The following is a 55,001-nucleotide window of genomic DNA, read 5'->3' as shown; positions in this document are numbered from 1 at the left end:
GACGATCCAGTTCGGTGGCGGCGATCGCGTCGAGACCTCCGACCGGGCGCTGAGCCCGGTCGATGCCGCGGCGGTCGACGCGCTTCCGGTCGGCCACGCCCTGCTCGTCGTCCAGAAGGGACCGGGCTCGGGCAGCCGGTTCCTGCTCGACGCCGACGAGGTGAGCGCCGGACGGCATCCGGAGAGCGGCATCTTCCTCGACGACGTCACGGTCTCGCGTCGACACGCGCTCTTCCGGCGCGACGGCGACACGTTCACCGTCGAGGACGCCGGCAGCCTGAACGGCACCTACGTCAACCGGGACCGGATCGAGAAGGTCCAGCTCAAGGACAGCGACGAGGTCCAGGTCGGCAAGTACCGCCTGGTCTTCTTCGCGGGTCACGAAAGCGTCTGATGACTGCTGCCGTCGCTCGGGGGGAGCGGGAGCCACGGCTCAACATCGGGCAGGTGCTCGACCGGCTGCGGGCGGACTTCGAGGACATCAGCATCCCGAAGATCCGGTTCCTCGAGTCCGAGGGCCTGGTCAAGCCGGAGCGGACGCCGGCCGGCTACCGGAAGTTCTCCGAGGCCGACATCGAGCGGCTGCGCTACATCCTGCGGATGCAGCGAGACCACTACCTGCCGCTCAAGGTGATCGGGGAGAACCTCGACGCGATGGACCGCGGCCTCGCGCCGCCTGAGCCGGAGCCGGTCGTGCCCACCGTGCCCACCGTCGCCCTGGGGGCCGACGGGCTGCCCTCGCCCGAGTCGTTCCGACGTACCGACCGGTTGCGGCTCTCCCGCAAGGAGCTGGTCAAGGTGGCCGAGATCGACGAGGACCTCCTCGGGCAGCTCGAGTCGTTCGGCCTGATCAGCCCGTCGGCGACCGGGCACTACGACTCCGACGCCCTCGTGATCGCCCAGACCGCCCGTGAGCTGGCCGACTACGGCATCGAGCCGCGCCACCTGCGCGCCTTCCGCACGGCGGCCGACCGCGAGGTCGGTCTGGTGCAGCAGGTGGTCGTCCCCCGCAAGGGACGCGATGGCGCGGCGAGCGCCCGCGCGGAGGAGGCGGTCAGCGAGATCGCCGCCCTGTCCGTGCGGTTGCACGCGACGCTGGTGAAGGCCGGCCTGCGGCGCATCTGAGCCGCCGAATTCGACGCAGTAGGCTGGACGCATGCGCGAGGTCGACGTGATGGGTGTCCGGGTGGAGATGCCGTCCAACCAGCCGATCGTGCTGCTGCGGGAGGTCGGGGGCGAGCGCTACCTGCCGATCTGGATCGGCGCCGTCGAGGCGACCGCGATCGCGTTCGCCCAACAAGGCGTCGTCCCGCCCCGGCCGCTGACCCACGACCTGATGCGCGACGTGCTCACCGCGACCGGCAACGAGCTGAGCGAGGTGCGGATCACCGACGTCCGCGAGGGCGTCTTCTACGCGACCCTGGTCTTCGCGTCCGGGGTCGAGGTGAGCGCGCGTCCCTCCGACTCGATCGCCCTCGCGCTGCGGACCGGCACCACGATCTACTGTGCCGACGAGGTGCTCGCCGAGGCCGGCCTCGCGGCCCCGGCCGAGGAGGAGGACGAGGTCGAGGCGTTCCGCGAGTTCCTCGACCACGTGTCACCGGAGGACTTCGGCGCGGAGGGGTGAGCCTCAGCCTCAGGGTGAGGGTTTTCCACGACACGCCCGGCCATGTCTTTGACCGGCCCGACACCGGAGCCGTACCTTGAAGAAGTCGGCCACGACAGCAGTGCAACGCAGTGCCCAGCGTCTGAGCCCCTGGAGGCCCCGTGAACGAGCAGCAGCCCGAGAAGGTCGGTCAGGACGCGACCGCGGCGACGGCTGCCGCCGAGGAGCAGGGGCTCCTGTTCACCGACGACGTCTCCCCGCTGCCCAATGATCTCGGCTACCGCGGCCCGACCGCGTGCAACGCGGCCGGCATCACCTACCGCCAGCTCGACTACTGGGCCCGCACCGGCCTGATCGAGCCGAGCGTGCGCGGCGCCAAGGGCTCGGGCTCGCAGCGTCTCTACAGCTTCCGCGACATCTTGATCCTCAAGATCATCAAGCGGCTCCTCGACGCCGGCATCTCGCTCCAGAACATCCGCACGGCGGTCAGCCACCTGCGCGAGCGCGGCACCGACGACCTGACCCAGGTCACCTTGATGAGCGACGGGGCCTCGGTCTACGAGTGCACCAGCAACGACGAGGTCATCGATCTCCTGCAGGGCGGCCAGGGCGTGTTCGGCATCGCGATCGGCGGCGTGTGGCGCGAGATCGAGGGCACGCTGGCCCTGCTGCCGAGCGAGCACGCCAACGCGGCCGAGCACGACGCCCCGACGGCCGGCGACGAGCTCGCCGCTCGCCGCGCGGCCCGCAACGTGGGGTAGCCTGTAGTCGCTGTTTGATGCCGCACGGGAGAGTCAGGTCCCGTGCCTGCGCCGAAGGGGCAATCCCTCCCCGGAACCTCTCAGGCGCCAGGACCGTGCGGAGCAGGCAACTCTGAAGGCGCAGTGACGCGCCGACAGAGGGGGAGGGCTCGATTCATCTCATCGACCCCACCCTGAGGAAGCCTCCCTGCTCATGAGCGCACCCATCGCCTCCGCTCCTTTCGTCCGGCGTCACATCGGTCCCGACGACGCCCAGGTCGAGGCCATGCTCGCCCGGCTCGGCTACCCGTCCCTCGACTCCCTGATGGACGCCGCCGTGCCGAAGTCCATCCGGTCGACCGACCCGCTCGGGCTCCCGGCCGGCGTCGACGAGGAGACCGCGGCCGCCGAGCTCCGGGCCCTGGCCGGGGCCAATGTGCCCGGCGAGACGATGATCGGCCTCGGCTACCACGCCACCGTGACGCCGGCGGTGATCCGCCGCAACGTGCTCGAGGACCCGAGCTGGTACACCGCCTACACGCCGTACCAGCCGGAGATCTCGCAGGGCCGCCTCGAGGCGCTGATCAACTTCCAGACCATGGTCGCCGACCTGACCGGTCTCACCACTGCCGGCTCGTCGCTGCTCGACGAGGGCACCGCCGCTGCGGAGGCGGTCGCCCTCGCCCACCGCGCGCTTCGCAAGGCGGTCGGGCCGTTCGTGATCGACGCCGACGCGCTGCCGCAGACCATCGACGTGGTCCGTACCCGCGCGGAGGGCCTCGGCATCGAGGTCCTGATCGCCGACCTCGCCGCGGGCCTGCCGGAGGGGCCGGTGTCCGGCGTGCTGGTGCAGTACCCCGGCGCGTCCGGCCGGGTCGCCGACATCAAGCCGGTCATCGACGCCGTGCACGAGCGCGGCGGCCTGGCCGTCGTCGCCGCCGACCTGCTCGCGCTCACCCTGCTCGAGGCGCCCGGGACCCTCGGCGCCGACGTCGTCGTCGGGTCCGCCCAGCGCTTCGGCGTCCCGCTGTTCTACGGCGGTCCCCACGCCGGCTTCATCGCGGTCCGCGAGGGTCTCGAGCGGCAGCTGCCCGGCCGCCTCGTCGGCGTCTCCGTCGACGCCGAGGGCCGCCCGGCGTACCGCCTCGCGCTGCAGACCCGCGAGCAGCACATCCGCCGTGACAAGGCCACCTCCAACATCTGCACCGCGCAGGTGCTGCTCGCCGTGACCGCCGGGATGTACGCCGTCTACCACGGGCCCGAGGGGCTGCGGGCGATCGCCGGGGGCATCCACACGCTCGCCGGGCGCGCCGCCGCCTCGCTCCAGGCCGCCGGGCTGGAGCTGGTCAACGACACCTTCTTCGACACCCTGCAGGTCCGGGCGCCCGGCCGCGCGGCCGAGATCGTCGCCGCGGCGCGGGCGGAGGACGTGCACCTGCGCCTGGTGGACGCCGACACCGTCGGCATCGCGTTCGGCGAGACCGCATCGGATGCGACGGTGTCCGCCGTGCTCGGCGCCTTCGGCGCCTCGCCGGCGGAGTCTGAGCCGCTTGCCGGGCTCCCGGCGGAGCGGCGTCGGACCACCGACTTCCTCACGCACCCGGTGTTCAACACCCACCACAACGAGACCTCGATGCTGCGCTACCTCGCGCGGCTGTCCAACCGCGACTACGCGCTCGACCGCGGCATGATCCCGCTCGGCTCGTGCACGATGAAGCTCAACGCGACCACCGAGATGGAGCCGATCTCGCTCGCCGGGTTCGCCAACCTGCACCCGTTCGTTCCGGCTGCGGACGCCGACGGCTACCGGCAGCTCATCGACCAGCTGGAGGGGTGGCTGGCCGAGGTCACCGGCTACGACCGGGTCTCGATCCAGCCCAATGCCGGCGCCCAGGGCGAGTACGCCGGCATGCTGGCGATCCGCAACTACCACCGGGCCAACGGCCAGGACCAGCGCGACGTCTGCCTGATCCCGTCCTCGGCCCACGGCACCAACCCGGCGTCCGCGGTGATGGCCGGCATGAAGGTCGTCGTGGTCAAGGCCAACGACGACGGCACCGTCGACCTCGACGACCTGCGCGCCAAGTGCGAGCAGCACTCCGAGACCCTCGCCGCGATCATGGTCACCTACCCGTCGACGCACGGCGTCTACGAGGAGACCATCACCGAGCTGTGCGACCTCGTCCACCACCACGGCGGCCAGGTCTACATCGACGGTGCGAACTTCAACGCGCTGCTCGGCTACGCCGCTCCGGGCAGGTTCGGCGGCGACGTCTCCCACCTCAACCTGCACAAGACGTTCTGCATCCCGCACGGCGGCGGTGGCCCGGGCGTCGGGCCGGTCGCGGTGCGCGCGCACCTCGCGCCGTACCTGCCGACGCACCCGCTGCACCCCGACGCCACCCGGCGTGAGGGCACCGGCGCGATCAGCGCGGCGCCGTTCGGCTCCGCGGGCATCCTCCCGATCTCGTGGGCCTACATCCGGATGATGGGCGGCGCGGGCCTGACCCGTGCCACCGCGGTCGCGGTGCTGTCGGCCAACTACGTCGCCGCGCGGCTCGGCGAGCACTTCCCGGTGCTCTACCGCGGCGAGTCCGGGCTGGTCGCCCACGAGTGCATCCTCGACCTGCGCGGGATCACCGCGCAGACCGGCGTCTCGGTCGACGACGTCGCGAAGCGGCTCATCGACTACGGCTTCCACGCGCCGACCATGTCCTTCCCCGTCGCGGGCACGCTCATGGTCGAGCCCACCGAGTCCGAGGACCTCGCGGAGGTGGACCGGTTCTGCGACGCGATGATCGCCATCAAGGGTGAGATCGACCGGGTCGCCGCCGGCGAGTGGGACGTCGACACGTCGCCGCTGCGCCATGCGCCGCACACGGCGCGCGCCCTGGTCGGCGACTGGGAGCGGGCGTACTCGCGCGAGGTCGCGGTCTTTCCGGCCGGCATCTCGCCCGACAAGTACTGGCCGCCGGTGGCCCGGATCGACCAGGCCTACGGCGACCGCAACCTGGTCTGCGCCTGCCCGCCGATCGACGCCTACGCCGAGTGACCGCGTACGACGACGCGCTGGCCCTGCTGCAGGCCACGGGTCGGCTGCCGTCCGTCGCGGCGGCGGTGGCCCGCGGTGGTGCGCCGGTCTGGCAGGGCTGCGTGAGCGTCCTGTCGGACCGGGCGGTGACCGGTGCGTCGTCGTACCGGATCGGGTCGATCACGAAGACCTTGACCGCGGTGCTCGTCCTGCAGCTGCGCGACGAGGGGCGCCTCGGCCTCGACGACCCGATCGGGCGCGTCGTGCCGGAGACGGGCTACGCGGCCGTGACGGTGCGCGAGCTCCTGGCCCACACCGGTGGGCTGCAGAGCGAGCCCACGGGCGCCTGGTGGGAGCGCGTCGACGGCGGATCGTTCGAGGAGCTGGTCACCGCCAACGACGGGTCCGGACGGGTCGCGGTGGCGGGGGAGTGCTTCCACTACTCGAACCTGGGCTTCGCCCTCCTGGGGGAGGCCGTCGCCCGGCTGCGCGGCTGCTCGTGGTGGGACGCCGTGCGGGAGCGGCTGCTCGGGCCGCTCGGCATGGCCGCCACGTCCTATCACCCGCCGGCCGACCACGCCCCAGGTCGCAGTGTCGACCACTTCGCCCACACCCTCAGCGCGGAGCCGCACACCGACACCGGTGCGATGGCGCCGGCCGGTCAGCTGTGGAGCACCACCGGTGACCTGCTGCGGTGGGCGGACTTCCTGGTCACCGGGCACCCCGACGTGCTCACCGCCGCGACGCTGGCCGAGATGGCCGTCCGCGCCTCACCGGGTGGCGCGGAGGAGGCGTACGGCCTCGGGCTGCGGCTGCTCCCCGTCGCCGGGCGCACCCTCGTCGGGCACACCGGCTCGATGCCGGGCTTCCAGGCGTCGCTGTTCGTCGACCCGGTGAGTCGCGACGCGGTGGTGGCGCTGGCGGACGCCACCACCGGGCTGGGCCCCGAGGAGCTGCCGGGGCGGCTGCTGGACGCCACCGGCGAGGCGAGCACCGAGGTCGTGCCGTGGCGTCCCTCGGCGCGGCCGGTGCCGGCCATGGTGACCGAGGTGCTCGGCGTCTGGTTCTGGGGGAACACCGGCCTGGGCATCGAGTGGGTCGACGGCGAGCTGCAGGTCCGTGACCTGCGCAGCGGCACCCTCGAGGACAGGCTCCGGCCGGACGGCGCGGGCTTCGTCGGCGTCGAGGGCTATCACCGCGGTGAGACCCTGCACCTGCGTCGCCGGCCCGACGGCGCCGTGGGCCATCTGGAGTGCGCGACCTTCGTTGTGGACCCGCACGCCCTACGATCCGCAGGCGCCGATCCCCGGGGGCGCCGCACCGCCCGCGTGACCGGAGAGGCATGATGCTCCCGTGAACGAGAACACGTTCCAGTTTGCCTGGTTCCAGCGGTCCGACGCCGGCTTCGACCCGCTGCCGCTCGCGCAGAGCCTGTGGCGCGACGACCAGATGCACGGCGTGGCCGTCAGCGGACTGCTCGCCCGGGCACTCGAGCAGGCCATGGCCGACGCCGGGCGGACCGGGCTGGTCCCGGCCCGCTACCACGTCGACCTGTTCCGGCCGGCCCGGATGATCACCACCACGGCGTCCGCGCGGGTCGTGCGCGAGGGCCCGCGGCTCGTGCTGCTCGATGCCGTGGTCGAGCAGGAGGGCGAGGTCGTCGCCCGGGCCGGCGCGACGTTCCTGGCCACCTCGGCGAACGCCCCCGGTGAGATCTGGTCGGCGCCTGGGGAGCGGCCCGTGCCGCCCCCGGACGGTCTGCTCCCGGCCCGCGGCGAGCACCACGTCCCGATGTTCGCCAGCGCGGCCGGCTGGTCGGACAACTTCGCCGACCACCAGAACCCCGGGCGGCACCAGACCTGGCAGACCGCGATCCCCATCGTGTACGGCGAGGAGTGCTCGCCGTTCCAGGCCGTGGCCTCGATCGCCGACGCCACCAGCATGGTCACCAACTGGGGCGGTCACGGCGTCGAGCACATCAACACCGACATCGACCTGGCCCTGTGCCGGCTCCCGGATAGCTGCCGCCTCGGCCTGCGGGCCACCGACCACGTGGCGGCCGACGGCATCGCGGTGGGCACCGCGGAGGTGTTCGACAGCAGTGGCACGCTGGGCACCGCGACGGTGACCTCGCTGGTCAACACCCGGCGCACCGTCGACCTGTCCGGCGGCGTCGAGCCCCGCGGCGCGGTCTGAGTTGGATGGCGCGAGCGTGTCGTCGCTTCGCTCCGCCACGCTGCCGCGCACGCAGTAGCGCGGCGTAGGGCTCAGGTTTCCGCGGCGGCAAGCCCGTCGGCTCGCGGAAAGGCTCGACGCCTCCGCTCCGGTCGCTCCTTCGTCGCTCGCTCCGCTCCGGCGTCCTCGCTCCCCGCGACGGCCGACCCCCCGAGGTAGGTCGACTCAGCCCGCCTGGGTGTCGTCGACGATCTCGGCGTCGACGGCCTGGTCGAAGTCGAAGGTGAGCTCCTCGCGGTCGAGGTCGGCCAGCGCGGAGAACTCGCTGGAGGCCAGCACCTTCGGTGCCTCCTCGATCTCCTTGGGCGCCGCGATGCCGGCGACCGGATCGGCGGCGTTGAGCTTGCGCGCGGCGGGCAGCACCGAGCGCTCCAGGGAGCCGGTGAAGGCGTTGTAGTCCTTCACGCTGCGCTGCAGGGAGCGCCCCAGCTTGTCGACGTGCTCGGAGAGCTTCAGGATCCGGCGGTAGAGCACCTGCCCGAGCTCGAAGAGGACCTGCGCGTCCTCGGTCAGCGCCTCCTGCTTCCAGGTGAAGGCGACCGTCTTGAGCATGCTCCACAGGTTGGTGGGCGTGGCCAGCACGATGCCGCTGCCGAAGGCGTGCTCCATCAGGGACGGGTCGACCTCGAGGGCGGCGTTGAGCAGTTGCTCGTTGGGGATGAAGGCGACGGTGAACTCCGGACTCACGGTCAGGCCGGTCCAGTACCCCTTGCGGGCGAGCGTGTCGACGTGGCCACGGACCTTGCGGGCGTGGTCCTCGAGCAGGCGCTGGCGCGACTCCGGCTCGATGCCCTCGCGCTGGGCGTCCATGAAGGCGTTGTAGGGCACCTTCGCGTCGATGGCCATCTGCTTGCCGCCGGGCAGGTTGACCACCATGTCGGGACGGCGGTTGCCCGAGTCGGCCTCGACGGAGTGCTGCAGCTCGAAGTCGACCCGGTTGAGCAGGCCGGCGGTCTCGATGAGCGTGCGCAGCTGGGTCTCGCCCCAGACGCCGCGCACGGCGTTGTTCTTGAGCACCGAGGCGAGGGTGTCGGCGGCCTTGCGGGAGTCCTCGACCGAGCGCTGGGTGTGCGTGATCTGGGTGGCGAGCTCGGTGTGCTGCTGGACGCGCGCCTTCTCGAGGTCGTCGACCTTCCGCTGCATGGCGCGCAGGTGCTCGACGACCGGGGTGAGCGTCTTGAGGACCTGGGTCTGGCCGGTCTCGGCCCGCTCGCGCTCCTGCTGCGCCTGGCGCTGCTGCTCGACGACGGCGCGGTAGCGACCGCGGGCCTCCTCGACCGCCTCGCGCAGCTCGTCGACCGTCGCCAGGGCGCCGGTGAGCTCGGCCTGGACGGCCGCGCGGGCCGCGGACTCCTCGGCGCGGGCCGCGGCGGTCCGGGACTCGCCCTGGAGCTGGACCCGCTGGACCTCGTGGCGCAGCTCGGCCAGCGCGGCCTCGTGGTCGGCCCGCAGGCCCGCCAGCACCGCCTCGTGGCGCGCGGCCACGACCTCCGGCGCCTCTCCCGGCACGGCCTCCGCGGCGGCCGGGAGGGTCGCCTGGCGCACCAGCCAGCCGACTCCCGCACCGAGCAGGAGACCGACGAGGAGCGCGAGGAGGATGGCCATGGGAGCAGTCAAACAGGAGGGCCCGACAGAACTCCGCCGGGCACGCCGGTTCAGGTGTAGCGAACGGTCCGCTCGTCCTTCGTCCAGCCGTAGAGCGCCAGTCCGCCGGCCCCGGCCAGCCGGACGGACAGGCCCGTCGGCGCGCCGACCGCGACGAGCGCGCCGACACCGCTGGCGACCGCCTTCTGCACCAGCTCGAAGCCGGCGCGGCCGCTGACGACCAGCACCGCCGCGGCCGCCGGCTCGCCGCCGAGGAGCCGGGAGCCGATGACCTTGTCGACGGCGTTGTGCCGTCCGACGTCCTCACGGACGGCGAGCAGCGAGCCGTCCGCCGTGAACAGCCCGGCCGCGTGGGCGCCGCCGGTCCGGTCGAACAGCTCCTGTCGGGGCCGCATCAGGCCCGGCAGCCGACGGACCAGGTCGGGGGAGGGGAGCGGACCGGACCACGGCACCGCGGCGCGGCGGGCGAGCACCTCGTCCACCTCGTCCGAGCCGCACACGCCGCACGCCGCCGAACCGGCGCTGAGCGCGTCGAGCTGGCGCGGCACCCGCGGCGGCACGGCGTCCAGGGTCACCGTCACGACGTTGAACTCCTGCTCCGCGCGCAGCTCGACGTCGGTGCAGTAGGCCACGCCGGAGGGTCGTCCGAGACCCTCGTGGTGGACCCAGCCCGCGGCCAGCTCGAAGTCGTGCCCGGGCGTGCGCAGGGTCGTCCAGACCCGCCGGGCCGGGGCGCCCGGCCAGGCCAGCCGGATCTCCAGCGGCTCCTCGGTGAGCACCCGGTCCTCGTGCCGGCGCACGTCGTCGCCGCGGTGCTCCTCGACCCGCAGCCGGGTCGTGGGTCCCGGCCGGCGCGCCCTCACCCCGGTCACCGCACGGCCCGGCGCCGACGCAGCTCGTCGAGGCGGTCGGCCAGCCGCCGGCGTACGGCGCCCGGGAGGTCCCGCTCGAGCGCGGCACCGGCCGCGGCCTCGGTCGCGTCGTCGAGATGGGTGATCGGGAAGTAGGCCTCGACGACATCGCCCTGCACCCACCCCTGGTGTGCGTCGATGACCGCGTCGAGCTGGTCGAAGTAGGCCGTGGCGAAGGGGGCGGTGACGTCGAGCTGCGCGGCCTGCCACATCCCGATGCCGGCGGCCTTGACCTCGTAATTGGGCACGGAGACCTCGCCGATGGCGCGTACCCAGGCGAACTCCTTGGCCGCGGCCGTCGGGAGCGAGGACACCGCGCGGGCGTGGTGGACGGTCGTGGCGCCGGTGCGTTCCGCGTCGAGGGCGGCGTCGAGCGCGGCGCGGTCGGTGGCACCCAGCTCGGCCAGCCGGCGCCGGGCCTTCCAGCGCAGGTCGCTGTCGCCGACGATGCCGTCGAGCAGGTCCTCGCCGGCAGCCCAGCGCTCGAGGGCGTCGGCGTCCGCGCTCGACAAGACGGTGGCCCGGAACGCCGAGAGCTGGACCTCGGACCCGGCGTCCGCCCGCTCCGCCGCGCGTCGGACGGCCGCGTGGAACCGCTCGGTCGTGCCGGGCGGGGCGATCGGCAGCACCGTGTCGAGGACCCACGGCAGCAGGTTGCGCACGCCGTCGGCGGTGTCCTCGACCGGTGGCGCCGTCGCCAGGAGCTCGGCGACCTGGGCCGGCGTGAGGGCGCCCTCGAACAGGCCGAGCCGGACGCTGTTCCACATCGTCGCGCGCAGCTGCGGGTCGGTCATCGACGGCGCGAGCACGGGCAGCGCGGCCATGGTCACCGGGTCGGGCGGGCTCACGACCCAGGTGGTCTCGGTGGCGTCGAGCAGCGCGGGGGAGTCGCCGAGGTTGAGGGGCGTCGTCGGTCCGTCGACGACGAAGACCCGGTGGGTCCAGCCGTCGGCGCCGTGGACCGCGACCTCGATCTCGTGGCGCCGGTCGGCGGGGTGCGCCGTGGGTGAGGAGCGGTGGACCACTCCGGCCGCGCGGTCGAGGTCGAGCCGGTCCGCCCCGGGCGTCAGCAGCCAGTCCTTCACGAAGCCGTCGAGCGACGCTCCGCCCGCGGCCCGCTCCCAGCTCGCGAAGAGGTCGTGCATCGTCGCGTTCCCGAACCGATGCAGGTCGAAGTGCTCGCGGACACCGCCGAGGAAGGCGTCGTCGCCGAGCCGGTGGGCGAGCTGGCGCAGCACGTTGGAGCCGCGCGCGTAGGAGATCCCGTCGAAGTTCTGCAGCGCCGAGAGTGCGTCGGGGGCGGCATTGCCGGCGACCGGGTGGGTCGTCGGCCGCTGGTCGGCGGTGATGCCCCACGTGCGGCGGGCGTAGGACTGGTGCAGCCACGCATCGGCGTACTCGGTGGCGTCGGCGACCACCCGGTAGCCCATGTACTCGGCGAAGGACTCGTTGAGCCACAGGTCGTCCCACCACGTCGGCGTGACCAGGTTGCCGAACCACTGGTGGGCCATCTCGTGGGCGATCAGCGCGGCGCGGAAGCTCTTGTCGGCGCGGGTGGTGCTGCCCTCGAACAGGAGCGGATCGCGGATCGTCACGCAGCCCGGGTTCTCCATGGCGCCGGCGTTGAACTCCGGGACGAAGGCCTGGTGGTAGTCGCCGAACGGGTAGCGGACCCCGAAGAGGCGGTGCAGCTCGTCGAACGACTGCCGGGTCAGCGTGAACAGCTCGTCGGCCTCGCGGTCGAGGGTGGCGGCGAGGCTCTGCCGCGCGCTGAGGCCGAGCGCGATGCCGTCGTGCTCGGCACGGATCAGGTGGTAGGGCCCGGCGACCAGCGTGACGAAGTACGTCGCCAGCGGGGGCGTCGGCCCGAGCTCCCACTGCCTGGTCGCGCCGTCGGACCCCGCGTCGACCGCCGGTGCGTTGCCGACGACGAGCCACTCGGCGGGTGCGGTCACCCGCATCGAGTACGGCGCCTTGAGGTCGGGCTGGTCGAAGCACGCGAAGACCGACGGCGCCGCGTCCATGAACGACATGCCGTAGACGTAGGCCCGGCCGTCGACGGGGTCGACCGAGCGGTGCAGTCCCTCGCCGTCGTTGCGGAAGCCCATCGTCGCCTCGACCACGAGCTCGTGGTCACCCGCGTCGAGGTCGAGCCGGATCCGGCCGTCGGCGAGAAGCGCGACGTCGAGGGCCTGCCCGTCCAGCCGGACCGCGTGCAGCAACTGCGGCTTCACGTCGACGAAGGTGGCCGCGCGCTCGCTGCGGAAGCGGATCGTGGTGAGCGAGCGGAAGGCCTCCTCGCTGCGCGACAGATCCAGCTCGACGTCGTACGACGACACGGCGAGCACGCTCGCCCGGTGCTCGGCTTCGGCGCGGGTCAGGCTCATCCAGTCAGCCTAGAACGCACGCCGGCAGGGTGCCGATGTGGGAGGGTTCGGCCCATGCGTCCGTGGACCCAGGTGCCGCCCCAGCAGGGCCGGCGGTTCGTCATCACCGGCTCCAACGGCGGCCTCGGTCTGGAGACCGCCCGCATCCTCGGCTCCCGCGGCGCCGCTGTCGTGCTGGCCTGCCGCAGCGTCGCGAAGGGCGAGGCGGCCGCGCGGACGGTGCCCGGTCACGACCAGGGGCGGGTCGAGGTGCGGCAGGTCGACGTCAGCGACCTGGACTCGGTCCGGGCGTTCGCGCGCGGCCTCCGGGACGACGGCCGGCCGGTCGACGTGCTGATCAACAACGCGGGGGTGCTCGGCGTCCCGCTGGCGCGCTCGGCGCAGGGCGTCGAGATGCACTTCGCGACCAACTACCTCGGGCACTTCGTGCTGACGAACGAGCTGTACCCGGTGCTCACCGACCGGGTCGTGATGGTGAGCTCGCGCGAGCACCGCTCGGGCGCGCTCGACCTCGACGACCTCGGGTGGGAGCGGCGTCCGTACCGCCCGTTCCAGGCGTACGGCGACTCGAAGCTCGCCGACCTGCTCTTCATGCGGGAGCTCGACCGCCGGCTCCGCGCGGAGCGGTCGTCCCTACGCGCCGTCGCGGCCCACCCAGGCGCCTCGGCGACCAAGATCACCGGAGGAAGCGGGCACCCCGTGGTGACGGCGATCGGCTACTACGGCCAGAAGCTGGTAGGCATGCCGGCCTGGCGCGGCGCGCTCTGCACGGTCTACGCGGCGACGATGGACGTGCCGAGCGGCGGCTACATCGGCCCGCACGGGCGCACCGAGCTGTGGGGCTGGCCCGCGCCGGCCCGGATGTCGCGGAAGGCGGACGACGAGGTGCTGGCGCGGGCGCTGTGGGACCACTCGGTCGCGTTGACCGGCTCCTGACGCTGTCCCGGACGGCTCGGCGTCAGCCGATCTCGATGCTCTCGAAGGTGACCGGCGTGTTGGGGCGACCGCCGCCGCTCTGGGCCCAGTAGCCGTCGTTGCCGCTCGCGGTCGCGTCCTTCAGGGCTGTCACCGACGCCTCGTCGAGGTGGCCCCAGACCGTGTAGCTGGGCGGGAACTGCGAGTCGCCGAAGACGATGAAGAACTGGCCGCCGCCGCTGTGCGGCTGCCCCGTGTTGGCCATCGCGAGCGTGCCGGCCGGGTAGGTCTCGGTGCCGTCGACCTCGTCGGGGATCGTGTAGCCGGGACCGCCGGTGCCGGTCTTCGGGTCGGCGTCGGACGCCTTCGGGTCGAAGTACGGGTCACCGCACTGCAGGAACTCGAAGCCCGGGTCGTTGCCCTGGCGGTGGCAGGACGTGTCGTCGTAGTAGCCCTGCTTCGCCAGCGACGCGAAGGACTCCACCGTGCACGGAGCCTTGGCCGCGTCGAGGGTGAGCGCGAGGTCGCCGATGGATGTCTTCAGCACGGCCGGGACGTCGCCGGAGTACTGCGGGTCGGCGGGCGGCAGGTCGACCGGCCGCGCGGCCTCGCCGTCCTCCTCCCAGTCGCACTGGCCGGGGGCGGCGCCCGCGGTGCTGTCCGTCGTCGTGGTGTCCGCGGACGGCGAGGTCGACTCGCCCGACCCGGGGTCCTCGGCCGAGTCGTCGCCGCAGGCGGACAGGGAGGCGAGCAGCAGCAGGGCCGGGACACCGGCGAGCAGGCGAGAGCGCATGGGGCGCATCGTACGGCGCCGACCTGAGCCGTTCACCGGGATCCTGACAAAGTGGAGCCATGATCCTCGAGCACGCCGTCCTGCCCGTCGTACCCGGACGGGAGGAGGAGTTCGAGGCCGCGTTCAGCGAGGCGCGCTCGATCATCGCGTCGATGCCCGGCTTCCGCGGCCTGGCGCTGCGGCGCTCGCTCGAGACGCCGAGCCACTACCTGCTGCTCGTCGAGTGGGACACCCTGGAGGACCACACCGTCGGGTTCCGCGGCTCGCCCGACTACCAGCGGTGGCGGGCGCTCCTGCACCGGTTCTACGAGCCGTTCCCGGAGGTGGAGCACTACGTCGACGTACCCCTGTCTGCAGGTGGCAGGGTGGAGCCATGGACGACGACGCCCTGATCATCGACCGTCAGCCACTGCCCGAGGGCATCCCCGAGCGGCTCGCCGCGCAGCTGAGGTTCGTCGCGGAGGCCGACAAGCTCAAGACCGTGCTGCGCGCCTCGCCGCTCGCGGCGGCCGACCGGCGTGAGAACGACGCCGAGCACTCCTGGCACCTCGCGCTGATGGTGGTGCTGCTCGCGGAGTACGCCGACGAGCCGATCGACGTCGGGCACGCGGTCAAGCTCGTCGTGGTCCACGACCTGGTCGAGATCTACCCGGGGGACAGTCCGGTGTTCGTGCCCGGGGCGGCCGACGACCAGCAGGAACGCGAGGCCGCCGCGGCCGATCGGCTGTTCGGGCTGCTGCCGCTGGACCAGGCAGGGGAGATGCGCGCCCTGTGGGACGAGTTCGAGGCGGGCACCACGGCCGAGGCGCGGTTCGGCAAGGCGATGGACCGCCTGGAGCCGATGCTGCTGAACTGGCTCGCCGGCGGCGGGACCTGGGGGATGCCCGGCGCCTCGGAGGCCACGGTGCGTGCCCGCGAGGCGGGCGTCGTGGCCGCGTCGACGTCGCTGGGGGATGCGACCGGGCTGCTCGTCGAGGAGGGGCTGCGACGAGGCTGGATCCGCCCGTGAGCGCGCCCGAGCGCTGGACGCGATCGACCGTCCACCGCGACATGTGGCTCGATGCCGACGACGACCCCCGGGAGGTCGACGGACCGAGCGCCGAGGGTGAGCGGGCCACCCTGCTCGACTACCTCCGCAACTACCGCCTCACCCTGCTCCTCAAGTGCGAGGGACTCGACGCCGAGCAGCTGGCCCGCCGCTCGGTGCCGCCGTCGAACCTGTCGCTGCTCGGCCTGGTCCGGCACCTCGCCGAGGTCGAGCGCGACTGGCGCAACTGGATCACCACCGGCCACCCCGAGCCCGGTCTGTACGGCGAGCCCGACGGCGACTTCGACGGAGCTTCCGGCAGTGCCGACCTGGTCGCCGCGGCCTCGGCCGACCTGGCGCGGGAGCAGGCGGCGACCGACGCCGCGCTCGCGGGCTTCGCGGACCTGGGGGAGCGGGTCGGTGCCGAGCGGATCGCCGTACGCGACCTGATGGTGCACCGGATCGAGGAGTACGCCCGGCACTGCGGGCACGCCGACCTGCTGCGTGAGTGCATCGACGGGCGGGTCGGGCAATAGCCGGGTCCGGCTAGCCTCAGCGGCGTGAGCGCGACGATCAAGGCCGCCGGTGTAGCAGCCGGGCACGGGGCGAGGGCACTGTTCTCCGGGTTGGACCTGGTGATCGGGCCGCGCGACGTCATCGGCCTGGTCGGCCCCAACGGCGCCGGCAAGTCGACGCTGCTGCGGACGCTGGCGGGCGAGCTGGGGCCCGAGGCCGGCACGGTCACCGTCACGCCGGCGTCGGCCACGATCGGCTACCTGCCCCAGGAGACCGAGCGCCGGACGGGGGAGACGGTACGGGGATTCCTCGCGCGCCGTACCGGCGTCGCCCAGGCGCAGGCGCGATTCGACGCGGCGACGGCCCGTCTCGAGGCGGGGGAGTCGGGCGCCGATGACGAGTACGCCGAGGCGCTGGAGCGCTGGCTGGCCCTGGGCGCGCCCGACCTCGACGAGCGGTCGGAGGCGATCGCGGCGGACGTGGGGCTCGCCGTCGACCTCGACGCGCCGATGACGTCGCTGTCGGGCGGGCAGGCGGCCCGGGCCGGACTGGCGAGCCTGCTGCTGTCGCGCTACGACGTGTTCCTGCTCGACGAGCCGACCAACGATCTCGATCTCGACGGGCTCGACCGCCTGGAGCGCTTCGTCGCCGAGCTCGGCGAAGCGGCGGTCATCGTGAGCCACGATCGCGAGTTCCTCGCGCGCACGGTCAACCGGATCGTCGAGCTCGATCTGCACCAGCGCGCGATCAACGTCTACGGCGGTGGCTACGAGGCGTGGCTCCGGGAGCGTGAGATCGCCCGCCGCCATGCGCGCGAGGCCTACGAGGAGTACGCCGACACGGTGTCCGGCCTGCAGGCCCGGGCGAGCATGCAGCGCGGCTGGGCCGCCCAGGGCGTGCGCAACGCGCGGCGCAACATCAACAACGAGCCGGACAAGTCGATCCGCAAGTACCGCGCCGAGTCGAGCGAGAAGCAGGCCGCGAAGGTGCGCCAGTCCGAGCGGGCGCTCGAACGCCTGGAGGAGGTGGTCGAGCCCCGCAAGGAATGGGAGCTGCGGATGGAGATCGCCACCGCGCCGCGCTCGGGTGCGGTGACCGCGGCGCTCCGGGAGGCCGTCGTGCGGCGCGGCGACTTCACGCTCGGTCCGGTGACACTGGAGATCGGCTGGGCCGAGAAGGTCGCGATCACCGGAGCGAACGGCGCCGGCAAGTCGACGCTGCTGGCGGCGCTGCTGGGCCGGATGCAGCTCGCTGGGGGAGAGGCGCACCTGGGGCCGGGCGTGGTCGTGGGCGAGGTCGACCAGGCCCGGCGCCTGTTCGAGGGCGACGAGCCGCTGGTCGACGCGTTCCAGCGGCACGTCCCCGATCTCGCCCCCGAGCCCGTGCGTACCCTGCTGGCGAAGTTCGGCTTGAAGAGCGACCACGTCCGGAGGTCGGCGACCACGCTGTCGCCGGGCGAGCGGACGCGCGCGGCGTTGGCGCTCCTGCAGGCGCGGGGAGTGAACCTGCTGGTTCTCGACGAGCCGACCAACCACCTCGACCTGCCCGCGATCGAGCAGGTCGAGACGGCACTGGCGAGCTACCCGGGCACCCTGCTCCTGGTCACCCACGACCGCCGGATGCGAGCGGCGGTGGCGACGAACCGTGAGCTGCACGTCGAGGACGGTCGGGTCACCGAGCGGTGACCTCGTCAGTCGTCGGGCAGCGCGCGCCAGCCGCTCTCGGCGCGCCAGCTCTCAGAGTCGAATGTGTACCAGCAGCCCTGACGCGGCTGGTCGTGCTGGCGACCGATCGGCAGGTCCAGTAGGTCGCACCGCAGCAGAGAGCCCACGCCGCCGTGCCCGACGAGGATCAGGCGGCGCCCCGGGTGGCGGGTGACCGCGCCGCGGACCGCCACGACCACACGGGCCTGGGCCGTTCGGGCGGCCTCCCAGCCGCGGACCGACGTGTCCGGGTGCCCGAAGAACAGGTCGGCGGTGCGCTCGAACTCGTCGGGCGGCAGGAAACCCGTGGCGCTGCGATCGTTCTCTGCGAGCTCGGGATGGTGCTCGACCGGCAGTGAGAGCGCGTCAGCCAGGATCTCTGCCGTGTCACGAGCCTTGGTCTCCGTACTGGAGACGATCAGGTCGAACCCCGACGCGACTCCGGACGCAGCGAATGCTGCCGTCCGCTGCCGGCCGTACGGCGACAGCGGCCAGTGCTGGATCGGGACGGCAGCATCGACGACGACCTCGGGATGCGTGACGTAGAGATGGCGCACGCCGTATTGAACCAACGCAGACGGCAGCGAACCGGCAGGGGTCCGTCCGTGTCGTGGCAATAACTGCAATCGAAAGGTTGCATGAACTCCCGATCATATGCAACCATCTGGTTGCAAATCAGGTGCGGACGATCCCACAAGGAGAGCAGTCGTGAGTAGCAAGAGCGTGCAGACGGTCGAGGCGGTCAGCATCACCCGAAGTGTCGAGATCGCGGCCTCCGGGTCGCAGGTCTGGGCCGCGATCACCCGGAGTGAGCTGATCGCCCGCTGGCTCGGTGACCAGTGCGAGTTCGACGCCCGGCCCGGAGGTCGGGGCCGATTCGGCTGGACCGAGCACGGCGTGTCGTTCCCGGTCGAGGTGATCGACGTGAACGAGGCGCGCCGGATCAGCTTCTCCTGGGCGAACGAGCCGGGCGAGGACCTGTCCGCGGGCAACCGGACCACGGTGGTGTTCGAGCTCGAGGAGATCCCGGGCGGGACCCGGCTGACCGTGACCGAGACCGGCTTCGACCTGCTGGCCGGTGACGCGGAGTACCGCGCGAAGTCCTGGGCGAGCAACTCCGACGGGTGGCGCGACGAGCTGGCCGAGCTGGTCGCGTTCGCGCCCACGGTCGAGCTCGCGGCATGACCTCGTCCGCCCAGGTGATGGCCGTGTGCGCTGCACTCGGCGACGAGACGCGGTGGCAGATCCTGGAGCGGCTCGGCCGAGGGGATCACTCCGCCTCGGCCCTGGCCGAGATGCTGCCCCTCACGCGTCAGGCCATCGCCAAGCACCTCGCCGCCTTGCAGGCCGTCGGTCTGGTGGAGTCCTACCGAGCCGGCCGGGAGCTGCGCTTCCGGGCGCTCGGCGCTCAGCTGAGCGCCACCGCGCGTGCGCTGGAGGAGATCGGAGCGGCCTGGGACCGCCGGCTCGCCGCCATCAAGACGGTCGCCGAGTCGCTGTCCGAGCAGGATTGACCCGACCCGATGTCAGATGTTCTTCGGCCGTAGCGGTTTCGGCGCTGGGAGGGCCGGGGTAGTGTCGGGGATGAGTTTCCAACATGGGGGATTCTCCTTGCCGCCCGTCTCCGTTCTGGAGGCGGGCGGCTTCCCGTTGTCGACGGGCCGCGTGGTCGCAGCTGGACGGCTGACCGATGAATCGTCCAATCGTCCGCGCCGTGTCGATCTGTACGCCGACCCGGGCGTTCATGGGCGGCGTGCTCCTGTCCAGGCACGAGACAGACAACACGAGGCAGACAGCGGGCGCCCGACCTCGGCTGGGCGCGGGACTGGGGCCGCTCCCGCCGCGAGCGAGTGCGCAATCTGACATAATGTCACTTATCGGCGGTTCGACAACGACCTCGACCGCTCCGTGTTGAGCGCCTGCTTTCCGCCGGGCTCGACGGTGAGCCGTCCACACGCGCGCGCTGCACGTCGGGTCGCTCAGCTCGCCGCTGACAGAATTGTGGACGAAGAGCGAGCTGCGCCCAGGAGCTGAACGTCCGCTCGGGCTAGCGCCTCGTGTAGGCGTCGACGTCCCGGGACAGCTCGTCGTACGTGTCGAAGTCGCCGATGTGCGCCCACCGGATCCGGCCGTCGACGACGAGCACGCTCGACGGGACTCCGTTGAACGGGACCACGTCGGCGAGCGACTCGGCGAGATGGCCGTCGTGGTCGCGGAAGTTCGGGTAGGAGACCCCGAACTCGTCCAAGGCGTCGCGTGCGTCGCCGTTGTCGAGGTCCCGGGAGATCCCGACGACCGCGATCCGCCCCGTGTCGGCGAGACGCTGGAGCATCGGCATCTCGTCGCGACAGGGACCGCAGGTGGAGGCCCAGAAGTTCACGAGCGCGGTGCCTTCGGCACCCGGCAACTCGTCCGTCGACGAATCGATGGGGTCGAGGCCGGGCATCTCCGGCCACGGTACGTCGACCTCGCGCCAGCCCAGCATCAGATCGCTCCCCCGCGGCTGTCGGTCGAGGTCGCGCTGGTCACCCGCGGCGCCGATCCACACGGCCGCTCCGGCGAGCGTCACGAGCAGCGCAACCGTCAGGAGGAGAACACGCCGCACCGCCTCAGTCTACGAAGCCATGACCTGGCGACGACTCAGCGTCCGTCCGAGAGACCCAGCCGGCGGGCGAGGGCCACCGGTACGAGAGCGGCGCCGTCGGGGTCCAGCACGGCCACGCTCCCCCGGCCCTTCACCAGCTTCACTGCCTCGGTCAGCAGGTACCGCGCGACGCCGTGGTCGTGCTTCATCGGCTTCACGAACATCCGGCCGATCACGAGCAGACCGGCGACGTCGACCCCGGCCGCAGTCGCGGCCTCACCGGTCCAGGCGGCCTCGACGGGAGGCCGGTAGACCTGCAGGTGCCCGACGACGTTCCTCGTCGGCGCGACGCTGACCGGCGCCTGGTCGAACACCCAGGACACCTCGGCGTCGATCTGCGAGAGCCAGGCCCGTGGCGACCGGCCGGCGAGCACGCCGTCGTCGGCGTCGCGCGCCGCGAGGATCTCGCACAGCCGGTCGAGATCCTGTTCCCTACGATCCCGGATCATCGGAGGAGACTACGGAACCAGAGGGACGAGCGACACCGGCAGCCGGCGTCGGTAACACCGGGAGGGAGCCGGACACTACAAGGGCATGAGCATCTCCGATGACGCCGAGTTCAGCGACGCGTGGCGCCGCGACGGCCCCCGTGTCGCGGCCTACGTACGTCGCCATGTGCCGCCCGACGACGTGCAGGATGTCGTGGCGGAGACGTTCGTGCAGGCGTGGCGCCGCTGGCACGACGTCCCCCGGCCACCGATCGCCTGGCTGATCGCGGCGGCCCGCAAGGTCGTCGGCAACAGCCGACGCTCGGCCCGCCGGCGCGGCGCCCTGCACGACCGCCTCGTGCTGCTCGACGTGGCGGCGCGCCCGAGTGAGGACGCGGGCCTGCTCGCGACCGACCGGGTGGCCGCCCTCGAGGCACTCGCGGCGCTGCCGGAGGAGCAGCGGGAGGCGCTGCTGCTCATCGCCTGGGACGGGCTCACGCCCGATGCGGCCGCCGGCGTTCTCGGGATCCGTCCGGGGACCTTCCGGGTCCGCGCCCACCGGGCGCGGGCCGCGCTGCACGAGCTCAGCTCCCCGGCGGACCCGCGCGCCGCCCTCCCGAACCGACCCCTGACCGAAGGTGGCCTCCGATGACCGACCACATCTCTGCCCTCGCTCCCGCTCCCCTCCCCCTCGACCCGGCCTGGTCCGAGGCGACCCTCGCCCGGATCCTCGCCGGGGACGGTGCTGCCGAGGACCGGGCCGCCACGGGCCGCGCGGACCGGGGACGCCGCCGCCGGACCCGCCGCCGGGTGGTCGTCGGGCTCGTCGCCGGCTTCACCGCGGTCGGGACGGCGACCGCCGTCGGCCTCGGCGACCCGACGGAGGTCGTCGCCCGCGTCATCAAGGACTTCGCCCAGCAGCCGAACACCACCGGCAACGGCCTCGGCGTCCTCGACGAGCCCGCGCTGGTCGCCCAGTTCGACACCGGCCACGGCGTGTTCGCCTTCTGGGTGGCGACCTCGTCGTCCGGCAAGGTCTGCTACGCGATGAGTGACGGCATCTGGGACGGCACCGGCACGCCGACGAAGAAGGAGCTCGAGTACGGCTGCGGCGGCACGATCTGGGCCGGCGACGACGTGCCGCCCCAGGAGTTGACCTCCCCCGATCAGCTGGGCGGCTTCTTCAAGGACAGCGAGCCTCTCGTCTACGGCGTCTCGCCCTACCCCGGCACCACCGCGGTGCGGGTGCAGGGCACCGGGGTCGACCGCATGCTGCCGGTACGAGCCGACTCGCTCGGGTACGGCACCGCGCTCCCGGAGGCCGCCCAGGCGGCGGAGGTCACGCTGACCTTCCTCGACGTCGACGGCCGGGCGCTCGGCTCGAAGGTGAGCGTCGCCCCGATCGGGTAGTCCTCAGCCGGGACGACGGTCAGTCGAGGCAGAACTCGTTGCCTTCGGGGTCGGCCAGCACGAGGTGACCGGCGCCCATCGGCGGCTCGGGCTCGTGCCGCGCCAGCCGCGTCGCGCCGAGCGCCACGAGGCGCGTGCACTCGGTCTCCAGCACGGCCATCCGCTCCTCGCCCGTGAGCCCGGGCGCCGCCCGGACGTCGAGGTGGACCCGGTTCTTGGCGACCTTGCCCTCGGGGACCTGCTGGAAGAAGACCCGGGGCCCGGAGCCGTCGGGGTCCTCGATCGCCGAGCGCGCGTTCCGCTCGGACTCGGGCACCCCGATCCGCTCCAGGAACACGTCCCAGGCGGCCAGCGGGTCGCCGCCGGGAGCGACCGGGACCCCGGGCGGTCCGGGATGGACGTAGCCGAGGGCGTCGCGCCAGAAGGACGAGAGCGCTCGCGGGTCGTGACAGTCGAAGGTGATCTGGAGATCGCGGCTCATGGTCCGGTTCTACCGGCCGGCACCGACACTCCCCTCCGTTCTCAACGTATAGCGCACAGGGGGTCTTGCCGCAAGGCCCCCTGGGGCGGGCAGAATCCCGGTCTCCGCGCCGCGGAGAGGCCACGAGACCCCTGGGAGCTGACGACTTGACCCACCCGACGACGCGCGCGTTCGACCTCCACGATCACCCGGCCAAGGACGATCCGGCGCTCATCGCCGACGACGAGGCGCACTTCGCCGCGATCGGCGGCAGCCTCGAACGCACGGTCGCCGAGCTCGAGGACCGCCTGGCCGACGTACGCCGCCAGCCGGGCGGCACCGGTCAGGAGGCGATGGACCGCGACCTGGAGGTGCATCGCCTCAGCTCACGGCTCCGGGGGCTGCGCCGCTACCGCCTCGACCTGTGCCTGGGCCGGATGGTGGCGACGGACGGCGAGACCGTGCACGTCGGTCGCTTCGGGCTGACCGACGCAGACGGTCGGCGGCTGCTCGTCGACTGGCGCTCCCCCGCCGCCGAGCCGTTCTTCGGCGCCACCCACGGCAACCCGATGGGCCTGGCCAGCCGGCGTCGCTACCGCTGGACCAACGGCCGGGTCACCGACTACTGGGACGAGGTGTTCACCGCCGACGCGCTCGACGACGCGGCGGGCAGCGCGGCCCTGGACGACCAGTCCGCCTTCGTCGCGAGCCTCGGCAGCAGTCGCTCCGAACGGATGCGGGACGTGCTCGCCACCATCCAGGCCGACCAGGACGCGATCATCCGGGCCGGCTCCCGCGGGACCCTCGTCATCGACGGCGGTCCCGGCACCGGCAAGACGGTCGTCGCGCTGCACCGCGCCGCCTACCTGCTGTACGCCGACCCGCGGCTCGGCGACGGACGCGGTGGCGTCCTCTTCGTCGGCCCCCATGAGCCCTACCTGGCCTACGTCGCCGACGTGCTGCCGAGCCTGGGCGAGGAGGGCGTGCGGACCTGCACGGTCCGCGACCTCGTCGCGGAGGGCGCCGCCGCGGTCCAGGAGCGCGACCCGGAGGCGGCCCGGCTCAAGGCCGACGCCGCGATGGTCGCTGCGATCGAGCCCGCGGTCCGGCTCTACGAGGAGCTGCCGACCGAGGGCATGGTGGTCGAGACCGCATGGTCCGACGTGTGGCTCAGCGCCCGAGACTGGGCCGAGGCGTTCGGGGCACCGGATCCGGGGACCCCCCACAACGAGGCGCGCGACCAGGTCTGGGACGCACTGCTCGACATCCTCGTCGACAAGCACGGCGACACCGACGCCTCGGAGGAGGAGGTCCGCCGGTCGCTGCGCCGCAACCGCACGCTGGTGGACGCCGTCACGAGGGCCTGGCCGATGATCGAGGCCACCGACCTGGTCGGAGACCTGTGGGAGGTGCCGGCCTTCCTGCGCCACTGCGCCCCCTGGCTCTCCTCCGACGAGGTGCGCACGCTGCGTCGTGCCGGCCCGCAGGGGTGGACCGTCGCCGACCTGCCGCTCCTCGACGTCGCCCGGGCGCGGCTCGGCGACCCTGAGGCGGCCCGCCGACGGCGGCGGCACGAGGCGGAGGCGGCCGCCGAGCGGGAGGAGATGGACCGCGTCGTCGACCATCTCGTCGCCACGGACGACTCCGACCTGATGATCATGTCGATGCTCCGCGGTGCCGACCTGCGCGGTGCCCTCGCGGCCGATCCCGGCACGCTCGTGGCCGACGCCGGCCGCTACTCGGGCCCGTTCGCCCACGTCGTGGTCGACGAGGCCCAGGAGCTCACCGACGCCGAGTGGCAGATGCTGCTGCGCCGTTGCCCGTCGCGCAGCTTCACCGTCGTGGGCGACCGGGCCCAGGCCCGGCACGGGTTCACCGAGTCGTGGGCCGACCGCCTGGAGCGGGTCGGCCTGCACGACATCGACCTGGCGTCGCTCACCGTCAACTACCGCACACCGGTCGAGGTGATGGAGGCGGCGGCGCCGGTGATCCGGGAGGTCCTGCCCGACGCCAACGTGCCCACCTCGATCCGCAGCACCGGCGTGCCTGTCGAGTACGCCGACCGCTCGCGCCTCGCCGGGATCGTCGAGGAATGGCTGGCCGAGCACCAGGAGGGCGTCGCCGCCGTCATCGGCGACCGGGACTTCGCCGCCACACCGCGGGTCCGGTCGCTGCGTCCCGAGCACGCGAAGGGCCTGGAGTTCGACCTGGTCGTCCTCGTCGCGCCGGAGCGGTTCGGCACCGGGATCGAGGGCGCCGTCGACCGCTATGTCGCGATGACCCGGGCCACGCAGCGCCTGGTCGTGCTCAGCTGAGCCGGGTATCAGACCGCCTGGTTGATGCGGACGTGGTTGCCGGCCGGGTCCCGGAACGCGCAGTCGCGCACGCCGTACGGCTGGTCGATCGGCTCCTGGATGACCTCGGTGCCGGTGGCCTGGATCCGCTCGAAGGTGCCGTCCAGGTCGGGCGTGCTGAGGACCAGGGTGGCGTAGGTGCCCTTCGCCATCATCTCCGCGATGACCCGCTTCTCGTCCTCCGTGATGCCGGGGTCCGCGGCCGGCGGGCAGAGCACGACCGACGGCGACTGCCGGCCCTGGGGCGCGACGGTGATCCACCGCATGTCGCCGTACCCGACGTCGTTGAGGATCTCGAAGCCGAGGACGTCGCGGTAGAAGGCGAGCGAGGCCTCGGGATCGGTCTGCGGGAGGAAACTGTGCTGAATGCTGATGTCCATGTCGCTCACGCTAGCGGCGCCTCGAACCGTGGTGCTTCTCGATTCCTGACCGATGCCGCGCGCGCCGCGGGGACGTCGGGGCTCGTCTGCGCGCCGCCGCGTCGGACCGGCCGGGTGACCTTCTTCGTCACGCACGACGGGGGCTCGGCGGCACCGTCCTCGGGCACCGGAGCGTCGTCGCGGTAGGCACTCGGCGGTACGCCGACCAGCTCGGTGAACCGGGTGCTGAACGTGCCCAGCGACGAGAACCCGACCTCGAAGCAGATGTCGGTCACGCTGAGGTCGCCGCGACGCAGCAGCGCCATCGCCCGCTCGATCCGCCGCGTCATCAGGTACGAGTACGGCGGTTCGCCGTAGGCCTTCTTGAACTCGCGGCTCAGGTGCCCGGCCGACATGTGCACGTCGCGCGCCAGCGCCTCGACGTCGAGCGGGCGGGCGTACTCACGGTCGATCCGGTCACGCACCCGACGCAGCAGCGTGAGGGTGCGCAGCCGTTCGGGGTCGAGGGTGCTCACGCACCCATGATGTACCGCACCGGCGGTGCGGCGGTGTCCGCCGCCCGATCTCGTAGGGTCGCCGGCATGACGTCGCAGCCTCCGCCGCCCCCGCCCGGCTACCTCCGCGTGAACGTCCAGGGCAACCGGCTGCTCACCATGATCACGCCGAGCGTGCAGGTGAACGGCTACCCGGTGCCGATGCGGTTCGGACCCAACGTCGTGCCGATGCCGCCGGGCGTCCACACCGTCTCCGCCCACGCCCAGTGGATGTGGCGCTACGGCCAGGCGAGCCAGCAGGTCCAGCTCGCTCCCGGGCAGACCGTCGACGTCTTCTACGCCGCCCCCGTGCTGACCTTCATGTCCGGCGCGATGGGGTTCACCAAGCAGAGGGTGCCGGGGATGCTCGCGTTCGTGCTCCTGCTCGTCGTCCTGCTGCTGGTGGTCATCGGCCTGCCCGTCGCCGTGATCCTGGCGACGGCATGAAGGACCCGGCCGCGGCGGCCGGCATCCTCTACCCCGGCATCCTCTACCCCGGCATGTTCAACCCCGCGGTGCTGCGGTGACCCAGTCCTCGCTGCGCTCCCACAGCTCCGCGGCGAGCGCGTCGGTGACGACCCGTGACGGCTGCTTCTCGCGCTCGTCGTCGTAGTAGCGCCCGGTGTGGTCGGCCACATCGGGCGAGGTGGCGCAGTAGAGCGAGGTCCGCGCGCCCTGCTCGGGCGACTTCATGAACAGCTTCATCGCGTGGCGCACGCCGAAGGGCACCTCCCGCCACACGTCCGAGGCGATCGCGCCGGGATGCAGTGCGTACGTCGTCACGCCGGTGCCCTCCAGCCGCCGGCCGAGCTCGCGCGCGTGCAGCACGTTGGCGAGCTTCGAGACGCAGTACTCGTCGAAGGCGGTGCGGGTGACCGTGGGCCGCCGGACGGCCTCCCAGTCGATGCCCTTCGCCCGGTAGTGGCCGGTGCTGGCGACATTGACGATCCGCCCGGGTCCGGTCTCCACGATGCGGTCGCGGAGCAGCTCGGTGAGCAGGAACGGGCCCACGTGGTTGGTGCCGAAGGCGAGCTCGAACCCGCTGGCGCTCATCCCCCGCTTGCCGGCCAGGCCGGCGTTGTTGATGAGGACGTCGAGCCGCTCGCCGGACTCGAGGAAGGTCGTCGCGGCGGCCCGGAGGGAGGCCAGGTCGCCGAGGTCGAGGGCCAGGAAGTCGAGTGCGGTGTTGCCGGTATCGGCGGCGATCTCGCGGATCGCCGCCAGGGTCCGCTCCTCGGAGCGGCCGGCGAGTACCACCCGCGCCCCGCGGCCCGCGAGGTCGCGCACGGTCTCCTTGCCGATGCCGGTGTTGGCGCCGGTCACGAGGAAGGTCTTGCCGTCGAGGTCGCCCATGGGAGGATCCTGCGCCCTCTGCCGCCGCGCGTCGTCCTCCCCCGGTCGCAAAACCCGATGGGGAGAGTGTGACCCGCGTCACCCTTGGGATGTGACCTGCGTCATGCAAGGGTGGGGCCCATGAGTCTTCTCGCCCTCGCCGTCGTCCTGGCGATCGTGCTGCTGTTCGTCCTGGGCATCGCCGCGCTCTTCGGTGTCGTGCTGGTCGCCGGTCGCTCGGGCCGCCGGGCACAGGTCCGCGAGACCGGCCCTCAGTCGATCGCCTGACCCAGCACCGCGCCCACGTGGGCGCGGACGCCGGCGTCGCCGGTGATCGTCACCAGGTCGTCGTCGCCGCGATGCCACAGCCAGGCGTCGAGGTCGCCGGCCGTTCCGGTCACCACGAGGTCCGCGGCCACCCCCGGCTCCGCGACGACGTGCTGATCGGGCTCGCCGCTGCGCTCCACGCCGTCCGGTGCGGTGCCCGAGAACGTGCCGACCTGCACCCACACCGACGTGCCGGTGTCGGTGGCCCGGAACTCGGCGTACTGCTCGCGCGGCTCGAACCGGCCCCACGGCGGCAGGCCGCCGTACATCACGTCGAGGATCTCGTCGATCCCGTCGGCCGCCAGAGCGGGCGGCAGCGCTGTCACCCGACCGGCGGCGAGCTCCGCGTCGAGGCGGTGGATGAGCGCCTCGTGGGCCTGGCGGCGCGCCAGGTGGCTGACGTGCTGATGCTCGGGGCGTCCGGACCAGAACCAGGCGGCGTCGGCCGGATCGGCCGACCCGAGCGCGTCGACGAAGGCGGTGTGGGTGCTGCGGAAGGCGTCCAGCAGCCCGTCGTAGGTCGCGGGGCGCGCCGGCTCGGTGTAGTCCTCCGGCGCGGCCGGTCGGAGCCGGACGACGTGCTCCCAGAAGTGCTGGACCTCGGTGAGGTGCCACAGCAGGTCCGCGGCGTCCCAGTCGGGACAGGACGGCACCCGCGCGTCGGGCGCGCAACCTTCCAGCACCGAGACGAACCGGGCCGACTCGGCGCGGATGTGGTCGAGATAGGCGGTGTGGTCGAGGCGGGTCATGGCCGCAGCAGCACCTTGATCGCGCGACGCTCGTCCATCGCCCGGTAGCCGTCGGGCGACTCCTCGAGCGGCAGGGTCTGGTCGAAGACCTGCCCCGGGTCGATCCTGCGGTCCAGGACCATCGGGAGCAGCTCGGGCAGGTAGCGGCGCACCGGTGCCATGCCGCCGCGGACGCCGACGTTCTTGTCGAACAGGGTGCGGGCCGAGATCTCGACGCCGTGGGGCGCGCCGACGAAGCCGACCCCTCCGCCGGGGCGGGTGACCGCTATCGCGGTGGTCATCGCGTCGTTGGTGCCGACGCACTCGAGGGCCGCGTCGACGCCGACGCCGTCGGTCAGCTCGTGGACCTCGGTCACGGCGTCCTTGCCCCGGGCCGCGACGACGTGGGTGGCGCCGAACGCCCGGGCGACCGCCTGGCGGGGCTCGTGACGCGACATGGCGATGATCCGCTCGGCACCCATCACGGACGCGGCGAGGACTCCGCACAGGCCGACCGCGCCATCGCCGACCACGACGACGGTGGCGCCGGGCTTCACGCCCGCCGAGACCGCCGCGTGCCAGCCGGTGGGCATCACGTCGGAGAGCGTGAGCACCGAGGCGACCAGGTCGGCGTCAGGAACCCCGCCGGTGCTGACCAGGCTCCCGTCGGCCTGGTTGACGAGGGCGTACTCGGCCTGCCCGCTCCCGGTGAAGCCGAGGTTCGTGCAGACCGACTGCGCGCCGTTGGCGCAGTGGGCACAGGTGTTGTCGCAATGGCAGAATGGCACCACCACGAAGTCGCCGACCCGGACGTCACGGACCTCCCCGCCGATCTCCTCGACGACGCCGATGCACTCGTGGCCGATCGTGGCCCCGGGACGGATCGGACTCTCGCCCCGGTAGGGCCACAGGTCGGAGCCGCAGATGCAGCCGGCGGTGACCCGCACGATCGCGTCCGTGGGGCGTCGTAGGGTGGGGTCGGGGACCTCTTCCACCCGGATGTCCCGGGTGCCGTGGATGGTGGTGGCGCGCATGTGAGGATCCTTCCAGATCGCCGTGGCGACTTGCGTTATCTCATATGTGAGTTACCGTCGTGGCATGACGATCGACGTGCCCCACGGCGACTACAAGGGCCGGATCGGCAACCTCATCCGCGACGCCCGCAAGCACCGCGGGCTCACCCAGGCCCAGCTCGCCGAGCGCCTCGGCACCAGCCAGAGCGCGATCAACCGGATCGAGAAGGGGCACCAGAACCTCTCCCTGGAGATGCTCGCCCGGATCGGCGCCGCACTGGACTCCGAGATCGTCGCGCTCGGTGCGGGTCCCACCCATCTGCGGGTCAAGGGCCCCACGACGCTGTCCGGCAGCATCGACGTCAAGACCTCCAAGAACGCCGGCGTCGCGCTGCTGTGCGCGGCGCTGCTCAACCGGGGCCGGACCACCCTGCGCAAGGTGGCGCGGATCGAGGAGGTCAACCGGCTGCTCGAGGTGCTGACGAGCATCGGCGTGCAGACCCGCTGGATCAACGCCGACAACGACCTCGAGATCGTCCCGCCCAAGGACCTGGACCTGACCCGGATCGACGAGGAGGCCGCGCGGCGCACCCGCTCGGTCATCATGTTCCTCGGTCCGCTGCTGCACCGGGCCGACACCTTCGAGCTGCCGTACGCCGGCGGCTGCAACCTCGGCACCCGCACCGTCGAGCCGCACATGTCCGCGCTGCGGCCGTTCGGCCTGGAGGTGAAGGCCACCGACGGCTGGTACCACGCGCAGCTCAACCGCGCGATCGTCCCCGGCCGCCCGATCGTCCTCACCGAGCGCGGTGACACGGTGACCGAGAACGCCCTCATGGCGGCTGCTCTCCACCCGGGCACCACCGTCATCCGCAACGCCTCGTCCAACTACATGGTCCAGGACCTCTGCTTCTACCTGCAGGCCCTCGGCGTCGAGGTCGAGGGCATCGGCACGACGACGCTCACCGTCACCGGCCGCGAGACCATCGACGTGGACGTCGACTACTCCCCCAGCGAGGATCCGATCGAGGCGATGTCGCTGCTCGCCGCGGCGATCGTGACCCGCTCCGAGATCACCATCCAGCGCGCGCCGATCGAGTTCCTCGAGATCGAGCTGGCCGTGCTGGAGGAGATGGGCTTCCGCTACGACCGCACCGAGGAGTACCTCGCGGCCAACGGGCGCACCCGCCTCGTCGACATCACGACCTACCCCTCCGACCTCGTCGCGCCGCGGGACAAGATCCACCCGATGCCGTTCCCGGGCCTCAACATCGACAACCTGCCGTTCTTCGCGGTGATCGCCGCCGTGGCCGAGGGCACGACATACCTGAACGACTGGGTCTACGACAACCGGGCGATCTACCTCACCGAGCTCAACAAGCTCGGCGGCCGGGTCACCCTGCTCGACCCCCACCGGGTGCAGATCGACGGCCCCACGTCCTGGACGGGCACCGAGCTGGTCTGCCCGCCGGCGCTGCGGCCCGCCGTCGTCGTCCTGCTCGCCATGCTGGCGAGCAAGGGCACCTCGGTGCTCCGCAGCACCTATGTCATCCACCGCGGCTACGAGGATCTCGCCGAGCGACTCAGCGACCTCGGTGCCGAGATCGAGACGTTCCGGGACATCTAGGGCCGTGGCGTACCTCGAGCGGGGCAGGGTGCTGGCCTTCGCGCACCGCGGCGGTGCCTACCACCCGGAGATCGAGGGCCTCGAGAACACCCTCGCCGCGTTCCGGCACGCCGCCGCGCTGGGCTACGACTACCTCGAGACCGACGTCCACGTGACCGCCGACGGCGTCCTGCTGGCCTTCCACGACGACGTGCTCGACCGGGTCACCGACCAGCGGGGCGCGGTGCACGAGCTGACCCTGGCCGAGGTGCGTCGGGCGCGGATCGGCGGGCGCGAGCAGGTGCCGACCCTGGTCGAGCTGCTCGACGCGTTCCCCGCGGCCCGGTTCAACATCGACCTCAAGGCCGACGGAGCCGTGGCGGCACTGGCCGCCCTGGTCCGTGAGCGCGACCTGTGGGACCGGCTGCTGGTGGCGTCGTTCTCCCGGAGGCGGATCCGGCGGTTCCGGGAGCTGACCGACGGCCGGGTGCCCACCGCGGCCGACCCGTGGCAGATCGTGGCCTTCCGCCTCTCCCCCACCGCCCGGCTCGCCCGGCTGCTCGCCGGGAGCGGGTTCGCCGCCTTCCAGGTCCCGCACCGCCGGCACGGGTTCACCGTGACCACCCCCGGCCTGGTCCGGCGGGCGCACGCCGCGGGGCTTCAGGTCCACGTGTGGACCATCGACGACCCGGCCGAGATGGCCACCCTGCTCGACCGCGGCGTCGACGGGCTCTTCACGGACCGCACCGATCTGCTCAAGGATGTCCTCCAGGGACGCGGCCAGTGGTGGCCCGCGCAGGGAGGGGCGACAGCATGAGCGAGGCGACCGGCATCGCGGACCTGGGGCCGTTGAACCGGGCGCGGGAGCAGCGTGCCTGGTACTTCACCGACTGGGCGGCCTCCGCCTTCCAGACGACCGTGGCCGGTGTCCTGTTCGCGCCCTACCTCATCTCGGTCGCCGAGAACGCCGTCGGCGAGCACGGCCGGATCCACGTGCTCGGGCTCGCGATCGCGCCGGGCTCGCTGCCGTCGTACGTCATCACGCTCTCGACCCTGCTCAGTGCCCTGATCTTCCCGATCGTCGGCGCCCTCGCCGACCGCACCGCGCGCAAGCCCGACCTGCTCGTCGGGCTGTCCTGGGTGGGCGCGACGGCGGCGGGCCTGCTGTTCTTCATGAGCGGCGAGAACTGGCTGTTCGGCAGCATCGCGTTCATGGTCGCCAACCTCGCGGCGGGCGCGGCGATCGTCGTCAGCGACTCGGTCCTGCCGCTCATCTCGACCGAGGCGGAGCGCGACCGGACGTCGTCGGTCGGCTGGGCCTACGGGTACGCCGGCGGCGGACTGCTGCTCGCGGTCAACTTCGCCGTCGTCACCTTCCACGACACGCTCGGCCTCGACAAGGAGATGGCGGTCCGCCTCTCCCTGCTGTCGGCGGCGGTGTGGTGGGCGGCCTTCATGATCATCCCGTGGCGCGGCATCAAGCGGCACCAGCCGGTCGACGTCGAGGACGTCGAGGGCGGCCTGCTGAGCCGCTCCTTCGGTCAGCTGGCGGCCACGCTGAAGGACCTGCGCAACTACCCGGTGGCGCTCACCTTCCTGGTCGCGTACCTCTTCTTCAACGACGGCATCCAGACCGTGATCGCGTCCGCGTCGACCTTCGGCATCGAGGAGCTCGACTTCGAGGAGGGCACGGTCCTCGGCACCTACCTGCTGGTCCAGTTCGTCGCGATGTTCGGCGCGATCGGCTTCGGCCGCGCGGCCGCGCGCTTCGGTGCCAAGAAGGTGATCCTCGGCGGGCTCGTGGGCTGGATGGGCATCGTGACCGTCGCGCTCGTCGTACCGAAGGGGCAGCTGGTGCCCTTCCTCGTGCTCGGCGTCGCGATCGGCGTGGTGCTCGGCGGCACCCAGGCGCTGGCCCGGTCGTACTTCTCGCTGTTCATCCCGCGCGGCAAGGAGGCGGAGTACTTCAGCCTCTACCACGCCATGGATCGCGGCACCTCGTGGTTCGGGACGCTCACGTTCGGACTGGTCTACCAGCTCACCGACTCCTACCGGCCGGCGATCTTCGCGCTCATCGGGTTCTTCCTCCTCGGTGGCCTGCTGCTCCTGCGCGTCGACACCGAGCGCGGCATCCGCGACGCCGGCAACGCGCGGCCCGCGGTGATCTAGACCGCGCACCATTCTGGCATCCGATGGAACCTTTTACCGCCGGGTAGCGTTAGAGGGTCGAGGACGAAACACGGGAGGTGGAGTCTGATGGCTGAGCGCACACTGCGCGGTGCCCGACTGGGGGGCCAGTCCTTCGAGGACGAGCGGGGTATCGAGTTCGCTGCCCGGCAGCAGGTCGGCTACAAGTGCCCCCACGGTCACGAGTTCGAGATCACCATGTCGATCGAGGCCGAGGTCCCGGCGGTCTGGGAGTGCCCACGATGCGGCCTCGAGGCCGAGTCGACCGCCGGCATCGAGCGTGAGGTGAAGGCGGAGAAGCCGCAGCGCACCCACTGGGACATGCTGCTGGAGCGTCGGTCCGAGAAGGAGCTCGAGGAGATCCTCACCGAGCGTCTCGAGCTGCTCCGTGGCGGCGAGATCGGCCCGGCGCACCTGCACCGCGCCAACGCCCGGAAGAAGAAGCCGGCGAAGACCTGAGCGACGCGGAGGTCACTCCCCCTCGTCGATGACCTCGCCCCGGACCACGGTCGGTCCGGGGCGAGGTCCATTTCCGGCCATCGGCGGCGTGCGACGCGTCACCTGCCGTCCGGCGTACGCCATCAGCAGGCTCCGGAACAGCGGACGGGTGACCGGCAGGATGAGCAGGATGCCGAGCACGTCGGTGACGAAGCCCGGGCTGAGCAGGAACGCGCCGCCGAGCACGACCAGGACGCCGTCCGCGAGCTCCCGGGCGGGCAGCCGGCCCGTCTCGACGCGCTCGCGCAGCGCGAGCCAGGCCCGACGCCCCTCGCGCTTGATCAGCCAGGCACCGACGATGCTGTCGAGGACGAGGAGCAGGATCGTCCACCAGGGGCCGATGACCTGGCCGACCTGGATGAGGACGACGATCTCGAGGACCGGCATCACCACGAAGGCGAGGAACAGCAGCACCGCGGCGCGGCGCGACCTCCGCCTCATCGTCGGGACGCCATCTGCGCCCAGCGCTCGCGCAGACCCCACCAGGTGATCCGCTTGAGCGACTCCAGCGCGACCTGGCCGCTCATCTTCGACTCGCCACGGACCCGCTCGACGAACTCGATGGGGACCTCGCGCACGGTCAGCCCGGCGTGCAGCGTGCGGGTGACCAGATCGGTCTGGAAGACGTAGCCGGTGGACTCGACCTCGTCGAGCCGGATCTTCTCGAGCGTGGCACGGCGGAACAGCCGGAAGCCGGCGGTCGCGTCGCGCACCTCGATGCCGAGCAGGAGCCGGACGTAGAGGTTGCCGCCCCGCGAGAGCACCTCGCGCTCCCAGGGCCAGTTCACCACCGAGCCACCGGGGACCCAGCGCGAGCCGATCACCAGGTCGGCGTCCAGCAGGCCCGTGAGCAGCCGCTGGAGCTGCTCGGGCTGATGGGAGCCGTCGGCGTCCATCTCGCCGATCACGTCATAGCCCGCGGCGAGTGCCCAGGCGAAGCCGGCGAGATAGGCCGCGCCGAGCCCCTCCTTGGCCGTGCGGTGGAGCACGTGGACCCGGTCGTCGGCGTCGGCGAGCCGATCGGCGACGGCACCGGTGCCGTCGGGAGAACCGTCGTCCACCACGAGGACGTCGACATCGGGCTGGGCGGTGCGGACGCGCTCGACGATCCAGGCGAGGTTGTCGGCCTCGTTGTAGGTCGGGATGACCATCACCGTGCGGCCCAGGGTGGAGAGGTGGTCAGACAACGGGTGCCTCACTCGGGGTCGGGGACGGCGCAGGCTCCACGGAAGGATCGTCCTGCGCAGGGCCATCGAACTCTTGCCGTCGACGGTACGTGAGGGCACCTGACACGAGAGCACCGAGCGTCAGGAGGGTGAACAACCGCGTCGGCCACGGTCCCAGCCGCATCGCCGGCGTGAGAGCCGTGCTGAGGCCGACCTCCTCGACCAGCACACCGGTCGTCCGCGGCTCCAGCGAGGCCACCACGGTGCCGTCGGGTGCGATGACCCCCGTCTGCCCGTTCGTGGACGCGACGGTCAGCCAGCGCCCCGTCTCGACGGCACGCAGCCGGGTGATCGCGAACTGCTGCTCGATCTGGTGGGTGAAGATGAAGCTCGCGTTGCTGGTCTGCACGACGAGCAGCTCGGCTCCGTCGCGGACCTGGGGCGGCATCACGTCGTCGTAGGCGACGTCGAAGCAGATCGCGTCACCGACCCGCACCCCGGCGACCCGCAGCGGCTCGGTGCGGGTGCCGCTCTTCATGTCCCGCGTGATGAGGGCCAGCTTGCCGAACTTGGGGTCCCAGATGTCGCGCATCGGGATGTACTCGCCATAGGGCACCGGGTGGTGCTTGGTGTAGCGGTCCCCTGGCCCACTGACCGGGTCCCACACGATGCCCTGGTTGAGGACGTGCTCGGGTCCGTTGCCGACGATCCCACCGACCACCACCGGCACCTGGACGGCGGCGACGGCCTCACGGATCCCGGCGTTGACGGGACCGGGCCGGAAGGGGTCCACGGCGGTGGAGTTCTCCGGCCACAGCACGAAGTCGGGGCGCGGCGCCCGCCCCGCGGCGACGTCGGCGGCCAGGCGGACCGTCGCGTCGACATGGTTGCGGGTCACGCCCTCGTGGTCCCACAAGATGTCGTTGCCCGGACCCGGGACGTCGCCCTGCACGACCGCCACCGTCGTGGTGCCGGTCTCGGGGACGTCGTACGGCGCGACGGCGGGGGTCACCAGCACGGCCAGGACGCCGACAGCTGCGGCCGCCCAGACCCGGCGCCGCTCGCCTGTCAGCGCCGCCTCGGCGAAGCGGGCCAGGCAGAACCCGGCGAGCGCCAGCAGGAACGAGAGGCCGGTCATGCCGACGTACGCGACCGCCGGCGCGACCGGGGTGTCGATCGCGGCGAAGGCGAGCCGACCCCAGGGCATCCCGCTGAACGGCCAGCCGCTGCGCACCGTCTCCATCGTGGTCCAGGCCGCCGCCAGCCACAGCGGCCAGGCGGGCAGCCGGCGCAGCAGCGGGATGGCGAGGCCGAGGACCCCGTAGAAGAGCGCCTCGATGCTCGACAGCGCCAGCCAGGCGTCGGAGCCGATCGATCCGCGCATCCAGGAGATGTGGCTGAAGTAGAAGACGACGCCGAAGACCAGACCGACCAGCCCGGAGCGGCGTACCGAGAGATCACGGGTGGCCAGCGCGTAGCAGGCGACGCCGAGGGGCAGCAGCCAGGGCAGGGCCACCGGCTCGAACGACGCGGTGAGCAGCGCGCCGCCGACGGCTGCGAGGCCGACAGCTGGAAGAAGACGGCGCTGCACCACGGCGTGAGCCTAGTCGGAGGTGGGTCCGGCCCGGTCACCAGGCACGGAAGGACTCGGGTCGCCTTCGGACCATCCCGGCGTCCGACTGGCTGCCGCCGCCCGCGACGTTGTCTAGGGAGATCCGAGTCCTTCCGGCTCGCCCCCGAGGAGCGAACCGACCTCCGCGAACCGTCCCCGTGCGGAGCTGGTGCTACTCCGCCGACATACGGCCACTCGGACGTCGGTCCGCCGGCCACGACCTGCACGGGCGAACGTCTCCGTACTTTGGTGAGCGTCAACCGTCCTGTCAACCGGCTGCTGACCTGCGGTGATACGCGTTCTCGCAGGTCAGGACGGGGCGCCGGAGCAGCAAGAAAAATGGAAAAAACCGCGCTCCGTCGGCGTGTCGCGTGGCGACGCGCCGAGGGGCGGGCGTCGGTCAGTGTCCGACGGGTCGGTTCTCGTAGTAGGTCGAGAGCACGATCGTGGTGCGTGTCGACACATTGGCCGCCGAGCGGATCCGGCCGAGCAGCAGCTCGAGCTCGGCCGGCGTCTCCGTGCGGACCTTGAGGAGGTACGACTCCTCCCCCGCCACCGACCAGCACGACTCGATCTCCGGGATGCCGATCAGGCGGTCGGGACAGTCGTCGGGCTGGGAGGGATCGATCGGGCGGATCGCGATGAACGCCGTCAGTGGCACGCCGATCTCGGCGTAGTTGACAGTGGCGCCGTAGCCGAGGATGAGGCCGCGCTGCTCCAGGCGCTTGACGCGCTGGTGCACGGCCGAGGTGGACAGTCCCGTCGCGCGCCCGAGGTCCGTGTAGGACATCCGTCCGTCCTTGGCCAGGAGCTCCAGGATCTGTCGGTCGATGGCCTCGACCGCTGGATTGCTGCTCTGACTCACGGCGCCACCCTAATAGGCTGCGCCATGATGACTCAGCGCCTTCTACTCCTCGATACGGCCAGCCTCTACTTCCGGGCCTATTTCGGCTCCCCCGAGATCCTCGCGCCGGACGGCACCAACGTGAACGCGGTCCGCGGTCTGCTCGGTTACATCTCCCAGCTGGTCGACCAGTACCGGCCGACCCACCTCGCGTGCTGCTGGGACGACGACTGGCGTCCCCAGTGGCGCGTCGACCTGATCCCGACCTACAAGGCCCACCGTGTCGTCGAGGAGGTCGTCGGTGCGCCTGACGTCGAGGAGGTGCCCGACCCGCTGGAGCTGCAGGTGCCGGTCATCCGCGATGTGCTCGCCGCGTTCGGCATCGCCGTGGTCGGTGCTCCCGGCTACGAGGCCGACGACGTGATCGGCACCCTCGCCACCGGCGCCGGCATGCCGGTCGACGTGGTCACCGGCGACCGCGACCTGTTCCAGCTCGTCGACGACGCCGCCGGTGTCCGGGTGCTGTACGTCGGTCGCGGCGTCGGGCGCCACGAGCGGGTCGACGAGACCTGGGTCCTCGAGAAGTACGGCGTCCGCGCCGACCAGTACGCCGACTTCGCCACCCTGCGCGGCGACGCCTCCGACGGTCTGCCGGGCGTCAAGGGCGTCGGGGAGAAGACGGCGGCCAGCATGCTGCAGAAGTACGGCGACCTGGCCGGCGTCGTGGCCGCCGTCGAGGACCCGGCCAGCGACCTCGGTCCGGGGCCGCGGGCGAAGATCAGGGAGGCCGCCGGCTACCTCGCGGTCGCCCCGACGGTCGTCGCCGTCGCCCGTGACATCGACCTCCCGCGTGACCACCTGGCCCTGCCCGCCGCTCCTGTCGATCCGGACGGTCTCGCGGCCCTGGCCGAGCGGTGGTCGCTGAGCTCGCCGGTGGAGCGGCTGACCGGGATCCTGGCTGACGGCGCCGCCGTGTAACACCGAATTAATCCCATCTGGTAGCAATCCGCAATCAGCCCTTCCTAGGTTCATCGCCACCGGGGCCCGAGGCCGTGCCCCCTGGCCCAGCACCTGCCGCCGAGACGACAGGTGCGATGACCGAGAGGGGCTATCCCCCGTGTTCGAATCCCGCGCCCGCCACGCAATGGGCATCGTCCTCGCACTCACCGCAGCACTGGGGCTCAGCGCCTGCGGTGGCTCCAAGTCCGGAGAGGAGAGCGCAGCCGAGAGCTGCGTCGACACCTCCGGCGACACCGTCAAGCTCGGGTTCCTCAACTCCACGTCCGGCGCCATGGCGATCAGCGAGCAGACCGTTCGCGACTCCCTGGTCATGGCCGCGGAGGAGATCAACGCCTCCGGCGGCATCCTCGGGAAGAAGATCGAGCCGGTGCTGGAGGACGGCGCCAGCGACCCGGCGATCTTCGCCGAGAAGATCGAGAAGCTGCTGACTGGCGACTGCGTGGCCGCTGCCTTCGGAGGCTGGACCTCGGCGTCGCGCAAGGCGATGCTGCCAGTGGTCGAGGCCGGCAACGGGCTGCTCTTCTATCCGGTCCAGTACGAGGGTCTGGAGGCGTCGAAGAACATCTACTACACCGGGGCGACCACCAACCAGCAGATCATCCCGGCCATGGACTTCCTGCAGTCCCAGGGCGTGAAGACCCTCTTCCTCGCCGGATCGGACTACGTCTTCCCGCGCACCGCGAACAAGATCATCAAGCAGTACGCCGCGGAGCTCGGGATCGAGATCGTCGGCGAGGAGTACGTCCCGCTCGATGACGACGACTGGACCACGCAGGTTGCCAAGATCGTGGCGGCCAAGCCCGACTTCGTCTTCAACACGATCAACGGATCGTCGAACGTCGGCTTCATCAAGGCGTACTACGAGCAGGGACTGACCGCGGAGACCACGCCCATCATCTCGGTGTCGATCGCCGAGGAGGAGGCGCCGGCCATGGGCAAGGACGTGACCGGCCAGTACGCCGCCTGGAACTACTTCCAGTCGGTGCCGAGCCCGGCCAACGAGACCTTCATCGAGGCGTTCCAGGCCAGGTACGGTGCCGATCGGCCGACCTCGGACCCGATGGAGGCGGCGTACGCCTCGTTGTACCTCTACAAGGCGCTGGTCGAGAAGGCGGACTCCTTCGACGTGGGCGAGATCAACGCCGCTGCCGATGGTGTCTCGTTCGATGCGCCCGAGGGCACGGTCACGATCGACGGGGACAACCACCACATCGCCAAGACCGGCCTGATCGGGCAGATCAACGCCGACAACCAGTTCGATGTCGTGTGGTCCTCCGAGGAGCCGATCGAGCCCGATCCGTTCCTCGAGGGCTACGCCTGGTGGGATCCGAGCGCGCAGTGACCTGAGGGGCGCCCTCGTCCGTTCGGCCCGCAACCCCGGGGGTGCCGCGCCCGCGCAGCGCGGCACCCCCGGGCTTCCTCCCAGGAGCTCTTCCATGGACGCCTTCACCACCCCGCTGCTCGCCGGCACGGCGACCGGCGCGCTGCTCCTCATCGCCGCCCTCGGCCTGGCCCTCACCTTCGGCCAGATGGGCGTGATCAACATGGCGCACGGCGAGTTCCTCATGGCCGGCGCCTACACGACGTACCTCACGCAGCAGGTCGTGACGAACACCGACCTGTCGATCATCGTCGCGCTGCCCGCGGCCTTCCTCGTGGCCGGTGCGCTCGGCCTCCTGCTGGAGGTCGCGATCATCCAGTGGATGTACCGGCGCCCGCTGGACACGCTGCTGGTCACCGTCGGCGTCAGCCTCCTGCTCCAGCAGCTCGCCAAGGACGTCTTCGGCGCCCAGGGGGACCCGGTACACACGCCCGGCTGGCTCGACGGCAACATCGACGTCTTCGGCTACCACTGGCCCTACCGCCAGATGTTCACCATTCTGCTCGCCGTCGGCGCACTGGCCGCGCTCGGTGCGCTGTTGAAGCAGACGTCCTACGGACGCCGGATCCGAGCCACCGTCCAGAATCGGGACCTGGCGGAGACGGTGGGCGTCTCGACCCGCGTCGTCGACCGGGTCACCTTCTTCGTCGGCTCCGGCCTCGCCGGGGTGGGCGGGGTCGCGGTCTCCCTGATCTCCGGCACGAATCCGAACCTCGGGACGACGTACATCATCTCGGCGTTCCTCGTGGTGGTCGCCGGGGGCCTCGGACAGCTCCAGGGCACGGTGATCGCGGCCTTCGCGGTCGGCATCGTGACCGCTTTCCTCACCGACTGGTTCAACTCCAGCATGGCGCAGGTCCTCACCTTCGCGCTCGTCGTCATCTTCCTCCAGATCAGGCCGCAGGGCCTGTTCACCGTGCGCACGAGGGGTCTCGCATGAAGAACCTGCTGCAGACCGGGCAGCGGTGGGGCCGGACGTGGGGCCCGCTGCTGGGCATCGTCGTCGTTGCGATCGCGCTGCTGGTGGTGGCACCCGCCGTCCTGAGCCCCTTCCGGCTCAACAACCTCGGCAAGTACGTCTGCTGGGCGATCGCCGGCGTCGGCATCGGGCTCGCATGGGGGCGCGGCGGCATGCTCGTCATGGGCCAGGGAGTCTTCTTCGGCCTCGGCGGCTACGCGATGGCGATGCACCTCAAGCTCGAGGCGGCGATGGCCACGGGCGGCCCGGATGCCGTCCCGGACTTCATGGTCCTCTACGGCGACGGGACGATGCCCGGCTGGTGGGAGCCGTTCCGGAGCGGCACCTTCACCCTGTTCGCGGTCCTGGTCCTTCCTGCTATCGCCGCGACCATCCTCGGCTTCGCCATCTTCAAGAGACGGGTGAAGGGGGCCTACTTCGCGATCCTCACCCAGGCACTCGCGGTCGCCTTCGCCACGCTGCTGGTCGCGACGATCAAGCAGACCGGCGGGTTCAACGGGCTCAACCAATTCACCCAGTTCTTCGGCTACAACCTCTACGACCCGGTGAACAAGAAGATGATCTACTCGATCGCGGCCGTGCTGCTGGTCGTCTGCCTCGTCGTGGTGTGGCAGCTCTATCGCAGCCGGTTCGGCGAGCTCCTGGTCGCGACGAGGGATGCCGAGGAGCGCGTGCGCTTCCTCGGGCACGACCCGGCCAACATCAAGCTCGTCGCGTTCGTCGTCGCTGCCGTGATGGCGAGCATCGGTGGGGCGATGTTCGCCCCCATCACCGGCATCGTCTCGCCGTCGGACGTGGACGCCACCGCCTCGATCTTCCTGATCGCCGGCGTCGCGCTGGGCGGGCGTTCCCTGCTCCTGGGACCGGCTCTCGGCGCTCTCGCGGTCGGTTTCGGCCGCACCTTCCTGTCCGAGTCCTTCCCGGACCAGTGGACCTACTTCCTGGGTCTCCTCTTCATCGTGGTGATCCTCTTCTTCCCCTCCGGCCTGGGCAGCGCCTGGTCGCAGCTCTCCGCCCGCCTTCGTCCCAAGGAGACCGTGCGATGAACGACGACTACCTGGAGATCCGTGGCCTCACCGTCGACTTCGACGGGTTCAAGGCGATCGACGGCGTCGACCTCACGCTGCTGGAGGGACAGCTGCACTTCCTGATCGGGCCGAACGGCGCGGGGAAGACGACGCTGGTCGATGCGGTGACCGGCCTGGTGCCCGCCACCGGACTGGCGAGGTACCGTCACCAGGATCTGCTGCGGACGAAGTCGCACCGCATCGTCCGTGCCGGGATCGGCCGGACCTTCCAGACCGCGACCGTCTTCGAGGGTCTCTCGGTCCTGCAGAACCTCGACATCGCCGGCGGTGTCCACCGGACCGCGTGGAAGATGGCGCTCGCCAGGCGGGGCACGCCGTCCTACGTCGAGGAGGCACTCGAGACGGTCGGGCTCTCCGGCCTGCGGGACAAGCCGGCAGGCGTGCTCGCACACGGGCAGAAGCAGTGGCTCGAGATCGGGATGCTCCTGGTGCAGGACGCCCGGGTGATGCTGCTGGACGAGCCGGTCGCCGGGATGAGCGCCGAGGAGCGCGAGGAGACCGGCGAGCTGCTGGGCCGAATCGGGCGCGAGCGCACCATCGTCGTCATCGAGCACGACATGGACTTCGTCCGCAGCTATGCCGACGTGGTCACGGTGATGCACGCCGGCAAGGTGCTCGCCGAGGGCAGCGTCGCCGAGATCCAGGCGAACGCCAGGGTCCAGGAGGTCTACCTCGGCCGACAGCACAAGACGAGTGGGGCCGAGATGTCGAGTGGGGCCGAGTCGAGCCAGGAGGCGGGTCATGCTTGAGCTGCGCGACGTGACGGCCGGCTACGGCCGGACCCGGGTCCTCGAGAACGTCTCGCTGACCGTCCCCGAGGGCGGTGCGGTGGCGGTGATGGGGCACAACGGAGCGGGGAAGACCACCCTGCTGCGGGTCGCGGTCGGCCTGCTGCCGGTGATGCGCGGACAGGTGCTGATCGACGGCCAGGACGTCACCCGGCTGCGGCCGAACAAGCGGGTCGCCCGAGGCCTCGGCGACGTACCGCAGGGTCAGCTGTCGTTCCCGCAGATGACCACGCTGGAGAATCTCCAGCTGGTCAGTGCCGACAGGTCGGCGATCGACGGTGTGCTCGACACCTTCCCCGCACTGCGCGACCTGCTCGGCCGGCGGGCCGGCCTGCTGTCCGGCGGCCAGCGCCAGCAGCTCGCCATCGCCCGGACCCTGCTCACCGGGCCGCGGCTGCTCATCCTCGACGAGCCGACCGAGGGCATCCAGCCCAACGTGGTGGCCGAGATCGAGAGCGTGATCACGGCGCTGACGGCGCGGGGCGACCTGTCCGTCCTGCTGGTCGAGCAGCATGTGGGCTTCGCGCTGCGCAGCACCGGGTCCTACTACGTGCTCGAGTCGGGACGCGTCACGTCCAGCGGCGAGGGCGGGCCGGGAGCCCTGGACGCGGTCCGCGCAGCGATGGCGGTCTGAGATGCACCTGACCCCCTCCGACACGGAGAAGCTGCTGCTCAGCGTCGCCGGCATGGTGGCCCGCGACCGGCTCGATCGCGGCGTCCTCCTCAACTACCCCGAGGCCGTCGCGCTGCTGTCGTGCTGGGTGATCGAGGAGGCCCGTGCCGGCGCCCAGGTCGCCGAGCTGATGGAGCGCGGGCGTGAGGTGCTGCGCCGCGAGCAGGTCATGTCCGGGGTGGCCGAGATGCTCGTCGACGTCCAGGTCGAGGCCACCTTCCGCGACGGGCGCAAGCTCGTCACCCTCCACCACCCGATCGCCTGAGGAGCGTGCGACACCGATGGGAATCGTGACCGAGGGTCCGGGCGCCACCCGTCCCGGACCGGGAACCGTGGTCCTCAACGGGGACCGCTCCCTCGCCGAGCGAGGCGTGCTCGTCGTGACCAACACCGGCGACCGGCCGGTGCAGGTCGGCTCGCACCTGCACCTGCCCGACGCGAACGCGGCCCTCGCCTTCGACCGGGCCGCCGCGCGCGGCTTCCGGCTGGATGTGCCGTCCGGTACCTCACGACGGTTCGAGCCGGGAGCCTCGCAGGAGGTCGCGATCGTCGCGCTCCGCGGGGCGCGACTCGTCCCGGGGCTCCAGGTCCGGTCCGGGACGGGGGCTCTGGATGGTTGAGATCAGCCGCTCGGCGTACGCCGCCCTCTACGGACCGACGGTCGGCGACCAGGTCCGGCTCGGCGACACCGACCTGTGGATCGAGGTCGAGCAGGACTGGGTCGTCGGCGGCGAGGAGGCCGTCTTCGGCGGCGGGAAGTCCATCCGCGAGTCGATGGCGCAGTCCACCCGGACGTCGGCCGAGGGCGCGCTCGACACGGTCATCACGAACGCTCTCGTGCTCGACCACTGGGGCATCGTGCACGCGGACGTCGGGATCCGCGACGGCCGGATCGCCGCGCTCGGCCGGTCGGGCAATCCCGACGTCGCCGACGGCGTGCACCCCGCCCTGGTGATCGGCCCTGGAACCGACGTGATCTCCGGCGAAGGGAGGATCCTCACGGCCGGTGCGATCGATGTGCACGTCCACCTGCTCTCGCGCTCGCAGCTGGCCGAGGCGCTGGCCACCGGCATCACCACGATCGCCGGCGGCGGCACCGGACCGTCGGAGGGCTCGAAGGCCACCACGGTGACGCCCGGCGCCTGGCATCTCGCGACCGTGCACCGCGCCCTCGACTCCGTGCCGCTCAACGTCCTGCTGTTCGGGAAGGGCAACACGGTCAGCGCCGGCGGCCTCGCCGAGCAGGCGCTCGGCGGCGCCGCGGGCTACAAGGTGCACGAGGACTGGGGCTCGACGCCGGCGGCGATCGACGCGTCCCTGCGCGCGGCCGACGAGTTCGGGCTCCAGGTGGCGCTGCATTCCGACAGCCTCAACGAGGCCGGCTATGTCGAGTCGACCATCGGCGCGATCGCCGGCCGGAGCATCCACGCCTTCCACGCCGAGGGGGCCGGAGGCGGACACGCCCCGGACATCCTCAAGGTCGCCGGCCTCGCGCACGTCATCCCCGGCTCGACCAACCCGACGCTGCCGCACACCGTCAACACCGTCGCGGAGCACCTCGACATGCTGATGGTCTGCCACCACCTCAACCCGCAGGTCCCCGAGGACCTCGCCTTCGCGGAGTCCCGGATCCGGGCCACCACGATCGCGGCCGAGGACCTGCTCCACGACATCGGCGCGCTGTCGATCACCTCGTCGGACGCGCAGGCCATGGGACGCATCGGCGAGGTGATCTGCCGGACCTGGCAGGTCGCCCACGTCATGAAGCAGCGGTACGGCGACCACGGCGACCTCGGCGGCGGGCGTGCGGACAATCTCCGCGCGCGACGCTACGTCGCCAAGTACACGATCAACCCGGCGCTCGCGCACGGGATCGACCACGAGGTCGGCTCGGTCGAGCCGGGCAAGCTCGCCGACCTGGTGCTCTGGGACCCCCGGTTCTTCGGGATCCGGCCCCAGGTGGTGTTGAAGTCCGGAGCCCTCGTGTGGGGGGCGCTCGGGGACCCCAACGCGTCGATCCCGACGCCGCAGCCGGTGCTGATGCGACCGACGTTGGTCGACGACGGCAGCGCGCATGCCGTGAGCTTCGTGTCGCCCGCGGCGCTGGAGGACGGCCTCGCCGACCGGCTCGGCCTACGTCGCCGTCTGGCGGGCGTGCGGCCCACGCGTGGGGTCACCAAGGCCGACATGGTCAACAACACCGCCCTCCCCCGGATCGACATCGACCCGGAGACCTTCGCCATCGACGTCGAGGGCGAGCGGATCGTCCCGGCACCGGCCGAGGAGCTGCCGCTGGCGCAGCTCTACGCGATGTTCTGAGAACCCCGTGGCCGACGCCGACCTGCTCGCGCTGCTGCTGGCCGACGCACGCCTGCCGGTCGCCGGGCACACTCAGTCCGGGACGCTCGAGGGGGCCGTGATGGCCGGACTGGGCGCGACCGACGTGCCGTCGTACCTGCAGGCGCGACTGGTGGGGGTGACCCGGGTGGAGGCGGGCACCGCCGTGGCCGCGCGGCGCGCGGTGCTGGACGACGAGCCGCTCGCCCCCGTCGAGACCGCCTGGGCGGCGCGCACCGTGACGCCCGCGGTCCGCACCGCGTCGCGAACCCAGGCCCGCGCCCTTCGGAGGCTGTGCGGGCGGCTCTGGCCCGACGTGGTCCGGCCGCTGGACCCGCTGTCCTCGCCCGGCCGGGCCGTCGTCCTCGGCGCGGTCGCCGCCGGGCTGGGCCTGGGCGCCGAGGCCCTTGCCCGGGTCGTCGCGTACGACGACGTGCAGACCGTCTGCGCGGCCTCCCTCAAGCTGCTGCCGCTCGACCCGACCGTCGTCACCGGGTGGGTGGTCGACGCGTTGCCCGGCGTCGAGGAGGTCGTCGCCGCGACCGCCGGCGTCAAGAGCCCCAGCGAGATCCCCGCCGTCGCCGCACCCCAGATCGAGGTGTGGGCGCAGGCCCATGCCCGCACCACCAGGAGGCTGTTCCGTGCCTGAGCACCACTACCCCCACGACCACGTCCACCGGCCACTGCGTCTCGGCGTCTGCGGCCCGGTCGGCACCGGCAAGAGCTCGCTGATCGCCCTGCTCTGCCGCGAGCTCTCGACCAGGCTGAGCCTGGCCGTGGTCACCAACGACATCTACACCGACGAGGACGCCCGCTTCCTCCGCTCGGCCGGAGTGCTGGCCGAGGACCGGATCCGCGCGGTGGAGACCGGGGCCTGTCCGCACACCGCGATCCGCGACGACATCAGCGCGAACCTGATGGAGGTCGAGGCGCTCGAGCACGACTACCCCGACCTCGACGTGGTGCTCCTGGAGTCCGGTGGTGACAATCTGACCGCGACCTTCTCTCCCGCGCTGGTCGACGCCCAGGTGTTCGTGCTCGACGTCGCGGGCGGCGGCGACGTCGCCCGCAAGGGCGGGCCGGGGATCGAGCGCGCGGACCTGCTCGTGGTGAACAAGACCGACCTGGCGCCGTACGTCGGCGTGGACGTCGCGCGGATGCGCGCCGACGCCGTCGCGGCGCGCGAGGGCCGGCCGGTTGTCGCCCTGTCCCGTCACGACCGGGAGAGCATCGACGCGCTGCTCGACTGGGTGCTGAGCGTGCGGTCCGCGCACGGGCACGGCGACCTGGTGCCGGTCGACCCCGGGCCGATGGCGCCACACTTCCACGCGGGCGAGCATGCTCACCACCACTGAGCGGCTCGGCCGCACCCGGATCCGGGTCTGCGCCGGGCCGCCCGGCGGTCGCTGCCAGGTCCGGACGGCGGTGACCCGATCCGGCGCGACCTCGTCCGCGCTCCGGGCAGTCGTGGTCGACCATGGACCGACCCGGGCCCGGATCGCGCTGGTGCCCGAGGGCGCGCTGCTGCTGGCGGGCGACGCCGTGGAGATCGACGTGACGGTCGGCGACGGCATCGATGTCGACCTGATCGAGCCCGGCGGGACCGTCGCCTACGACATGCGCGGCGGCAGGGCCCGGTGGGACGTCCGGGTCGACCTCGGCCAGGACGCCGCGCTGCGCTGGGCCGGTCAGCCGTTCGTCGTCGCCGGTGGGGCCGACGTCACCCGGGCCGTCCGGGTGCGCTGCGGTGCCGGCTCTCGGCTTGCCTTGCGGGAGACCCTCGTCCTCGGCAGGTACGGCGAGCAGCCCGGCACGATCCACCAGACCAGCACCGTGCTCGGCGCGACAGGTCGGCCGGTGCTGGTCGAGGACCTGCCCCTCGCCGCCGACACGACCGCGCTGCTCCTCGGCGGCCACCGGGTCCTCACCACCGTGCTCTCGCTCGGGCTGGACGTCGCGGGGACGACCGACGATCTCGATCGCTACGACCTCGACACGCCCGGCGCGGTGCTGTGGCGGCGCCTCGGACACCACGTCCACGACACCGAGCTCGCGACCGCGTGGCAGCAGGTCAGCGGCGCGGACCGGTGAGCAGGCTCAATGGACCCGCGCGATCTGCTGCTCGACCCGGAACGTGATCCCGTCGGCGGCGGCGACGTACACGTCCTGGTCGAGCAGGTTGCCGTCGAGGCGCATCAGCCCGCGGGGGCTGGAGTAGAAGTGCCCGCTGGGCAGCGTGGCGGCGGCATCCACGCTGAGCGAGCCGCAGACCTCGCCCACCCGGGCGAGGAAGGAGATCGCCTCGTAGCAGGACTCCCCCACGGCGTTGAGCGCAGGCGCCCAGCGTCCCCAGCGCGCGTAGTAGTCGCGTGCCAGGACGGAGCTCTCGGCGGTGCGCAGCCCGTCGAAGTACGCCGCCGCGGCGTACAGGCCCTCGTTGGCCGCCGCTCCGCCGGCGAGCAGTGTGTTCTCCTCGACCGCAGGGCTGAGCCGTGGGAGCGCTGCGGTCAGGCCCGACCGGGCGAACTGGCGATTGAAGTGGACCGCGTCCTGGCCCATGAGCAACATGATGACCCCGTCCACGGGCTGCTGCTCGAGATCGGCGATCACCGTCGTGAAGTCGCTCGTGCCGAGCGGCACGTAGGTCTCGCCGACGATCTGCGACGAGGTGTCCTCCAGGGCCAGCCGGGCGGTGCTGCCGGTGACCCGTGGGAAGACGTAGTCGTTGCCCACGACCGCCCAGCGCCCGATCCCCAGTTCGTCGCGCATCCAGCGCGCCGCCGGAAGCAGCTGGTTGACCGGCCGCTCTCCGATCATGAAGACGCCCGGGGTCTCGTCACCTCCTTCATGCATCGCGGCGAAGGCGTAGACCACCCGGCCGCCGACCCGGCGGGTGATCGCCTGACGGACCGCGGAGATGTGCCACCCGGCGACGGCCTGCACGCGGCCGGCATCGACGAGTGCGCACACTTCACCGGCGACGGTCTCCGGGTCCCGTCCGCCGTCGACGACGACCAGCTCGACCTGGCGTCCGGCGATGCCCCGGCCGGAGTTCAGCTGCTCGGCAGCGAGCTCGCCACACGCCAGGCAGGAGGGACCGTAGATGCCGGTCGGGCCTTGCAACGGCACGACGAAGGCGATCGACACGGTGTCGTCGGGGTGCGGAACGAGCACGGGACCTCCGTGCGGCCTTCGGTTGCCGTGACCGGCGACGCTGCAGGCGACGGATCAACCGGGACGTGGGGTGCGGAACCTAGGATAGGGCCGGAGTCGCCGTCCCACAGGAGGTCGCCATGACGCGCACGTCGAGCCTGGCCATCCAGGTACGCCGGGTCGAGGCGGCGCTGCACCGCGAGCTCCGACCGATCCTCGACGAGCACAGCCTGACCATGGAGCACTGGCGGATCCTCGCGGTCGTCGATGACCGGCCCGGGCTGGGCATGAGCGAGGTGGCGGCGGCGGCGGTCGTCGCCGCCACCAGTCTCACCCGGCACGTGGACCGGCTCGTCGAGCGCGGCCTGCTCGTGCGCCGGGTCGATCCGGACGACCGGCGCCGGGCTGTCGTCGCCCTGTCCCCCCACGGCCTGGCGTACGTAGGCAGGTTGCGTCGGGCCGAGCAGGCCGCCCGCCGGCAGCTCGGTGACACGCTGCCCCTGGCCACGTCCTGATCGACTGACCGCCGGCGGACCGGATCAGCCGGCGGCCACGATCCCGCGCCGGAGCAGCTTGACCAGCTGCCGGGCGTTGTCGCGGACCGGGGTGCCGGCGGCAGCGTCCGCGATCTGACCGGCGAAGTCGATCAGCTGCTTCATCTGGCGCACGAAGTCGCCCGCCGTCTGGTCGTTGCGGGTGATCACCTCGTCGAGCTCCTGGCCCTCCGCCCAGCGCCAGGCGGTCCACGCGAACCCGGCGTCGGGCCGGCGGAGGAAGTCGAGCCGGTGTTCGCGCTCGAGGCGCTCCAGGTCCCCCCACAGCCGGGTCATCGCCTCGATCGTGGTGGCGATGGCGCCGCCGGGGACGCTCGGCGGGCCGTCCTCGGGACGACGGGCCTCGTAGACGAGCGCGGACAGCACGGCACCGAGCTGGGACGGCGACAGGTCGTCCCACAGGCCCAGGCGCAGTGACTCGGCGGCGACCAGGTCGAGCTCGGAGTAGATCCGCATCAGGCCGCGGCCGCGCTCGGTCACCTCGTCGCCGTGGAGGTAGTCGAGCGCCTCCAGCACCTCGCAGACCCGGTCGAAGGTCCGGGCGACGGTGTTGGTGCGCCGCTCGATGCGCTGGGCGAGGACGTCGGTGTCCTTCTGCAGCCTGGCGTGGCGCTCGGCCCACCGGGCGTGGTCCTCGCGCTCGACGCAGCCGTGACAGGGGTGCTCGCGGATCTGGGCCCGTAGCGCCTGGATCTCGCTCGCCGTGGCCTCGTCGACCGGGCCCCGCTCCGCCTTCGGCCGGCTGACCGAGAGCGGCAGCGCGCGCACCGCCTCGCGGACCTGCTGGGCGATGTCCTTGCGCTGGTGCGGATTGCGGGCGTCGACCCGCTTGGGGAGCCGGATACGGGCGACCGGCTCGACCGGGGTCGGGAAGTCCATCATCGCCAGGCGGCGCCCCTGACGCTCCGCGGTGATCACCAGCGGCCGGTGGCCGTGCTCGGAGAGGCCGGGGTCGAGGATCACCGCCGGCCCCGCGAACTTCCCGACGGGGACGACGATCACGTCGCCCGGCACGAGCCGTTCCAGCGAGGCCAGGGCCTCGTCGCGACGGTCCTGCCGGCGGGACTTGCTGGACTCCTTCTCCAGCTCCGTGACCTGGCGGCGCAGCGCGGCGTACTCCATGAAGTCGCCGAGGTGGCACCGGGCGGCCTCGGCGTAGCCCTCGAGCGCGTCCTCGGCCTTGCGCTGCTGCCGGGCGAGCCCGACGACCGCCCGGTCGGCCTGGAACTGCGCGAAGGACTGCTCGAGCAGCTCACGGGCCTGGTGGCGGCCGTAGGAGTGCACCAGGTTGACCGCCATGTTGTACGACGGCCGGAAGCTGCTCCGCAGCGGGTAGGTGCGCGTGGAGGCGAGACCGGCGAGCTCGCGAGGGTTCATCCCCGGCTGCCAGAGCACGACGGCGTGGCCCTCGATGTCGAGGCCGCGGCGCCCGGCGCGACCGGTGAGCTGGGTGTACTCCCCCGGGGTGATGTCGGCGTGGGTCTCGCCGTTCCACTTGCTCAGCTTCTCCAGCACCACCGTGCGGGCGGGCATGTTGATGCCGAGGGCGAGGGTCTCGGTCGCGAAGACGATCTTGATCAGGCCGCGCAGGTAGAGCTTCTCGACGCACTCCTTGAACGCCGGCAGCATGCCGGCGTGGTGGGCGGCGACGCCACGGGAGGCGGCGTCGAGGAAGTCGTGGTAGCGGAGCACGTGGAGGTCGGCCGGCGGCAGGCCCCCGAGGGCCCGCTCGACGTACGCGATGACCTCGTCGCGCTCGTCGGGGGTGGTCAGCCGCAGGTTCGCGTCGAGGCACTGCTGGACGGCGGCGTCGCAGCCGGCGCGGCTGAAGATGAAGTCGATGGCGGGCAGCAGGTGGTCGCGCTGCAGCCGCTCGACCACGTCGAGACGTCCCGGGATCCAGATCCGGCGGCCGGTGCCGACGTTGCGGCTGCCCGGACCACCGGGACGGGTGCCCTTGGCGGTGCGGTGACCCTTGAGCCGGGTGGAGGCCCAGTCGTCACGGGCCAGCTTCATCAGCTCGTCGTTGACCGGCGCCCCCTCGCGGACGAAGCCGGCGGCCGCGTCGACGTCGGAGGAGGCGAACAGGTCGAGCAGCCGGCGGCCCGCCATCACGTGCTGGAACAGCGGCACCGGTCGCCGCTCGGCGACGATCGTGCGGGTCGCCCCGCGCACCGTCTCGAGCCACTCGCCGAACTCCTCGGCGTTGGAGACGGTCGCCGACAGCGAGATCACCGACACCGACTCCGGCAGGTGGATGATGACCTCCTCCCACACCGCGCCGCGGGCGCGGTCGGCGAGGTAGTGCACCTCGTCCATCACCACGAACCCGAGACCGACGAGTGTCCGCGAGCGCGCGTAGAGCATGTTGCGCAGCACCTCGGTCGTCATCACGACGACCGGTGCCTCGCCGTTGATGGTCGTGTCGCCGGTCAGCAACCCGACCCGGTCGGCGCCGTACCGCTCGACGAGGTCATGGTACTTCTGGTTCGACAGCGCCTTGATCGGCGTCGTGTAGAAGCACTTGCGGCCGGTCTCCAGCGCGAGGTGGACCGCGAACTCTCCGACCACCGTCTTGCCGGCGCCCGTCGGCGCCGCGACGAGCACGCCGTGGCCGTCCTCGACCGCCTTGCAGCCCTCGACCTGGAACCCGTCGAGCTCGAAGGAGAAGCCCGCCGCGAAGTCACGGAAGACCGGATGCTCCCTGTCCTTGCGGTACGACGCGTAGCGCTCCGCGGGACTCTGCTGCTCCGCGCCGTCCCCGCCGGTGCTCATGCCATCACCCGCACGGCGCCCGGGACCACCTCGACGGTCAGCGGCAGCGGACCGAACCGCTCGCCGTCGGCGTACCCGACGATGCCGGGGCTCGCCACCGTCACCCGCTGGACGCGGTGGCGCTCGTACTGCGGATGGCTCACGTGTCTCCCGTCGAAGAGCTTGGGGAAGGTCCGGACGAGCTCCACCCTGCTCAGCGGCTTGATGAGGACGACGTCGAGGAGGCCGTCGTCGAGCTGCGCGCCGTGGGTGATCCGCAGCCCGCCGCCGAAGGAGGGCCCGTTGCCGACCGCGACCAGCATCGCGTCCAGGCGCCGTTCGACGCCGTCGAGCTCCAGGACGTACGGCAACGGCTCGAAGACGCGCAGCTCGGCGAGCGTGGCCAGGTTGTAGCGCATCTGGCCCCGGGGCCAGCGCATCCGGTTGGCCCGCTCGTTGACGATCGCGTCGAAGCCGGCGGCGAGGACACCGCCGAAGTAGCGGTCACCGATCCGGGCCAGGTCGATCCTGCGGGGTGAGGCCTGCAGGATCCGGGTCGCGGCCGCGGCTCCGTGACCCAGCGGCAGGTCGAAGTAGCGGGCGAAGTCGTTGCCGGTGCCAGCGGGCAGGATCCCGACGGGCACGTCGGTGCCGGCGGCCGCCTGCAGGCCGATGTTGACCATGCCGTCGCCGCCGCACAGGACCAGCACGTCGGGCTCCTCGGCGACCGCCAGCCGAGCCAGGTCGAGCGTCTCGCCGGCGTCGCGACCCGTCAGGGCGGTCGTCCGCCACCCGGCACCGTGGAAGCGGGGCAGCGCCTCGTCACGCATCCGGGCACCGCGCCCCTTCCCCGAGGTGGGGTTGGTGAGGACGATCGCGCGGGGCATCAGATCGGGCTTGCCTCGTCGGGTGACAGGCCGGCGTTGATCGCCTTCCGGTCGCGCCGCCGGTCGTTGAAGCGCGCGATCACCTCGGAGATCAAGAACAGCACCACCATCGGGACGGCCATGAAGCTCATCGTGAACGGGTCGCCCGAGGGCGTGATGATCGCGGCGAAGATGAAGGTCCCGACGATCATCCAGGGCCGGTGGGCGCCCAGCGTCTTGCCCCTGAGCACGCCCGCCATGTTGAGCAGCACCACGAAGACCGGGATCTCGAACGCGATGCCGAAGCCGAGCAGGGTGCGGCTGAAGAAGGTGAGGTAGTCGTTGAACTCCACCAGGTTGGTCAGCTCGTCGGGGTTGAGCCCGATCAGGATCTCCAGGCCCTTGGGCAGGGTCACGTATCCCAGGACGATGCCGACCACGAAGAGCGGTCCGGCGATGACCGCGAAGATCCCGGTCCAGTGCTTCTCGCTCGCGTGCAGGCCCGGGAGGATGAACGCCCAGATCTGGTAGAGCCAGACCGGGCTGGAGCCCACCAGGGCCGCCAGGCCGCACAGCTTGAGGTAGAGGAGGAAGCCACCGGCGGGCCCGGAGGTGGTCGCCTCGCTCGACCCCTCCGGCAGCGTGGCCTGGGCGTCGAGGTAGGGCTCGAGCACGAGCTGGAACAGCTGGTCGAAGAAGAACAGCGAGATCGCGAACGCCAGCACGACCGCGAAGCCCGCCTTGAGGATGCGCGCGCGCAACTCCCGAAGGTGGTCGGACAGGGCCATCCGGCCGTCGTCACCGACGGCGTGGACGGGCTTTCCGATGAAGAGCTTGAAGAGACCCGTGAACGCCAAGGGTCAGGCGTTGTTCTCGCGGCGCTCGTCGACGATCTCGCCCTCGGCCACGTCATCGAGGTGGGAGCCGTCGGCAGGGGGGAGCTCCCCCGTCGACTTCGGCGTCGAGGAGGACTTCTTGTCGTCGTCGCGCAGCCCCTTGGTCTCCGCCTTGAAGATCCGCAGCGCCTGACCCGTGCCACGAGCGAGGTCGGGGAGCTTGGCTGCCCCGAAGACCAGGATCACGATGGCCAGGATGATGAGCCACTCGGCTCCCTGGGGCATTCCGATCAGGGGAATCATCGACGGGACCAACTCTCGATCGTCAGGTTCGGCGGACAGGGTCCATGCTACGCCCCCGTCACCGGTAGAGGCTGAGTGTCTCCTGTGCGCGGGCGGTGAACGTTTCGGTCAGCTCCGCGGGCCGGACCACCGTGGCGTGCGGCGCGAGGCGCAGCAGCAGCCGGGTCAGCCACCGACGGTCGACCACGACGAGGTCGACCTCCGCCGAGCCGTCGTCCCGGGCGCGCACGTCGCGCACCGGGTAGTAGTCGGTCGCCCAGCGCGCGGGAGGGTCGAGGCGCAGAGTGACGATCGTGGCGTCGGGAGCCGCGTCGTCGGTGAACAGGCCGTCGCTGAGGTCCCGCGGCGGCCGCACCGGCGTCGTCGGGGCGGTGGGGAGGAGCTCGGCCTTGGTGATCCGGTCCAACCGGAACAGCCGGTCGCCGCCCGCCCGGTGACAGTGCGCGTCGAGGTAGGAGAAGACCCCGTGCGTCACCACGCCGTAGGGGTCGACGACCCGCTCGGACTCCTCGTCGCGCGACGGCACGAAATAGAGCAGCCGCAGCTGGCGCCCGGAGGCGACCGCCTCGTCGACCAGAGCTGTCAGCTGGGCGACCACGACCTGTTGGGCATCCCGCGGCGACGGGGTGATCTCGACGCGCGGGGCACCGGCGGCCGCCTCGAGCTTGGCGAGCACCCGGTCGACGAGCTCGGGGGTGGCACCGGCCGATTCCGTGTCGCGCAGCATCCGGAGCGCGACGATCATCGCCGAGGCCTCCGTCGCGCTCAGTCGCAGTGGCCGGGCGAGATAGTCGGCGTTCTCGATCCGGATCACGCCCTCCGTGACCGGGCTCCCCGCCTCGGTGACGATCGCATCGAGATCGACGTCGATCAGGTCGTCCGGCAGCCCGCCCGGCAGGCCGCACATGAAGAGCACCCGGAGGTCCTGGACGACCTGCTTCGGCGTCGTACCGAGGAGCTGGGCCGCCTCCTCCAGCCGGACGCCGTCGCGGTGGTGCAGGAACGGCACGAGAGTGAGCAGGCGGGCGACCTGGTCGCGGGCCCCCGGGGTCGGTGTGCGGCTCACGGGACCGCTCCCCAGCGTTGGGGGGGGGGGGGGGGGGGGCCGGGCGCGCGGGGGGGGGGGGGGGGGGGTGGCGGGTGCGGGCGGGGGGGGGGCGGGGGTCGGGGGCGGGGGGGCGGGTGGGGCGGGGGGGGGGGGGGGGGGGGGGGGGGGGGGGGGGGGGGGGGGGGGGGGGGGGGGGGGGCGCGGGGGGGGGGCGGGGGGGGGGGGGGGGG

General features: G+C 71.9%; 59 protein-coding genes and 1 riboswitch (1 of these 60 running past the window's edge). Of the genes, 36 read left to right on the top strand and 23 right to left on the bottom strand.

All coding sequences use genetic code 11. The features are described 5' to 3' along the window. From KVF89_RS00310 to KVF89_RS00280, 7 genes are all read left to right on the top strand, one after another. Window positions 1-394, top strand: partial view of an FHA domain-containing protein gene (locus KVF89_RS00310; protein ID WP_257422501.1) — the 3' portion only. The gene continues 113 nt to the left of window position 1, outside the view; 394 of the gene's 507 nt are visible here — the last part of the coding sequence; its start codon lies beyond the left edge, outside the window; it ends in the stop codon at window positions 392-394. Beyond that, entirely contained in the window at window positions 394-1,125 is a 732-nt protein-coding gene (ftsR, locus tag KVF89_RS00305; protein WP_257422500.1) for a transcriptional regulator FtsR, read from the top strand. The genes KVF89_RS00310 and ftsR overlap by 1 nt, the downstream gene beginning before the upstream one ends. Window positions 1,126-1,156: 31 nt before the next feature. Continuing rightward, complete coding sequence (locus KVF89_RS00300; RefSeq protein WP_257422499.1) at window positions 1,157-1,627, top strand: bifunctional nuclease family protein; 471 nt, start codon at window positions 1,157-1,159, stop codon at window positions 1,625-1,627. 140 nt (window positions 1,628-1,767) lie between these two features. Then, window positions 1,768-2,367: a MerR family transcriptional regulator gene (locus tag KVF89_RS00295; RefSeq protein WP_273475439.1), complete on the top strand. Its 600-nt coding sequence runs from the start codon at window positions 1,768-1,770 to the stop codon at window positions 2,365-2,367. Between the two features lie 15 nt (window positions 2,368-2,382). Next, window positions 2,383-2,473, top strand: a riboswitch (glycine riboswitch). Between the two features lie 87 nt (window positions 2,474-2,560). Beyond that, entirely contained in the window at window positions 2,561-5,398 is a 2,838-nt protein-coding gene (gcvP, locus tag KVF89_RS00290; RefSeq protein WP_257422498.1) for an aminomethyl-transferring glycine dehydrogenase, read from the top strand. Beyond that, window positions 5,395-6,723, top strand: a complete 1,329-nt coding sequence (locus KVF89_RS00285; RefSeq protein WP_257422497.1) for a serine hydrolase domain-containing protein — start codon at window positions 5,395-5,397, stop codon at window positions 6,721-6,723. The genes gcvP and KVF89_RS00285 overlap by 4 nt, the downstream gene beginning before the upstream one ends. A 7-nt stretch (window positions 6,724-6,730) precedes the next feature. Further along, complete coding sequence (locus KVF89_RS00280; protein WP_257422496.1) at window positions 6,731-7,573, top strand: thioesterase family protein; 843 nt, start codon at window positions 6,731-6,733, stop codon at window positions 7,571-7,573. A gap of 204 nt (window positions 7,574-7,777) precedes the next feature. On the opposite strand, the gene KVF89_RS00275 is transcribed toward KVF89_RS00280, so the two are convergent. Genes KVF89_RS00275 through pepN form a run of 3 tightly spaced genes read right to left on the bottom strand, consistent with a single transcriptional unit; the run spans window position 7,778 to window position 12,515 of the window. Further along, complete coding sequence (locus KVF89_RS00275; RefSeq protein ID WP_257422495.1) at window positions 7,778-9,217, bottom strand: DNA recombination protein RmuC; 1,440 nt, start codon at window positions 9,215-9,217, stop codon at window positions 7,778-7,780. Between the two features lie 50 nt (window positions 9,218-9,267). After that, complete coding sequence (locus KVF89_RS00270) at window positions 9,268-10,080, bottom strand: formate dehydrogenase accessory sulfurtransferase FdhD (RefSeq protein ID WP_257422494.1); 813 nt, start codon at window positions 10,078-10,080, stop codon at window positions 9,268-9,270. A gap of 5 nt (window positions 10,081-10,085) precedes the next feature. Next, window positions 10,086-12,515, bottom strand: coding sequence for an aminopeptidase N (gene pepN / locus KVF89_RS00265; RefSeq protein WP_257422493.1), 2,430 nt, complete (start codon window positions 12,513-12,515; stop codon window positions 10,086-10,088). Window positions 12,516-12,569: 54 nt separating this feature from the next. On the opposite strand from pepN, the gene KVF89_RS00260 reads away from it, so the two are divergent. Then, window positions 12,570-13,451: an oxidoreductase gene (locus KVF89_RS00260; RefSeq protein ID WP_257422492.1), complete on the top strand. Its 882-nt coding sequence runs from the start codon at window positions 12,570-12,572 to the stop codon at window positions 13,449-13,451. A 22-nt stretch (window positions 13,452-13,473) separates the two neighbouring features. On the opposite strand, the gene KVF89_RS00255 is transcribed toward KVF89_RS00260, so the two are convergent. After that, window positions 13,474-14,223: a peptidylprolyl isomerase gene (locus tag KVF89_RS00255; protein ID WP_257422491.1), complete on the bottom strand. Its 750-nt coding sequence runs from the start codon at window positions 14,221-14,223 to the stop codon at window positions 13,474-13,476. Window positions 14,224-14,282: 59 nt separating this feature from the next. Here KVF89_RS00255 and KVF89_RS00250 point away from each other — a divergent pair, with 59 nt between their 5' ends. The 4 genes from KVF89_RS00250 to KVF89_RS00235 are packed head-to-tail and all read left to right on the top strand — an operon-like array spanning window position 14,283 to window position 17,451. Beyond that, entirely contained in the window at window positions 14,283-14,615 is a 333-nt protein-coding gene (locus tag KVF89_RS00250; RefSeq protein ID WP_257422490.1) for an antibiotic biosynthesis monooxygenase family protein, read from the top strand. Further along, window positions 14,597-15,232, top strand: coding sequence for an HD domain-containing protein (locus KVF89_RS00245; RefSeq protein WP_257422489.1), 636 nt, complete (start codon window positions 14,597-14,599; stop codon window positions 15,230-15,232). The genes KVF89_RS00250 and KVF89_RS00245 overlap by 19 nt, the downstream gene beginning before the upstream one ends. Beyond that, entirely contained in the window at window positions 15,229-15,786 is a 558-nt protein-coding gene (locus KVF89_RS00240) for a DinB family protein (protein ID WP_257422488.1), read from the top strand. Before KVF89_RS00245 ends, KVF89_RS00240 begins: the two co-directional genes overlap by 4 nt. Before the next feature lie 24 nt (window positions 15,787-15,810). Continuing rightward, entirely contained in the window at window positions 15,811-17,451 is a 1,641-nt protein-coding gene (locus KVF89_RS00235) for an ABC-F family ATP-binding cassette domain-containing protein (protein ID WP_257422487.1), read from the top strand. A gap of 5 nt (window positions 17,452-17,456) precedes the next feature. On the opposite strand, the gene KVF89_RS00230 is transcribed toward KVF89_RS00235, so the two are convergent. After that, window positions 17,457-18,026, bottom strand: a complete 570-nt coding sequence (locus KVF89_RS00230) for a histidine phosphatase family protein (protein ID WP_257422486.1) — start codon at window positions 18,024-18,026, stop codon at window positions 17,457-17,459. A 151-nt stretch (window positions 18,027-18,177) separates the two neighbouring features. Here KVF89_RS00230 and KVF89_RS00225 point away from each other — a divergent pair, with 151 nt between their 5' ends. Both KVF89_RS00225 and KVF89_RS00220 read left to right on the top strand, forming a co-directional pair. Further along, window positions 18,178-18,654: an SRPBCC domain-containing protein gene (locus tag KVF89_RS00225; protein ID WP_257422485.1), complete on the top strand. Its 477-nt coding sequence runs from the start codon at window positions 18,178-18,180 to the stop codon at window positions 18,652-18,654. Continuing rightward, entirely contained in the window at window positions 18,651-18,983 is a 333-nt protein-coding gene (locus tag KVF89_RS00220; protein ID WP_257422484.1) for an ArsR/SmtB family transcription factor, read from the top strand. The genes KVF89_RS00225 and KVF89_RS00220 overlap by 4 nt, the downstream gene beginning before the upstream one ends. A gap of 533 nt (window positions 18,984-19,516) precedes the next feature. Here KVF89_RS00220 and KVF89_RS00215 read toward each other — a convergent pair. Continuing rightward, window positions 19,517-20,074, bottom strand: coding sequence for a TlpA family protein disulfide reductase (locus tag KVF89_RS00215; RefSeq protein ID WP_257422483.1), 558 nt, complete (start codon window positions 20,072-20,074; stop codon window positions 19,517-19,519). 35 nt (window positions 20,075-20,109) lie between these two features. Then, window positions 20,110-20,562: a GNAT family N-acetyltransferase gene (locus KVF89_RS00210; RefSeq protein ID WP_257422482.1), complete on the bottom strand. Its 453-nt coding sequence runs from the start codon at window positions 20,560-20,562 to the stop codon at window positions 20,110-20,112. An 85-nt stretch (window positions 20,563-20,647) separates the two neighbouring features. Here KVF89_RS00210 and KVF89_RS00205 point away from each other — a divergent pair, with 85 nt between their 5' ends. Both KVF89_RS00205 and KVF89_RS00200 read left to right on the top strand, forming a co-directional pair. Then, window positions 20,648-21,193 (top strand): RNA polymerase sigma factor, encoded by a 546-nt coding sequence (locus KVF89_RS00205; protein ID WP_257422481.1) that lies wholly within the window; start codon window positions 20,648-20,650, stop codon window positions 21,191-21,193. Beyond that, window positions 21,190-21,951, top strand: coding sequence for a hypothetical protein (locus KVF89_RS00200; protein ID WP_257422480.1), 762 nt, complete (start codon window positions 21,190-21,192; stop codon window positions 21,949-21,951). The genes KVF89_RS00205 and KVF89_RS00200 overlap by 4 nt, the downstream gene beginning before the upstream one ends. Before the next feature lie 19 nt (window positions 21,952-21,970). Here KVF89_RS00200 and KVF89_RS00195 read toward each other — a convergent pair whose 3' ends face one another. Beyond that, the gene (locus KVF89_RS00195; protein WP_257422479.1) at window positions 21,971-22,432 is read right to left on the bottom strand and encodes a VOC family protein; all 462 of its coding nucleotides are present in this window, start codon (window positions 22,430-22,432) and stop codon (window positions 21,971-21,973) included. 146 nt (window positions 22,433-22,578) lie between these two features. Between KVF89_RS00195 and helR the strand changes: the two genes are divergently transcribed. Then, the gene (helR, locus tag KVF89_RS00190; RefSeq protein ID WP_257422478.1) at window positions 22,579-24,726 is read left to right on the top strand and encodes an RNA polymerase recycling motor ATPase HelR; all 2,148 of its coding nucleotides are present in this window, start codon (window positions 22,579-22,581) and stop codon (window positions 24,724-24,726) included. Window positions 24,727-24,734: 8 nt separating this feature from the next. Here helR and KVF89_RS00185 read toward each other — a convergent pair whose 3' ends face one another. Together KVF89_RS00185 and KVF89_RS00180 are read right to left on the bottom strand one after the other, a co-directional pair. Continuing rightward, window positions 24,735-25,145 (bottom strand): VOC family protein, encoded by a 411-nt coding sequence (locus KVF89_RS00185; protein ID WP_257422477.1) that lies wholly within the window; start codon window positions 25,143-25,145, stop codon window positions 24,735-24,737. 5 nt (window positions 25,146-25,150) lie between these two features. Then, a complete protein-coding gene (locus KVF89_RS00180) occupies window positions 25,151-25,660 on the bottom strand; it encodes a helix-turn-helix transcriptional regulator (RefSeq protein ID WP_257422476.1) in 510 nt (169 codons plus the stop codon). A gap of 66 nt (window positions 25,661-25,726) precedes the next feature. Here KVF89_RS00180 and KVF89_RS00175 point away from each other — a divergent pair, with 66 nt between their 5' ends. Continuing rightward, on the top strand, window positions 25,727-26,125 hold the full coding sequence (locus KVF89_RS00175; RefSeq protein WP_257422475.1) for a hypothetical protein: 399 nt from the start codon (window positions 25,727-25,729) through the stop codon (window positions 26,123-26,125). A gap of 57 nt (window positions 26,126-26,182) precedes the next feature. Here KVF89_RS00175 and KVF89_RS00170 read toward each other — a convergent pair whose 3' ends face one another. Continuing rightward, window positions 26,183-27,031: an SDR family oxidoreductase gene (locus KVF89_RS00170; protein ID WP_257422474.1), complete on the bottom strand. Its 849-nt coding sequence runs from the start codon at window positions 27,029-27,031 to the stop codon at window positions 26,183-26,185. 120 nt (window positions 27,032-27,151) lie between these two features. Between KVF89_RS00170 and KVF89_RS00165 the strand changes: the two genes are divergently transcribed. Next, complete coding sequence (locus KVF89_RS00165; RefSeq protein ID WP_257422473.1) at window positions 27,152-27,298, top strand: hypothetical protein; 147 nt, start codon at window positions 27,152-27,154, stop codon at window positions 27,296-27,298. Here KVF89_RS00165 and KVF89_RS00160 read toward each other — a convergent pair. Beyond that, window positions 27,283-28,086: a maleylpyruvate isomerase family mycothiol-dependent enzyme gene (locus KVF89_RS00160; protein ID WP_257422472.1), complete on the bottom strand. Its 804-nt coding sequence runs from the start codon at window positions 28,084-28,086 to the stop codon at window positions 27,283-27,285. The two genes, KVF89_RS00165 and KVF89_RS00160, sit on opposite strands and share 16 nt — an antisense overlap. After that, a complete protein-coding gene (locus KVF89_RS00155; RefSeq protein WP_257422471.1) occupies window positions 28,083-29,099 on the bottom strand; it encodes a zinc-dependent alcohol dehydrogenase family protein in 1,017 nt (338 codons plus the stop codon). The genes KVF89_RS00160 and KVF89_RS00155 overlap by 4 nt, the downstream gene beginning before the upstream one ends. Window positions 29,100-29,163: 64 nt before the next feature. Between KVF89_RS00155 and KVF89_RS00150 the strand changes: the two genes are divergently transcribed. The 4 genes from KVF89_RS00150 to KVF89_RS00135 all read left to right on the top strand — a co-directional run bounded on the left by KVF89_RS00150 (window position 29,164) and on the right by KVF89_RS00135 (window position 33,330). Then, a complete protein-coding gene (locus tag KVF89_RS00150; protein WP_257422470.1) occupies window positions 29,164-30,705 on the top strand; it encodes a helix-turn-helix domain-containing protein in 1,542 nt (513 codons plus the stop codon). Between the two features lie 4 nt (window positions 30,706-30,709). Further along, entirely contained in the window at window positions 30,710-31,501 is a 792-nt protein-coding gene (locus KVF89_RS00145) for a glycerophosphodiester phosphodiesterase family protein (protein WP_257422469.1), read from the top strand. Beyond that, window positions 31,498-32,853: an MFS transporter gene (locus tag KVF89_RS00140; RefSeq protein WP_257422468.1), complete on the top strand. Its 1,356-nt coding sequence runs from the start codon at window positions 31,498-31,500 to the stop codon at window positions 32,851-32,853. Before KVF89_RS00145 ends, KVF89_RS00140 begins: the two co-directional genes overlap by 4 nt. 87 nt (window positions 32,854-32,940) lie before the next feature. Beyond that, on the top strand, window positions 32,941-33,330 hold the full coding sequence (locus KVF89_RS00135; RefSeq protein ID WP_257422467.1) for an RNA polymerase-binding protein RbpA: 390 nt from the start codon (window positions 32,941-32,943) through the stop codon (window positions 33,328-33,330). 12 nt (window positions 33,331-33,342) lie between these two features. Here the strand turns inward: KVF89_RS00135 and KVF89_RS00130 are convergent, their stop codons facing one another. The 4 genes from KVF89_RS00130 to KVF89_RS00115 all read right to left on the bottom strand — a co-directional run bounded on the left by KVF89_RS00130 (window position 33,343) and on the right by KVF89_RS00115 (window position 37,012). Further along, window positions 33,343-33,810 (bottom strand): FxsA family protein, encoded by a 468-nt coding sequence (locus KVF89_RS00130; protein WP_257422466.1) that lies wholly within the window; start codon window positions 33,808-33,810, stop codon window positions 33,343-33,345. After that, complete coding sequence (locus KVF89_RS00125; protein ID WP_257422551.1) at window positions 33,807-34,520, bottom strand: polyprenol monophosphomannose synthase; 714 nt, start codon at window positions 34,518-34,520, stop codon at window positions 33,807-33,809. Before KVF89_RS00125 ends, KVF89_RS00130 begins: the two co-directional genes overlap by 4 nt. A 28-nt stretch (window positions 34,521-34,548) precedes the next feature. Next, window positions 34,549-36,129, bottom strand: a complete 1,581-nt coding sequence (lnt, locus tag KVF89_RS00120) for an apolipoprotein N-acyltransferase (RefSeq protein WP_257422465.1) — start codon at window positions 36,127-36,129, stop codon at window positions 34,549-34,551. Between the two features lie 418 nt (window positions 36,130-36,547). Further along, entirely contained in the window at window positions 36,548-37,012 is a 465-nt protein-coding gene (locus tag KVF89_RS00115) for an Lrp/AsnC family transcriptional regulator (protein WP_257422464.1), read from the bottom strand. Window positions 37,013-37,036: 24 nt separating this feature from the next. Between KVF89_RS00115 and KVF89_RS00110 the strand changes: the two genes are divergently transcribed. From KVF89_RS00110 to KVF89_RS00055, 12 genes are all read left to right on the top strand, one after another. Further along, on the top strand, window positions 37,037-37,969 hold the full coding sequence (locus KVF89_RS00110) for a 5'-3' exonuclease (protein ID WP_257422463.1): 933 nt from the start codon (window positions 37,037-37,039) through the stop codon (window positions 37,967-37,969). Between the two features lie 139 nt (window positions 37,970-38,108). Continuing rightward, a complete protein-coding gene (urtA, locus tag KVF89_RS00105; protein ID WP_257422462.1) occupies window positions 38,109-39,353 on the top strand; it encodes an urea ABC transporter substrate-binding protein in 1,245 nt (414 codons plus the stop codon). 94 nt (window positions 39,354-39,447) lie between these two features. Continuing rightward, complete coding sequence (gene urtB, locus KVF89_RS00100) at window positions 39,448-40,332, top strand: urea ABC transporter permease subunit UrtB (protein WP_257422461.1); 885 nt, start codon at window positions 39,448-39,450, stop codon at window positions 40,330-40,332. Then, a complete protein-coding gene (urtC, locus tag KVF89_RS00095; RefSeq protein WP_257422460.1) occupies window positions 40,329-41,417 on the top strand; it encodes an urea ABC transporter permease subunit UrtC in 1,089 nt (362 codons plus the stop codon). Before urtB ends, urtC begins: the two co-directional genes overlap by 4 nt. Continuing rightward, complete coding sequence (gene urtD, locus KVF89_RS00090; RefSeq protein WP_257422459.1) at window positions 41,414-42,208, top strand: urea ABC transporter ATP-binding protein UrtD; 795 nt, start codon at window positions 41,414-41,416, stop codon at window positions 42,206-42,208. Before urtC ends, urtD begins: the two co-directional genes overlap by 4 nt. Beyond that, the gene (locus KVF89_RS00085) at window positions 42,201-42,881 is read left to right on the top strand and encodes an ATP-binding cassette domain-containing protein (protein ID WP_257422458.1); all 681 of its coding nucleotides are present in this window, start codon (window positions 42,201-42,203) and stop codon (window positions 42,879-42,881) included. Before urtD ends, KVF89_RS00085 begins: the two co-directional genes overlap by 8 nt. Window position 42,882: 1 nt before the next feature. Continuing rightward, window positions 42,883-43,185 (top strand): urease subunit gamma, encoded by a 303-nt coding sequence (locus tag KVF89_RS00080; protein WP_257422457.1) that lies wholly within the window; start codon window positions 42,883-42,885, stop codon window positions 43,183-43,185. Between the two features lie 16 nt (window positions 43,186-43,201). Beyond that, window positions 43,202-43,540 carry an urease subunit beta gene (gene ureB / locus KVF89_RS00075; protein WP_257422456.1) on the top strand — a complete coding sequence of 113 codons (339 nt, stop codon included), beginning with the start codon at window positions 43,202-43,204 and terminating at the stop codon, window positions 43,538-43,540. Continuing rightward, window positions 43,533-45,239: an urease subunit alpha gene (locus KVF89_RS00070; protein ID WP_257422455.1), complete on the top strand. Its 1,707-nt coding sequence runs from the start codon at window positions 43,533-43,535 to the stop codon at window positions 45,237-45,239. The genes ureB and KVF89_RS00070 overlap by 8 nt, the downstream gene beginning before the upstream one ends. Before the next feature lie 7 nt (window positions 45,240-45,246). Then, window positions 45,247-45,906: an urease accessory protein UreF gene (locus KVF89_RS00065; protein WP_257422454.1), complete on the top strand. Its 660-nt coding sequence runs from the start codon at window positions 45,247-45,249 to the stop codon at window positions 45,904-45,906. Further along, on the top strand, window positions 45,899-46,612 hold the full coding sequence (gene ureG / locus KVF89_RS00060) for an urease accessory protein UreG (protein ID WP_257422453.1): 714 nt from the start codon (window positions 45,899-45,901) through the stop codon (window positions 46,610-46,612). The genes KVF89_RS00065 and ureG overlap by 8 nt, the downstream gene beginning before the upstream one ends. Further along, a complete protein-coding gene (locus KVF89_RS00055) occupies window positions 46,596-47,348 on the top strand; it encodes an urease accessory protein UreD (RefSeq protein ID WP_257422452.1) in 753 nt (250 codons plus the stop codon). Before ureG ends, KVF89_RS00055 begins: the two co-directional genes overlap by 17 nt. A gap of 6 nt (window positions 47,349-47,354) precedes the next feature. Here KVF89_RS00055 and KVF89_RS00050 read toward each other — a convergent pair whose 3' ends face one another. Then, window positions 47,355-48,431: a substrate-binding domain-containing protein gene (locus KVF89_RS00050; protein WP_257422451.1), complete on the bottom strand. Its 1,077-nt coding sequence runs from the start codon at window positions 48,429-48,431 to the stop codon at window positions 47,355-47,357. Between the two features lie 119 nt (window positions 48,432-48,550). On the opposite strand from KVF89_RS00050, the gene KVF89_RS00045 reads away from it, so the two are divergent. After that, a complete protein-coding gene (locus KVF89_RS00045) occupies window positions 48,551-48,925 on the top strand; it encodes a MarR family winged helix-turn-helix transcriptional regulator (protein ID WP_257422450.1) in 375 nt (124 codons plus the stop codon). Window positions 48,926-48,949: 24 nt separating this feature from the next. Here KVF89_RS00045 and KVF89_RS00040 read toward each other — a convergent pair whose 3' ends face one another. From KVF89_RS00040 to KVF89_RS00020, 5 genes are read right to left on the bottom strand one after another with little or no spacing between them, the layout of a single operon-like run. Continuing rightward, a complete protein-coding gene (locus KVF89_RS00040) occupies window positions 48,950-51,739 on the bottom strand; it encodes a DEAD/DEAH box helicase (protein ID WP_257422449.1) in 2,790 nt (929 codons plus the stop codon). Then, window positions 51,736-52,605, bottom strand: coding sequence for a diacylglycerol kinase (locus KVF89_RS00035; protein ID WP_257422448.1), 870 nt, complete (start codon window positions 52,603-52,605; stop codon window positions 51,736-51,738). Before KVF89_RS00035 ends, KVF89_RS00040 begins: the two co-directional genes overlap by 4 nt. Continuing rightward, window positions 52,605-53,441, bottom strand: coding sequence for a twin-arginine translocase subunit TatC (gene tatC, locus KVF89_RS00030; RefSeq protein WP_257422447.1), 837 nt, complete (start codon window positions 53,439-53,441; stop codon window positions 52,605-52,607). The genes KVF89_RS00035 and tatC overlap by 1 nt, the downstream gene beginning before the upstream one ends. A 3-nt stretch (window positions 53,442-53,444) precedes the next feature. Beyond that, window positions 53,445-53,723 carry a twin-arginine translocase TatA/TatE family subunit gene (gene tatA, locus KVF89_RS00025; protein ID WP_257422446.1) on the bottom strand — a complete coding sequence of 93 codons (279 nt, stop codon included), beginning with the start codon at window positions 53,721-53,723 and terminating at the stop codon, window positions 53,445-53,447. Window positions 53,724-53,781: 58 nt separating this feature from the next. After that, window positions 53,782-54,789, bottom strand: a complete 1,008-nt coding sequence (locus tag KVF89_RS00020) for a helix-turn-helix transcriptional regulator (RefSeq protein WP_257422445.1) — start codon at window positions 54,787-54,789, stop codon at window positions 53,782-53,784. Between the last annotated feature and the right edge of the window lie 212 nt (window positions 54,790-55,001).

Source organism: Nocardioides carbamazepini, assembly GCF_024614185.1.
In the GTDB taxonomy this organism is placed as follows: domain Bacteria; phylum Actinomycetota; class Actinomycetes; order Propionibacteriales; family Nocardioidaceae; genus Nocardioides; species Nocardioides carbamazepini.
This window is presented reverse-complemented; position numbering and strand designations above follow the sequence as displayed.

What these genes read in the sequence shown, in the direction of transcription:
- ftsR (WP_257422500.1), top strand. Translation starts at nt 394, where the DNA reads ATGACTGCTGCCGTCGCTCGGGGGGAGCGGGAGCCACGGCTCAACATC.
- KVF89_RS00300 (WP_257422499.1), top strand. Translation starts at nt 1,157, where the DNA reads ATGCGCGAGGTCGACGTGATGGGTGTCCGGGTGGAGATGCCGTCCAAC.
- gcvP (WP_257422498.1), top strand. Translation starts at nt 2,561, where the DNA reads ATGAGCGCACCCATCGCCTCCGCTCCTTTCGTCCGGCGTCACATCGGT.
- KVF89_RS00275 (WP_257422495.1), bottom strand. Translation starts at nt 9,217, where the DNA reads ATGGCCATCCTCCTCGCGCTCCTCGTCGGTCTCCTGCTCGGTGCGGGA.
- pepN (WP_257422493.1), bottom strand. Translation starts at nt 12,515, where the DNA reads ATGAGCCTGACCCGCGCCGAAGCCGAGCACCGGGCGAGCGTGCTCGCC.
- KVF89_RS00260 (WP_257422492.1), top strand. Translation starts at nt 12,570, where the DNA reads ATGCGTCCGTGGACCCAGGTGCCGCCCCAGCAGGGCCGGCGGTTCGTC.
- KVF89_RS00255 (WP_257422491.1), bottom strand. Translation starts at nt 14,223, where the DNA reads ATGCGCTCTCGCCTGCTCGCCGGTGTCCCGGCCCTGCTGCTGCTCGCC.
- KVF89_RS00250 (WP_257422490.1), top strand. Translation starts at nt 14,283, where the DNA reads ATGATCCTCGAGCACGCCGTCCTGCCCGTCGTACCCGGACGGGAGGAG.
- KVF89_RS00245 (WP_257422489.1), top strand. Translation starts at nt 14,597, where the DNA reads ATGGACGACGACGCCCTGATCATCGACCGTCAGCCACTGCCCGAGGGC.
- KVF89_RS00220 (WP_257422484.1), top strand. Translation starts at nt 18,651, where the DNA reads ATGACCTCGTCCGCCCAGGTGATGGCCGTGTGCGCTGCACTCGGCGAC.
- KVF89_RS00210 (WP_257422482.1), bottom strand. Translation starts at nt 20,562, where the DNA reads ATGATCCGGGATCGTAGGGAACAGGATCTCGACCGGCTGTGCGAGATC.
- KVF89_RS00205 (WP_257422481.1), top strand. Translation starts at nt 20,648, where the DNA reads ATGAGCATCTCCGATGACGCCGAGTTCAGCGACGCGTGGCGCCGCGAC.
- KVF89_RS00200 (WP_257422480.1), top strand. Translation starts at nt 21,190, where the DNA reads ATGACCGACCACATCTCTGCCCTCGCTCCCGCTCCCCTCCCCCTCGAC.
- KVF89_RS00195 (WP_257422479.1), bottom strand. Translation starts at nt 22,432, where the DNA reads ATGAGCCGCGATCTCCAGATCACCTTCGACTGTCACGACCCGCGAGCG.
- KVF89_RS00185 (WP_257422477.1), bottom strand. Translation starts at nt 25,145, where the DNA reads ATGGACATCAGCATTCAGCACAGTTTCCTCCCGCAGACCGATCCCGAG.
- KVF89_RS00175 (WP_257422475.1), top strand. Translation starts at nt 25,727, where the DNA reads ATGACGTCGCAGCCTCCGCCGCCCCCGCCCGGCTACCTCCGCGTGAAC.
- KVF89_RS00170 (WP_257422474.1), bottom strand. Translation starts at nt 27,031, where the DNA reads ATGGGCGACCTCGACGGCAAGACCTTCCTCGTGACCGGCGCCAACACC.
- KVF89_RS00165 (WP_257422473.1), top strand. Translation starts at nt 27,152, where the DNA reads ATGAGTCTTCTCGCCCTCGCCGTCGTCCTGGCGATCGTGCTGCTGTTC.
- KVF89_RS00160 (WP_257422472.1), bottom strand. Translation starts at nt 28,086, where the DNA reads ATGACCCGCCTCGACCACACCGCCTATCTCGACCACATCCGCGCCGAG.
- KVF89_RS00155 (WP_257422471.1), bottom strand. Translation starts at nt 29,099, where the DNA reads ATGCGCGCCACCACCATCCACGGCACCCGGGACATCCGGGTGGAAGAG.
- KVF89_RS00150 (WP_257422470.1), top strand. Translation starts at nt 29,164, where the DNA reads ATGACGATCGACGTGCCCCACGGCGACTACAAGGGCCGGATCGGCAAC.
- KVF89_RS00140 (WP_257422468.1), top strand. Translation starts at nt 31,498, where the DNA reads ATGAGCGAGGCGACCGGCATCGCGGACCTGGGGCCGTTGAACCGGGCG.
- KVF89_RS00135 (WP_257422467.1), top strand. Translation starts at nt 32,941, where the DNA reads ATGGCTGAGCGCACACTGCGCGGTGCCCGACTGGGGGGCCAGTCCTTC.
- KVF89_RS00130 (WP_257422466.1), bottom strand. Translation starts at nt 33,810, where the DNA reads ATGAGGCGGAGGTCGCGCCGCGCCGCGGTGCTGCTGTTCCTCGCCTTC.
- KVF89_RS00125 (WP_257422551.1), bottom strand. Translation starts at nt 34,520, where the DNA reads ATGGTCATCCCGACCTACAACGAGGCCGACAACCTCGCCTGGATCGTC.
- KVF89_RS00110 (WP_257422463.1), top strand. Translation starts at nt 37,037, where the DNA reads ATGATGACTCAGCGCCTTCTACTCCTCGATACGGCCAGCCTCTACTTC.
- urtB (WP_257422461.1), top strand. Translation starts at nt 39,448, where the DNA reads ATGGACGCCTTCACCACCCCGCTGCTCGCCGGCACGGCGACCGGCGCG.
- urtC (WP_257422460.1), top strand. Translation starts at nt 40,329, where the DNA reads ATGAAGAACCTGCTGCAGACCGGGCAGCGGTGGGGCCGGACGTGGGGC.
- urtD (WP_257422459.1), top strand. Translation starts at nt 41,414, where the DNA reads ATGAACGACGACTACCTGGAGATCCGTGGCCTCACCGTCGACTTCGAC.
- KVF89_RS00085 (WP_257422458.1), top strand. Translation starts at nt 42,201, where the DNA reads ATGCTTGAGCTGCGCGACGTGACGGCCGGCTACGGCCGGACCCGGGTC.
- KVF89_RS00080 (WP_257422457.1), top strand. Translation starts at nt 42,883, where the DNA reads ATGCACCTGACCCCCTCCGACACGGAGAAGCTGCTGCTCAGCGTCGCC.
- ureB (WP_257422456.1), top strand. Translation starts at nt 43,202, where the DNA reads ATGGGAATCGTGACCGAGGGTCCGGGCGCCACCCGTCCCGGACCGGGA.
- KVF89_RS00070 (WP_257422455.1), top strand. Translation starts at nt 43,533, where the DNA reads ATGGTTGAGATCAGCCGCTCGGCGTACGCCGCCCTCTACGGACCGACG.
- KVF89_RS00055 (WP_257422452.1), top strand. Translation starts at nt 46,596, where the DNA reads ATGCTCACCACCACTGAGCGGCTCGGCCGCACCCGGATCCGGGTCTGC.
- KVF89_RS00045 (WP_257422450.1), top strand. Translation starts at nt 48,551, where the DNA reads ATGACGCGCACGTCGAGCCTGGCCATCCAGGTACGCCGGGTCGAGGCG.
- KVF89_RS00040 (WP_257422449.1), bottom strand. Translation starts at nt 51,739, where the DNA reads ATGAGCACCGGCGGGGACGGCGCGGAGCAGCAGAGTCCCGCGGAGCGC.
- KVF89_RS00035 (WP_257422448.1), bottom strand. Translation starts at nt 52,605, where the DNA reads ATGCCCCGCGCGATCGTCCTCACCAACCCCACCTCGGGGAAGGGGCGC.
- tatA (WP_257422446.1), bottom strand. Translation starts at nt 53,723, where the DNA reads ATGATTCCCCTGATCGGAATGCCCCAGGGAGCCGAGTGGCTCATCATC.